At 65.3% G+C, this 55908-nt stretch carries 53 protein-coding genes and 1 pseudogene; 24 read left to right on the top strand and 30 right to left on the bottom strand.

Going from position 1 to position 55908, the window contains the following annotated elements:
• The first annotated feature begins 214 nt into the window (after positions 1-214).
• The 10 genes from ACFODV_RS07600 to iadA all read left to right on the top strand — a co-directional run bounded on the left by ACFODV_RS07600 (position 215) and on the right by iadA (position 10847).
• Positions 215-1807, top strand: coding sequence for an antiporter (locus ACFODV_RS07600; RefSeq protein ID WP_379757082.1), 1593 nt, complete (start codon positions 215-217; stop codon positions 1805-1807).
• Positions 1808-1890: 83 nt separating this feature from the next.
• Positions 1891-2346, top strand: a complete 456-nt coding sequence (locus ACFODV_RS07595) for a universal stress protein (RefSeq protein WP_379757079.1) — start codon at positions 1891-1893, stop codon at positions 2344-2346.
• A gap of 37 nt (positions 2347-2383) precedes the next feature.
• Positions 2384-3883: an MFS transporter gene (locus ACFODV_RS07590; RefSeq protein ID WP_379757075.1), complete on the top strand. Its 1500-nt coding sequence runs from the start codon at positions 2384-2386 to the stop codon at positions 3881-3883.
• A 170-nt stretch (positions 3884-4053) separates the two neighbouring features.
• On the top strand, positions 4054-4512 hold the full coding sequence (locus ACFODV_RS07585) for a DUF4870 family protein (RefSeq protein ID WP_379757072.1): 459 nt from the start codon (positions 4054-4056) through the stop codon (positions 4510-4512).
• A gap of 13 nt (positions 4513-4525) precedes the next feature.
• A complete protein-coding gene (locus ACFODV_RS07580) occupies positions 4526-5092 on the top strand; it encodes a hypothetical protein (protein ID WP_379757069.1) in 567 nt (188 codons plus the stop codon).
• A gap of 34 nt (positions 5093-5126) precedes the next feature.
• Positions 5127-5714 carry a cytochrome c oxidase subunit 3 family protein gene (locus tag ACFODV_RS07575; RefSeq protein WP_379757066.1) on the top strand — a complete coding sequence of 196 codons (588 nt, stop codon included), beginning with the start codon at positions 5127-5129 and terminating at the stop codon, positions 5712-5714.
• A 61-nt stretch (positions 5715-5775) separates the two neighbouring features.
• Positions 5776-6060, top strand: coding sequence for a cytochrome C oxidase subunit IV family protein (locus ACFODV_RS07570; protein ID WP_379757063.1), 285 nt, complete (start codon positions 5776-5778; stop codon positions 6058-6060).
• A 139-nt stretch (positions 6061-6199) separates the two neighbouring features.
• Entirely contained in the window at positions 6200-7048 is an 849-nt protein-coding gene (locus ACFODV_RS07565) for a cyanophycinase (protein ID WP_379757060.1), read from the top strand.
• Positions 7045-9681, top strand: coding sequence for a cyanophycin synthetase (gene cphA / locus ACFODV_RS07560; protein WP_379757056.1), 2637 nt, complete (start codon positions 7045-7047; stop codon positions 9679-9681). The genes ACFODV_RS07565 and cphA overlap by 4 nt, the downstream gene beginning before the upstream one ends.
• The gene (iadA, locus tag ACFODV_RS07555; RefSeq protein WP_379757053.1) at positions 9678-10847 is read left to right on the top strand and encodes a beta-aspartyl-peptidase; all 1170 of its coding nucleotides are present in this window, start codon (positions 9678-9680) and stop codon (positions 10845-10847) included. Before cphA ends, iadA begins: the two co-directional genes overlap by 4 nt.
• Here iadA and ACFODV_RS07550 read toward each other — a convergent pair whose 3' ends face one another.
• The 15 genes from ACFODV_RS07550 to ACFODV_RS07480 all read right to left on the bottom strand — a co-directional run bounded on the left by ACFODV_RS07550 (position 10848) and on the right by ACFODV_RS07480 (position 23820).
• Positions 10848-11084, bottom strand: a complete 237-nt coding sequence (locus tag ACFODV_RS07550) for a hypothetical protein (protein WP_379757050.1) — start codon at positions 11082-11084, stop codon at positions 10848-10850.
• Positions 11085-11111: 27 nt separating this feature from the next.
• Positions 11112-13052: a nitric oxide reductase activation protein NorD gene (locus ACFODV_RS07545; RefSeq protein WP_379757047.1), complete on the bottom strand. Its 1941-nt coding sequence runs from the start codon at positions 13050-13052 to the stop codon at positions 11112-11114.
• A 38-nt stretch (positions 13053-13090) separates the two neighbouring features.
• Positions 13091-13900, bottom strand: coding sequence for a CbbQ/NirQ/NorQ/GpvN family protein (locus ACFODV_RS07540; RefSeq protein WP_379757044.1), 810 nt, complete (start codon positions 13898-13900; stop codon positions 13091-13093).
• Positions 13901-13954: 54 nt separating this feature from the next.
• On the bottom strand, positions 13955-15301 hold the full coding sequence (locus ACFODV_RS07535; RefSeq protein ID WP_379757041.1) for a cbb3-type cytochrome c oxidase subunit I: 1347 nt from the start codon (positions 15299-15301) through the stop codon (positions 13955-13957).
• A 50-nt stretch (positions 15302-15351) separates the two neighbouring features.
• Positions 15352-15798: a c-type cytochrome gene (locus tag ACFODV_RS07530; protein ID WP_290909340.1), complete on the bottom strand. Its 447-nt coding sequence runs from the start codon at positions 15796-15798 to the stop codon at positions 15352-15354.
• Between the two features lie 227 nt (positions 15799-16025).
• Entirely contained in the window at positions 16026-16343 is a 318-nt protein-coding gene (locus ACFODV_RS07525; RefSeq protein ID WP_379757038.1) for a carboxymuconolactone decarboxylase family protein, read from the bottom strand.
• A 78-nt stretch (positions 16344-16421) separates the two neighbouring features.
• Complete coding sequence (locus tag ACFODV_RS07520) at positions 16422-16817, bottom strand: SirB2 family protein (RefSeq protein WP_379757035.1); 396 nt, start codon at positions 16815-16817, stop codon at positions 16422-16424.
• A gap of 19 nt (positions 16818-16836) precedes the next feature.
• Positions 16837-18033, bottom strand: a complete 1197-nt coding sequence (locus tag ACFODV_RS07515; protein WP_379757032.1) for an NnrS family protein — start codon at positions 18031-18033, stop codon at positions 16837-16839.
• Positions 18034-18146: 113 nt separating this feature from the next.
• The gene (locus ACFODV_RS07510) at positions 18147-19679 is read right to left on the bottom strand and encodes a cytochrome D1 domain-containing protein (protein ID WP_379757029.1); all 1533 of its coding nucleotides are present in this window, start codon (positions 19677-19679) and stop codon (positions 18147-18149) included.
• A complete protein-coding gene (gene cobA, locus ACFODV_RS07505; protein WP_379757027.1) occupies positions 19676-20542 on the bottom strand; it encodes a uroporphyrinogen-III C-methyltransferase in 867 nt (288 codons plus the stop codon). The genes ACFODV_RS07510 and cobA overlap by 4 nt, the downstream gene beginning before the upstream one ends.
• 45 nt (positions 20543-20587) lie before the next feature.
• Positions 20588-21787: a heme d1 biosynthesis radical SAM protein NirJ gene (nirJ, locus tag ACFODV_RS07500; RefSeq protein ID WP_379757024.1), complete on the bottom strand. Its 1200-nt coding sequence runs from the start codon at positions 21785-21787 to the stop codon at positions 20588-20590.
• A gap of 3 nt (positions 21788-21790) precedes the next feature.
• A complete protein-coding gene (ahbB, locus tag ACFODV_RS07495) occupies positions 21791-22339 on the bottom strand; it encodes a siroheme decarboxylase subunit beta (protein WP_379757021.1) in 549 nt (182 codons plus the stop codon).
• Positions 22314-22835 (bottom strand): Lrp/AsnC family transcriptional regulator, encoded by a 522-nt coding sequence (locus ACFODV_RS07490; protein WP_379757018.1) that lies wholly within the window; start codon positions 22833-22835, stop codon positions 22314-22316. Before ACFODV_RS07490 ends, ahbB (ACFODV_RS07495) begins: the two co-directional genes overlap by 26 nt.
• A complete protein-coding gene (gene ahbB, locus ACFODV_RS07485; protein ID WP_379757015.1) occupies positions 22832-23350 on the bottom strand; it encodes a siroheme decarboxylase subunit beta in 519 nt (172 codons plus the stop codon). The genes ACFODV_RS07490 and ahbB (ACFODV_RS07485) overlap by 4 nt, the downstream gene beginning before the upstream one ends.
• Complete coding sequence (locus ACFODV_RS07480) at positions 23347-23820, bottom strand: AsnC family transcriptional regulator (RefSeq protein ID WP_379757012.1); 474 nt, start codon at positions 23818-23820, stop codon at positions 23347-23349. The genes ahbB (ACFODV_RS07485) and ACFODV_RS07480 overlap by 4 nt, the downstream gene beginning before the upstream one ends.
• A 234-nt stretch (positions 23821-24054) precedes the next feature.
• Between ACFODV_RS07480 and ACFODV_RS07475 the strand changes: the two genes are divergently transcribed.
• The 3 genes from ACFODV_RS07475 (at position 24055) to ACFODV_RS07465 (ending at position 26971) form a co-directional block, all read left to right on the top strand.
• A complete protein-coding gene (locus tag ACFODV_RS07475; RefSeq protein WP_379757009.1) occupies positions 24055-24405 on the top strand; it encodes a c-type cytochrome in 351 nt (116 codons plus the stop codon).
• Between the two features lie 19 nt (positions 24406-24424).
• A complete protein-coding gene (locus ACFODV_RS07470; RefSeq protein WP_379757006.1) occupies positions 24425-25633 on the top strand; it encodes a cytochrome D1 domain-containing protein in 1209 nt (402 codons plus the stop codon).
• A gap of 168 nt (positions 25634-25801) precedes the next feature.
• Positions 25802-26971, top strand: coding sequence for a globin domain-containing protein (locus tag ACFODV_RS07465; protein WP_379757003.1), 1170 nt, complete (start codon positions 25802-25804; stop codon positions 26969-26971).
• 69 nt (positions 26972-27040) lie between these two features.
• Here the strand turns inward: ACFODV_RS07465 and ACFODV_RS07460 are convergent, their stop codons facing one another.
• A complete protein-coding gene (locus tag ACFODV_RS07460) occupies positions 27041-30151 on the bottom strand; it encodes an efflux RND transporter permease subunit (RefSeq protein WP_379757000.1) in 3111 nt (1036 codons plus the stop codon).
• Entirely contained in the window at positions 30148-31545 is a 1398-nt protein-coding gene (locus ACFODV_RS07455) for an efflux RND transporter periplasmic adaptor subunit (protein WP_379756997.1), read from the bottom strand. The genes ACFODV_RS07460 and ACFODV_RS07455 overlap by 4 nt, the downstream gene beginning before the upstream one ends.
• Positions 31546-31904: 359 nt before the next feature.
• On the opposite strand from ACFODV_RS07455, the gene ytfE reads away from it, so the two are divergent.
• Positions 31905-32561 (top strand): iron-sulfur cluster repair protein YtfE, encoded by a 657-nt coding sequence (ytfE, locus tag ACFODV_RS07450; RefSeq protein ID WP_379756994.1) that lies wholly within the window; start codon positions 31905-31907, stop codon positions 32559-32561.
• A gap of 114 nt (positions 32562-32675) precedes the next feature.
• On the opposite strand, the gene ACFODV_RS07445 is transcribed toward ytfE, so the two are convergent.
• A complete protein-coding gene (locus tag ACFODV_RS07445) occupies positions 32676-33107 on the bottom strand; it encodes a globin (protein WP_379756992.1) in 432 nt (143 codons plus the stop codon).
• Between the two features lie 199 nt (positions 33108-33306).
• Between ACFODV_RS07445 and ubiU the strand changes: the two genes are divergently transcribed.
• Genes ubiU through ACFODV_RS07430 form a run of 3 tightly spaced genes read left to right on the top strand, consistent with a single transcriptional unit; the run spans position 33307 to position 35979 of the window.
• Positions 33307-34302 carry a ubiquinone anaerobic biosynthesis protein UbiU gene (ubiU, locus tag ACFODV_RS07440; RefSeq protein WP_379756989.1) on the top strand — a complete coding sequence of 332 codons (996 nt, stop codon included), beginning with the start codon at positions 33307-33309 and terminating at the stop codon, positions 34300-34302.
• A gap of 10 nt (positions 34303-34312) precedes the next feature.
• The gene (locus ACFODV_RS07435; protein WP_379756986.1) at positions 34313-35233 is read left to right on the top strand and encodes a U32 family peptidase; all 921 of its coding nucleotides are present in this window, start codon (positions 34313-34315) and stop codon (positions 35231-35233) included.
• 8 nt (positions 35234-35241) lie between these two features.
• Positions 35242-35979, top strand: coding sequence for an anaerobic ribonucleoside-triphosphate reductase activating protein (locus tag ACFODV_RS07430; protein WP_379756984.1), 738 nt, complete (start codon positions 35242-35244; stop codon positions 35977-35979).
• 109 nt (positions 35980-36088) lie between these two features.
• On the opposite strand, the gene ACFODV_RS07425 is transcribed toward ACFODV_RS07430, so the two are convergent.
• From ACFODV_RS07425 to hemN, 4 genes are all read right to left on the bottom strand, one after another.
• Entirely contained in the window at positions 36089-36841 is a 753-nt protein-coding gene (locus ACFODV_RS07425) for a ribonucleoside-diphosphate reductase (protein WP_379756981.1), read from the bottom strand.
• A gap of 54 nt (positions 36842-36895) precedes the next feature.
• Positions 36896-39007: an adenosylcobalamin-dependent ribonucleoside-diphosphate reductase gene (locus ACFODV_RS07420; RefSeq protein ID WP_379756978.1), complete on the bottom strand. Its 2112-nt coding sequence runs from the start codon at positions 39005-39007 to the stop codon at positions 36896-36898.
• Positions 39008-39044: 37 nt separating this feature from the next.
• Positions 39045-39539, bottom strand: a complete 495-nt coding sequence (ubiT, locus tag ACFODV_RS07415; RefSeq protein ID WP_379756975.1) for a ubiquinone anaerobic biosynthesis accessory factor UbiT — start codon at positions 39537-39539, stop codon at positions 39045-39047.
• Between the two features lie 308 nt (positions 39540-39847).
• Positions 39848-41233, bottom strand: coding sequence for an oxygen-independent coproporphyrinogen III oxidase (gene hemN / locus ACFODV_RS07410; RefSeq protein WP_379756972.1), 1386 nt, complete (start codon positions 41231-41233; stop codon positions 39848-39850).
• Positions 41234-41499: 266 nt separating this feature from the next.
• Between hemN and ACFODV_RS07405 the strand changes: the two genes are divergently transcribed.
• The 3 genes from ACFODV_RS07405 (at position 41500) to ACFODV_RS07395 (ending at position 42932) form a co-directional block, all read left to right on the top strand.
• Complete coding sequence (locus ACFODV_RS07405) at positions 41500-41898, top strand: YbaN family protein (RefSeq protein ID WP_379756969.1); 399 nt, start codon at positions 41500-41502, stop codon at positions 41896-41898.
• Positions 41899-41968: 70 nt separating this feature from the next.
• Positions 41969-42448 (top strand): Rrf2 family transcriptional regulator, encoded by a 480-nt coding sequence (locus ACFODV_RS07400; RefSeq protein WP_379756966.1) that lies wholly within the window; start codon positions 41969-41971, stop codon positions 42446-42448.
• Between the two features lie 172 nt (positions 42449-42620).
• Positions 42621-42932 (top strand): c-type cytochrome, encoded by a 312-nt coding sequence (locus ACFODV_RS07395; RefSeq protein WP_379756963.1) that lies wholly within the window; start codon positions 42621-42623, stop codon positions 42930-42932.
• A gap of 143 nt (positions 42933-43075) precedes the next feature.
• On the opposite strand, the gene ACFODV_RS07390 is transcribed toward ACFODV_RS07395, so the two are convergent.
• The 6 genes from ACFODV_RS07390 to nosR form a co-directional block, all read right to left on the bottom strand.
• Positions 43076-43603 carry a nitrous oxide reductase accessory protein NosL gene (locus ACFODV_RS07390; RefSeq protein ID WP_379756960.1) on the bottom strand — a complete coding sequence of 176 codons (528 nt, stop codon included), beginning with the start codon at positions 43601-43603 and terminating at the stop codon, positions 43076-43078.
• 15 nt (positions 43604-43618) lie between these two features.
• Positions 43619-44449, bottom strand: coding sequence for an ABC transporter permease subunit (locus ACFODV_RS07385; protein WP_379756957.1), 831 nt, complete (start codon positions 44447-44449; stop codon positions 43619-43621).
• Positions 44446-45423 (bottom strand): ABC transporter ATP-binding protein, encoded by a 978-nt coding sequence (locus ACFODV_RS07380; protein WP_379756954.1) that lies wholly within the window; start codon positions 45421-45423, stop codon positions 44446-44448. The genes ACFODV_RS07385 and ACFODV_RS07380 overlap by 4 nt, the downstream gene beginning before the upstream one ends.
• Complete coding sequence (locus ACFODV_RS07375) at positions 45420-46721, bottom strand: nitrous oxide reductase family maturation protein NosD (RefSeq protein ID WP_379756951.1); 1302 nt, start codon at positions 46719-46721, stop codon at positions 45420-45422. The genes ACFODV_RS07380 and ACFODV_RS07375 overlap by 4 nt, the downstream gene beginning before the upstream one ends.
• 101 nt (positions 46722-46822) lie before the next feature.
• On the bottom strand, positions 46823-48736 hold the full coding sequence (gene nosZ, locus ACFODV_RS07370; RefSeq protein WP_379756948.1) for a TAT-dependent nitrous-oxide reductase: 1914 nt from the start codon (positions 48734-48736) through the stop codon (positions 46823-46825).
• 118 nt (positions 48737-48854) lie between these two features.
• Positions 48855-51011 carry a transcriptional regulator NosR gene (gene nosR / locus ACFODV_RS07365; RefSeq protein ID WP_379756945.1) on the bottom strand — a complete coding sequence of 719 codons (2157 nt, stop codon included), beginning with the start codon at positions 51009-51011 and terminating at the stop codon, positions 48855-48857.
• A 206-nt stretch (positions 51012-51217) separates the two neighbouring features.
• Here nosR and ACFODV_RS07360 point away from each other — a divergent pair, with 206 nt between their 5' ends.
• Both ACFODV_RS07360 and ACFODV_RS07355 read left to right on the top strand, forming a co-directional pair.
• Positions 51218-51550 (top strand): hypothetical protein, encoded by a 333-nt coding sequence (locus ACFODV_RS07360; RefSeq protein ID WP_379756942.1) that lies wholly within the window; start codon positions 51218-51220, stop codon positions 51548-51550.
• Between the two features lie 8 nt (positions 51551-51558).
• Entirely contained in the window at positions 51559-52113 is a 555-nt protein-coding gene (locus tag ACFODV_RS07355) for a hypothetical protein (RefSeq protein WP_379756939.1), read from the top strand.
• 94 nt (positions 52114-52207) lie between these two features.
• Here ACFODV_RS07355 and ACFODV_RS07350 read toward each other — a convergent pair.
• Positions 52208-53362: pseudogene (locus tag ACFODV_RS07350) on the bottom strand (TonB-dependent receptor domain-containing protein).
• A 387-nt stretch (positions 53363-53749) separates the two neighbouring features.
• Here ACFODV_RS07350 and ACFODV_RS07345 point away from each other — a divergent pair.
• Together ACFODV_RS07345 and ACFODV_RS07340 are read left to right on the top strand one after the other, a co-directional pair.
• Positions 53750-54433, top strand: coding sequence for a sulfite exporter TauE/SafE family protein (locus tag ACFODV_RS07345; protein ID WP_379756936.1), 684 nt, complete (start codon positions 53750-53752; stop codon positions 54431-54433).
• On the top strand, positions 54430-55404 hold the full coding sequence (locus ACFODV_RS07340) for a sigma-54 interaction domain-containing protein (RefSeq protein WP_379756933.1): 975 nt from the start codon (positions 54430-54432) through the stop codon (positions 55402-55404). Before ACFODV_RS07345 ends, ACFODV_RS07340 begins: the two co-directional genes overlap by 4 nt.
• A 13-nt stretch (positions 55405-55417) precedes the next feature.
• Here ACFODV_RS07340 and ACFODV_RS07335 read toward each other — a convergent pair whose 3' ends face one another.
• Positions 55418-55819, bottom strand: coding sequence for a copper-binding protein (locus tag ACFODV_RS07335; protein ID WP_379756930.1), 402 nt, complete (start codon positions 55817-55819; stop codon positions 55418-55420).
• Between the last annotated feature and the right edge of the window lie 89 nt (positions 55820-55908).

Below are 55908 nucleotides of genomic sequence, written 5' to 3'. Positions count from 1 at the left end.
GGCTCAAATCTAGATAAAGAATTGTATAAACAGCAAGTTGCGACTACTCTCTTTCTACCTCCCAGTAGGTACTTCGCCGTTTTCGGAACGTTTTCAGCACGTTTCGCGCCTTTCCGGTCAGGCGTATCTTTCCCCCCAAGACTCCTCGCCTTGATATCGGTCAACCGATGCCGGGCGACGTGAGCATACCGCTGGACCTCAAGGGGAAAACACCATGACCAGAAAAAATGTCGACATCGAACACTGGGATGTCGAGAACGAGGAGTTCTGGAAGCAGGAGGGCAAAAAAGTCGCCACCCGCAACCTCTGGATCTCCATTCCGAGCTTGCTGTTGGGGTTTGCCGTCTGGCTGATGTGGGGAATGATCACCACCCAGATGCAAAACCTCGGCTTCTCGTTCACTATCGGAGAGCTGTTTACTCTGACCGCGCTGGCGGGCCTCTCCGGGGCGACCCTGAGGATCCCGGCCTCGTTCATGATTCGCATTGCCGGCGGGCGCAACACCGTCTTCCTGACCACCTCGCTGCTGATGATCCCGGCACTGGGTACCGGCATCGCCCTGATGAACCCGGATACGCCGCTGTGGGTGTTCCAGGCCCTGGCGCTGCTCTCAGGCATAGGCGGCGGCAACTTTGCTGCCTCCATGAGCAATATCTCCACCTTCTACCCGAAGAAGCAGCAGGGCTATGCCCTGGGCATGAACGCCGGCCTCGGCAATTTCGGCGTCACCACCATGCAGGTGCTGATCCCGCTGGTGATGACCGTGGGGATCTTCGGTGCCATCGCCGGCGGGCCGCTGGAGCTGCAGAGCGCCAGCGGCACCCTGATCGGCCGCATCGAGGCGGGCACCGACACCTGGATCCAGAACGCCGGCTTCATCTGGCTGGTGTTCCTGATCCCGCTGGCGTTTGCCAGCTGGTTCGGGATGAACAACCTGCGCACCATCACCCCGGACCCGGGTACGCCGGTACAGGCCTTTGGCAAGATCCTCGGCCTCTACGGCGTGGGTGCCGTCACCAGCGTGATCGGCATGTTTGCCCTGGTATGGCTCAACATGTGGATTGCCCTGCCGCTGACCATCCTGCTCACCGTGTTCGCGCTGCGAATGATCCCAGGTGACATCAAGCCCAATATCCAGAAACAGTTCGCGATCTTCTCGAACAAGCACACCTGGTCGATGACGATCCTCTATATCCTGACCTTCGGCTCGTTTATCGGCTTCTCCGCGGCGCTGCCGCTCTCCATCAACGTCATCTTCGGCAACATGATGGAAGTGGCCGCCGACGGCACCATCACCCGGGTAGCCAACCCCGACGCCCCCAGCGCCCTGACCTGGGCCTGGATCGGCCCCTTCGTGGGCGCTCTGATCCGTCCCATCGGCGGCTGGATCTCCGACAAGGTGGGCGGCTCCATCGTCACCCAGATCATCTCGGTGATCATGGTAGTGGCCTCTGCTGCGGCCGGCTGGGTCATGATGCAGGCCTACAATGCCACCGATCCGAACAGCTACTTCGCGGTCTTCATGATTCTGTTCGTGATCCTGTTCGCCGCCAGCGGCATCGGCAACGGCTCCACCTTCCGCACCATCGGCGTGATCTTCGACCAGCACCAGAAGGGCCCGGTACTGGGCTGGACCTCCGCCGTCGCCGCCTACGGCGCTTTCATCGCCCCGCGGGTGATGGGCGAGCAGATCCAGGCCGGTACCCCGGAGTTGGCCATGTACGGCTTCGCGATCTTCTACGCGCTCTGTTTGGTGATCAACTGGTGGTTCTATCTGCGCAAGAACGCCTACGTGAAGAATCCCTGAACCATCGCCCACTGCCCGGCGACCGGGGATAGGCTCTCAGCCAACCGGTCGCCCCGCCCCTGCTCCCTGCGTAGGAGAATCTCATGAAGATCATGGTCGCCTATGACGGCTCGCGAAACGCCAAGCTGGCCCTCGCCCAGGTCGTCACCCTGTTTCGCCCCATGTCCCCGCTGATCGTGCTCGTCGGTGTCGCCGAGAATCCAAGGGACAGCACCGATGCCAACGAGGACCTTTTCCAGGAAGAGTACCGGGAGCTCAAGGCCGACCTGGAGGAAGGGGTCGACGTCATCGTGAAGGAAGGCCTTGACGCCAATCTGATCATCGCCGAGGGAGATCCCCGAAAGATGCTGCTGGATGCCACCAAGCGCCTCACGCCGGACATCCTGGTGATTGCCCGGCACAGCCAGAAGCCTGACGGCGGATTCATCGCTCAGTCGCTCAGCTACTTTGTCGACGAGCTCGACTATATGACCTTCGGCAGCGTCAGTTCCTTCCTGGCCCGCCGCGCCGAATGTCCGCTGCTGATCCTGCCCAGCTGAACCCTGCCGCTCGCCTTGCGAAAAGGATGACATGTCCATGAAAGTCGCTGACCTCTTCAAGGTTCGCTCTCCGGAAATCAGGGCCCTGCACCTGACCTGGATCGCGTTCTTCATCACCTTCTACGTCTGGTTCAACATGGCGCCGCTGGCCACCAGCATTCTGCGCGACGTCGACTGGCTGACCCAGGACCATATTCGCCTGTTCGCCATCTGCAACGTGGCGCTGACCATCCCCGCCCGCATCATCGTCGGTATGGCGCTGGACCGCTTCGGCCCTCGCCGGGTGTTTTCCATCCTGATGGTAGTGATGGCGATTCCCGCTCTGGTATTCGCCTTCGGCAACAGCATGACCCAGATGCTGGTGGCCCGCCTGGTGCTGAGCTCCATCGGCGCCAGCTTCGTGGTCGGGATTCATATGACCTCGCTGTGGTTCAAACCCAAGCACATCGGCTTCGCCGAGGGCTTCTATGCCGGCTGGGGCAACTTCGGCTCTGCCGCCGCCGCCATGACCCTGCCCACTATCGCCATCGTCTGGTACGGCGGTGACGAGGGCTGGCGCTGGGCGATTGCCCAGAGCGCCTTTGTCATGGCCGCCTACGGCGTCTACTACTGGTTTGCCATCACCGACGGCCCCAGCGCGACCTCCCACCGCAAGACCCGCAAGGCCATGGCCATGGAGGTCAGCAGCTGGGCCGACATGTATAAGCTGATCCTGTGGACCATCCCGCTGGTGGGGGTGCTGGCGATCCTGGTGTGGCGCATCCAGAACATGGGCTTCATGTCCGTCACCGCGGCGGTGATTGCCTACCTCGCCATCGTGGCCATCGTCATCTACCAGGTGGTGCAGATCATTCGCGTCAACGTGCCGATCCTGAAGAAAGGCGTACCGGAGGACGACAAGTATCACTTCAACAGCGTGGCCGCGCTGAACACCACCTACTTTGCCAACTTCGGCGCCGAGCTGGCGGTGATCTCCATGCTGCCGATGTTCTTCGAGCAGACCTGGGGACTCTCCGCCGCGGCCGCTGGCCTGATCGCCTCCTCGTTTGCCTTCGTGAATCTGGTGGCACGTCCCATGGGCGGTGCGGTCTCAGACCGCATGGGCAACCGGCGCTTCGTGATGCTCTGCTACATGTTCGGCATCGGCATCGGCTTCACCCTGATGGCGATGATGAACTCCAGCTGGCCGCTGATCCTGGCCATCGCCATCACCATCTTCACCTCCTTCTTCGTGCAGGGCTCGGAGGGCGCCACGTTCGGCATCATTCCATCGATCAAGCGCCGCATCACCGGCCAGATCGCCGGCATGGCAGGCGCCTATGGCAACGTGGGAGCGGTGGTCTACCTGACCCTCTTCACCTTCGTCACCCCGACCCAGTTCTTCTATATCCTGGCGGCGGGCGCCTTCTTCAGCTGGGTGGTCTGCTTTATCTGGCTGAAGGAACCGGAGAGCGGCTTCGCCGACGAGTACCATATCTCCTCCGTGGACAGGATGATCGAGGAGCAGGAGCAGCTGAAGGCCAAAGGCAAGACCTGAGGTTTCCTGTATCCACCCCTCCAGCTGCGCCCGGCCCTGCCGGGCGCAGCTGCGTCAGGCCCCCAGAGGCCGCGAATTTGATTTCCGACAATGTCACTGGGGCATTCCGGAGGCATAGTAGTATTCAGGATGCATGATTAAAGGCAGCACCCGACAGGAGACGCATCGACATGTCCCATTCCGACACCACTTTGGCACCTGACACCACTCTGGCACCCGACAGCGCTCTGGCACCCGACATCCGGGGCCGCGGCCTGGCCGCGGTCATCTACGTGCTCTACCTGGGCAGCATCATGGCGGTGATCACCGCCCCCATCGGTGTATTGATCGCCCATCTGCGCCGCGGCCGGGTATCGCCCATGGCCGATACCCACCTGCAGTTCCAGATCCGCACCTTCTGGCTGGGTGCCCTGGGTGGGGCCATCGCCCTGGTGGCCTGGAACCTGCTGGGGTGGATCGGTGCGCCGTCCTGGACCTCCTGGACCCTGGGATACGGCTTCTTCACCGCCTGCCTGATCTGGACCATTGGGCGCTGCGGCGTGGGTATCCAGAGGCTGATGTCGGCCCGCCCTGTGGAAAACCCGCGCAGCCTGCTTTTCGGCGGTGCCGCGGTGCGCCTGGATGACTGACGGAGAGATCGCCATGCCTCACACCGCTTCGCCCCGCGTTGCCCCGATGATGCGCTCCACCGCTGTCTCCGGCCTGGCCTGGGGCTTCATTCTCTTCTCGCTGGCCTTGATGGGGCTGCTCGCCCTGCCGCTCGCCCCTGGGGAGAACCTGGCCGCCACGCTAGGCGTCCAATCTGGCAGCGGCGGGCTGACCGGTGGGGTGGCCTGGTTGACCGAGCATCGCAGCGGGGTAACCACCCTGCTGATGCTAGGCTGCCTGGTCACCCTGGCCCTGGCCATCGCCCTGCTGCGCCGCCGACCCTGGGCGCGGCGCGCCTTTGTCGCGCTGATGATTGCCGGCTTCGTCGGCGTGCTGGGCGGCGCGGCGCTGACCCCGCTGACCTTCGGCCTGCTGCCCGACGCAGCCACCACCGAGGCGGTCAACGCCGAGGACCCGGTAGCCGGGCTGGTGGGGATGCTGGGCGGGCTCATCCTGGCGTCCACTCTGTTCACCGCGCTGTTTGCCTGGGCCGGCTGGAAACTCACTACCCCGGCGGTGCGCGCCGAGTTCGAGGGCACACCCGTCCCGGCAGAGGGCTAACATGGGGCAGAGGGCTGACATGGAAAGGGATGACATGACCGAGCGCGACCTTTGCCAGGACACGGCGCTGCCCAACCCCGGCTGGGGGCCGCTCTCGGCGCTGCCGGGCAACCCGCTTATGTGGGTGCTGATACTGAGCGAGATGCTGGTGTTCGCCGCCTTCTTCGGCCTGTTTGCCTGGCTGCGCGCCGCCGAGCGCGAGGTATTCGACGCCTCCCAGCAGTTCCTCGACCCGGTGGCCGGCGGCCTCAACACCCTGGTGCTGCTGACCAGCGGCCTGTTCGCGGCGCTCGCGGTACAGGCCATCGACCGTGGCGAGACGCGTCGCTGCCGCCAGTGGCTGGGCGGGGCCTTCGCGCTCGGCGTGGTGTTCTGCGTGGTCAAGGTGGTGGAGTACGCCGACAAGCTCGGTCAGGGCCTCATGCCAGAGACCAATACCTTCTTCACCTTCTACTACCTGCTGACCGGCTTCCACTTTGCCCACGTGCTCTTCGGCCTGGGGCTGATCGCCCTCGTGGCCTGGAAGATCTCCCACGACAACGTGGAGACTGCCGCCGCCTTCTGGCACATGGTCGACCTGATCTGGATCCTGCTTTACCCCATCCTCTACCTGTTGAGGTGAGCCGATGAACCTGGCAACAAAGGGCACTGCAACAAAGGGCACTGCAACGAAAGGGGCTTCGATGGGCGCTACCCGCCGCCTGCTGATCACCTGGGCCGTGCTGATGGGCTTGACCCTGATCACCATGGCCTCGGCCCACCTGGGTGGCGAAGCTCGCCTTCAGGCACTGCCGCTTTGGTCGGCGGCGCTGCTACTGGCCACCACCTTCTTCAAGACGCATCGGGTGCTGATGGTCTACCTGGGCCTTGGCGCCTCAACGCCGGCCTGGCGCGGCGCCTTTACCGGCCTCACGCTCTTCACCCTGCTGCTGGTAGGCGCCGGCTATCTGGTGGCACAGGCGAGCTAGCCAGCGAGAGCGTGCCCCGCACCGGGATGCCTGTTATAAGTGAAGGACTAGGCGACACCTATCCCGCCATTCGGCAAGTGACTCAAGCGAACGTGGCTTCTGCACTGGCTCAAAAGCGTCGCCGGGAGATGAACAGTTTATGGCTTCTCAACATCCAGTGACCCCCGGACGCATTGTGGCCATCGGCGGAGCCGAGGACCGGACCTCCGATCTCGAGGTCCTGAGACAGGTCTTCGCCCTGGCCCCCGAGGGCAATGGCGAGGTCGCCGTCATCGCCACGGCGAGCCGCATTCCCGACGAGGTGCTGCCCGACTACGAAGCCGCCTTCTCTCGCCTGGGCGCCAGTCGAGTCCACTCCCTGAGCATCCGCGACCGCCGCCAGGCGGCCGACGCCGACACCGTCCGCCTGCTCGAGCAGAGCGGCGTCATCTTCTTCACCGGCGGCGACCAGCTCCGCCTGACCAACGTGCTGGGTGGCTCGGCGGCCATGAAGGCTATCCGCAATCGACAGAAAGAGGGCGCGGTAGTCGCCGGAACCAGTGCCGGCGCGGCGGCCATGCCGGGTACCATGATCTATAACGGTGCCGCCGCCGATGCCCTCCGCAAGGGGGCCGTCAACTTGACCTTCGGCCTCGGACTCGTGGATGGCATGATCATCGACAGTCACTTCCTCGAGCGCGGCCGCTTCACGCGCCTGATGGAGATCGGAGCGAGTAACCCGGAGCATCTGGGCGTGGGGATTGGCGAAGATGCGGCGGTGATCATTCACCCCCATGGCATTCTCGAGGCCATTGGCCCGGGCCATGTCATCCTCATCGACAGCCGCGACCTGGCGAGCTCGAACATCGCCGAGCTGTCCGTTGGCGAGCCAGTAGCCGTCGAGAACATGATTCTGCATGCGCTGGTCAGCGGCCACGGGTTCGACGTCGAGGCTCGACGTTATCTCGTTGCCGACGAACTCAGTGCCATTCTCGCGGAGGGAAGATGAACATTCTCGAGCATCGGGCCCTGCGCGGTCCGAACTACTACAGCCGCTACCCGGCGATCTACCTGCGCCTGGACATCGGTGATCTCGAGGAGCAGCCGAGCGATACCGTCCCCGGTATCGTCGAGCGCCTCACGGCCCTGCTGCCGACACTGCAGGAGCACCGTTGCTCGGTGGGCCGCCCCGGTGGCTTCCTGGAACGACTGGCGCGGGGTACCTGGGCCGGTCACGTCGTCGAACATGTGGCCATCGAGCTTCAGAACCTGATCGGCTTCTCGGTCGGCTACGGCAAGACCATCGACAGCTACGACACCGGCATCTATAACGTCGTCTATCGCTACCGGGATGAAGCCTGTGGTCTGGCCGCCGGGGTCGAGGCCGTCGACCTGGTCGAGCGGCTGTTCGCCGGCGAGGCGATCGACATGCCGGCTATCATCGACCGTCTCAAGCAGGTGCGCGATGCCCACATGCTGGGGCCCTCCACCGCCGCCATCGTCGACGCCGCCGACCAGCGTGGCATTCCCCATACCCGCTTGAGCGAGGAAAACAGCTACATCCAGTTCGGCCATGGCCATCGGCAGCAACGCATCCAGGCAACGGTGACCGGCCATACGGATCTGATCAGCTTCGGCATCGCCGACGACAAGGCCTGGACCAAGCAGCTACTCGGCGATGCCGGAATCCCGGTACCTCAGGGGCAGGTATGCAACTCCTTCGACGAGGCGCTCGAGGCCGTTAGGAGCATCGGCTATCCCGTCGCGGTAAAACCTCTGATCGGCAATCATGGCCGCGGCGTGAGCACCAATATCGAGGATGAGCAGGCGCTGCGTAATGCCTTCGATATTGCCGCCCATCGCAACCCGTCGGTGATCGTGGAGCAGTACATCCGCGGCGAGGATCATCGCCTGCTGGTCATCGACGGCAAGCCGGTTGCCGCTGCGAGGCGTCGCCCGGCGCATGTCCTCGGCAACGGAACCGATACCCTGCAGGCCCTGGTCGACGAGGAGAATCGGGATCCGCGTCGCGGCATCGGCCACGAGAACCTTCTGACCCAGATTCAGATGGATGAGCAGTCGCTGCGGATGATCGGCCAACAGAACCTGACCCCGCAGAGCGTCATCCCGGCCGGCGAGATGGTCTTCCTCAAGCCGACGGCGAACCTGAGCACCGGAGGCACGGCCACGGACGTGACCGACGACGTTCATCCCGAAGTACGCTTCGCCGCGGAACGCATCGCGCGCCTGGTCGGGCTCGACATCATCGGCATCGACCTGCTGGCCGAGACCCTGACCCGGCCGCTGGAGGAGCAGTCTGCTGCGGTCGTCGAGGTCAATGCTGGCCCCGGCTTTCGCATGCACCTCTCGCCGACCCACGGGCAGGGCCGGGATGTGGGTCGCCCGGTGATCGACATGCTGTTCCCGGACAGCGAAGCCGACGGCCGCATTCCCATCGTTGCGGTAACCGGCACCAACGGCAAGACGACCACGGTGCGCGTGATCTCACACCTGCTGCGCCAGGCGGGACGCAACGTCGGCATGGCCTGCACCGGCGCCATCGAGATCGACAACCACGTCATCATGCGTGGCGACTACAGCGGCCCGCAGGCGGCGGCCATTGTACTGCGCGAGCCCACGGCCGAGTGTGCCGTGCTCGAAGTGGCCCGCGGCGGCATCATGCGCCGCGGCCTCGGGTTCGACGAGTGCGATGTGGGCGTCTTGCTCAACATCGCCAGCGACCACCTGGGTGAACACGACATCCATACCCTCGATGAACTGGCTCGCTGCAAGACCGTGGTGATCGACGCCGTCCGCCAGGGCGGTACCGCCGTGCTCAATGCCGATGACCCCAGGGCGCTGGCCGCCCAGGAGTGGGCCCGTGGGGATATCATCTTCTTCACCCTGGACCCCGACTCGCGTCCCGTCCGCCAGCATGTCCGCGACCAAGGGGTCGCCTTCACGGTCCACAATGAGCGCATCGTGATGCGTCAGGGCCAGATCGAGGCCGAGGTGATCCCGGTGGTGGACGTTCCGATCACCTTCGAGGGACACGCCCGTTTCAATGTCGCCAACGCCCTGGCCGCCAGTGCCGCGGCCTTTGCCCTGGGGCTCTCCATCGCCGATATCCAGATGGGCCTGCAAACCTTCCATCCCACGCCGGGACAGAACCCCGGGCGCACCAACCTCATCGAAGCCGACGGCATCAAGGTCCTCATCGATTACGGGCACAACGTGCCGGCGCTCGAGGCCCTCGCCGAGCTGGTCGGCTGCATTTCAGCCCGGCGCAGGATCAGCGTGGCCAGCGCCCCGGGGAATCGTCGCGACGAAGACCTGTTCACGCTGGGCACCCTGCTCGCCCGGATGCACGATGTCGTCTACATCTACGAGACCGACCCCCGCGGACGTACCATCGGCGAAGCCGCCGGTCTGCTCCGCGACGGCGCCGAATCGGTGGGCGGCGCCTGCCGAGTGGAGATCATCATGGAGGAAGCCAGGGCCGTCGACAGGGCCTTCGATGAAGCGAGCGCAGGCGACCTGCTGGTACTGCTGATCGACGACGTCGAAGGCGCCATCGAGCGCTTCCGGGGCCGGCGCTTCACGCCACCGGCATCGACGGGTCCCACCGGCGAACCGGCATGATGCCTCTCGATGAGCGGGACGCCCCCCTGCTGACCCTGCTGCGCGTCGGGCGCATCTTCGCGCCGGAACTCCTCGAGGCCAACGAGATTCTCATCGCCGATGGTCGGATCGCGGCCCTGGGTCGCGACCTCGCCATACCGCAAGGTTGGCCAGTACGCCTGGTGGAGGCTCGCCACCTCACCGCCGTACCCGCCTTCATCGACCAGCATGTGCATGTGACCGGTGGCGGCGGCGAGGGGGGCTGCGGCACCCGCTGTCCGGAGATCACCGCCCGGGAGATCGCCGCCATGGGCATCGGCACCGTGGTGGGGGTGCTGGGCACCGACGGCATCAGTCGTTCGCCGGCGGACCTGCTGGCCAAGGTACGCGGGCTCAGGGCCGAGGGTATCTCGGCCTACATGTACACGGGATCCTACCGCGTGCCCCCCCCGACCCTCACCGGCGACGTACAGCGCGACCTGGCCTGGATTCCCGAGGTCATCGGCCTGGGCGAGATCGCCATCTCGGACCATCGCTCCAGCCAGCCTCGCCAGGAGGAGATCGAGCGTCTGGTCAGCGAGGTGCGGGTGGGTGCCATGCTGGCCGGCAAGCTGGGCATCTGCCACTTCCATATCGGCGATGGCAAGCGCGGCCTGGAGCCGTTGCGCCGCCTACTCACCGAGACCGAGATCCCCGCCGAGCAGGTGATCCCGACTCACGTGAACCGCCATCGCGACCTGCTCGAGGCGGCCGCCGACTATGCGCTGACCTTCGATGCCAACGTCGATGTGACCGCCTTCGACGACGCCGACGAGGACGACCTGAGCGGCTTCGGTGCCGTGTCGCGGCTGCTCCGGCGCGGCGTCCCGTTCGAGCGCATCACCATGAGCTCCGACTGCAACGGCAGCCTGCCCGAGTTCGACGACCGGGGCGCCTATATCGGCATGCGCGTCGCGGGCAACACCACCCTGATCGCGGACTGGCAGCGGCTGGTCCGCGAGGAGGTGCTGCCACTGGAGCAGGCCCTTGGGCTGATCTCGGGGAACGTGGCACGGGTGCTCGGGCTCGATGCACGTAAGGGCCGCCTGGCCGTCGGACATGACGCCGACGTGACCCTGCTCGACGACGACCTCCAGCCGCAGCAGACCTTCGTGGCAGGGAAACGCATCTACGTCGGTGACCCTTGACTACCGAAGGTCCTCGCGCCCGGATGACGGCGGCGGCCCCACCTCGGCCCAGTCCGCCAGGCGGCGGCCCAGCCGGATCAGCCCCCAGACGGCGAAGGGCACCACGAACATCACCAGGATGCCCCAGTCGCGGGTATTGATCAGCCAGGCCAGGGGGGTGATCACCGCCAGGGTGACCAGCAGCCCCAGTGCGACGGCGATGGCGGGACGGTGGTGAGATATGCCGGCGTTGCTCATGATCGCGAACTCCCAAAACCGATAACGTCAGTAGCCGATGATCTGGCGGTAGATGCCTGGCAGCGCCAGAGCCAGGTGCTCCGGGCGATTGACGATGGCATAGCTGCCGCGCCCAAACAGATGCGAGACGTACTGATGGGCCTCACGGTCCACGGTGACGCCGAACACCCGCACCTCCTGCTGGCGCGCCTCGAGCACCGCCTTGCGAGTGTCTTCGATACCGTAGCGCCCCTCGTAGTAGTCGGTATCATTGGGCTTGCCGTCGGTGATCACCAGCAGCAGGCGGTGGCGGTTGGGGCGCTTGGAGAGTTCCCGGGTCACGTGGCGAATCGCCGGCCCCATCCGGGTGTAGTGGCCGGGCCTGAGCGCCGAGATGCGCCGCGTCACACGCTCGCTCATCGTCTCCTCGAAGGTCTTGAGGGTATTGACCCACACTTTCTGGCGGCGGTGGGAGGTGAAGCAGTGGATGGCGTAGTCGTCGCCACAGCCGGACAGGCCGTGTCCCAGCACCAGCAGGGCCTCTTTCTCCACGTCGAGCACTCGGCGATCCTCCAGCCAGGCGTCGGTGGAGAGCGAGACATCCACCAGAATGTCCACCGCCAGATCGCGGGCCTGCTCGCGGGCCGACATGTAGAGGCGATCGCTGGCCTCACCGGTGGCGGCCAGGTCGCAGCGCGATCGAATCACCGCGTCCATATCAAGCTCATTGCCATCGATCTGGCCGCGCAGGATCTCACGGCGCGGACGCAGCGCCTCGAACTCCCGGCGCACCCGGCGGATCCGCCGCCGGGTGGCCTCGTCCGGCTCCCACTGCTCGCCCTCCTCGCTCTGCAGGTCGGTGATCACCTGGCAGTGGTCGGGCAGGTAGCGCTGCTTGCGGTGGTTCCACTCGGGGTAGAGCTGCTTGCCACGCAGCCGCTCGCCCAGGGCCTCGTCAGGCGGCAGGTCGAGATCGACCTTGAGCCGGGTCGCCGCCCGCTGCTTGTGCGGGCTGATAACGATCTCCTCGATCTGCTCGGCGGCGCGCTTGGCCTCCTCGTCCTCGTTGTCCTCTACCAGACGATTGAGGTTCACCATCTCGGTCCAGGAAAGCATCTTCTCGAAACGGTTGGCGACCAGTGGATCGTCGCGCTCGGACTGGTCCTGGTGGCGACGCTCTGCCTTGCGCTTGCCCTCGCTGGCCTGCTGGGCGCTGTTGGCCTCGCCGTCGTGGGGATCCTCGTCGCGCTCCTCGCGGCCAAGGCCAACGCCCAGGTCTACCACCTGCCCCCAGAGTGGCACCGGCAGCGGCGGCCGGTAGCCGCGCGGCGCCTGGAACGGCTCAAGCGGGATTCCCGGGTCGGCCACCGCGGCAGCCATGGAGGCAGACCAGCCCTCCAGCGGGGCGTCGTCGCCCAGCAGGGCACGCAGCGTGGCCTCCAGGGCCTGCTCCATGGGTGGCAGATTGCGACGCACCGGACGCACCGCCAGCAGCGCCGAGCACAGCTCGCGATAGCGCCCGGCAAGGCCGGGGAAGCGCACCAGGGCTTGCTCGGTGGTGCTCATGGCTTCGCGCAGCCGGGCCAGATCGTCCTGCAGCGGGTCGGCGTGGCGGGCCGGGTGCCTAGCCACCGCCAGGTAGGCAGTCAGCCAGAAGTAGAGGTCTCGATTGAGGCGTGCCTCGGGGAAGACATCCAGGGTCGGTGGGAGCAGCAGGTTCTCCTCGTCGCGGCGAGCCTGGTCCATGGCCTCATCGTCGAAGCCGAGCCGCTGACGCAGTGAGAGACGGTGGGAAGAGCTGCGCGCCATGATGGCGGCGACCTCCAGGCCGCACTCGCCACCGCTGGCGCGGAAAAAAACGCCGAGTACATGACGCAGCTCCTCCAGGGCCACGGCGGCCTCGGGATGGCGGCGATAGCTGGCCGCGCTGGAGGCCCAGCGATGCCAGTGGCGGCCGACGAACTCCTCGACCTCGAGAAACTGCAGCATGACCGATCTCCTGATCAAGAAGGCATGGATGAACGCTTTTAACCAAAGGTGGCCTGAATGGCTTCCAACAGGCCTTCCTGCACGTCCTGGTCGTCGGTCAGCGGCTCCACCAGGGTGGCGCGGGTGGCCTCGAGGATCGGCACGCCGGCGGCGATCAGGGTGGCGCAGTAGATCAGCAGGCGGGTGGAGACGCCCTCCTCCAGATCCTGACCCTTGAGCTCGCGCAGACGAGCGGCCAAGTTGACCAGGGCAGCGCAGCGCTCATGGGCGAGGCCGCTCTCACGGGCCACGATGCCGCACTCCACGTCGGGCGGCGGAAAATCGAAGGACATCGCCACAAAGCGCTGGCGGGTGCTGGGCTTCAAGGACTTGAGAATGTGCTGATAGCCGGGGTTATAGGAGACCACCAGCATGAAGTCGTCGGGCGCCTCAAGCAGTTCGCCGGTACGCTCCAGAGGCAGCATGCGACGGTCGTCGGTGAGCGGGTGCAGCACCACGGTGACGTCCTTGCGCGCCTCGACCACCTCGTCGAGATAGCAGATGCCGCCCTCGCGCACGGCGCGGGTCAGCGGGCCGTCGACCCAGCGGGTCTCGCCTCCCTGCAGCAGGTAGCGGCCGGTGAGGTCGGCGGCGGTGAGATCGTCGTGACATGACACGGTGAACAGCGGCCGGCCGAGCCTTGCCGCCATATGGCTGACGAAGCGGGTCTTGCCGCAGCCGGTGGGCCCCTTGAGAAGCAGCGGAAGTCGCTGCTGGTACGCCTGCTCGAAGAGGGCGCATTCGTTGCCGACCGGCTGGTAGAAAGGCTGATCCCGACCAAGCTCGGATACCGATGCGATATGGGACATGGGTCACTCCAGACTGAGCGGACCGCGACCGGGAGCCGCGGCCCGCCGTGGGCGTTACTCGGTAGCAGCCAGCGGCTTGCTGGTGGCGGGCACTTGCTCGCGCGCAGGTCCGAAGACCGAGTAGATGAACATCACCGCGGCGATGCCGACAAAGATGCCGGTGCCGAAACGGAAAATGTAAAACAGATCGAGCTGATCCTGGATCTGCATGAAGTTCATGCCCAGCACCCGCTGCAGGTGGGTCTGAACGACGCCGGCAAAGGTCAGGGTGAAGGTCATGAACCACATGGCGGAAGTCATGACCCAGAAGGACCACATGTTGAGCACCTGGTTGTAGGGCTGAACGCGGCGAAGCTGCGGCATGGCGTAGGTGATGACGCCCATCACCAGCATCACGTAGGCGCCGTAGAAGGCCAGGTGGCCGTGGGCCGCAGTGATCTGGGTGCCGTGGGTGTAGTAGTTGATCCACGACAGGGTGTGCATGAAGCCCCATACGCCGGCGCCGAAGAAGGCCACGGCGGCACTGCCCATGGTCCACAGCATGGCGGCCTTGTTGGGGTGGTTGCGATTGCCCTTCCAGAACATGTAGAAGGCGAACACCACCATGGCGAAGAACGGGATCACCTCCAGGGTGGAGAAGATGCTGCCGATGGGCTGCCAGTAGCCAGGAGTACCAATCCAGTAGTAGTGGTGGCCGGTACCCAGAAGGCCGGAGAACAGCGCCAGGCCGACGATGACGTAAAGCCACTTCTCGATGATCTCGCGGTCGACGCCGGTCATCTTGATCAGCAGGTAGCCGAGCAGGGAGGCCATGATCAGCTCCCACACGCCTTCCACCCAGATGTGAACGATCCACCACCACCACAGCTTGTCCAGCGCCAGGTTATCGGGGTTGTAAAAGGCGAACAGCCAGAACACCGCGGCCAGCCAGAGGCCCAGCATAAGCACCATGTTGATGGCCGTCTTGCGCCCCTTGAGCAGGGTCAGGCTGGTATTGAACAGGAACATCAGGAACGAGACCGTGATAAAGATCTTCGCCCAGAGCGGCTGCTCGAGGTAGTGACGACCCTCATGGATGCCGAACTGATAGCTGATCAAAGACCCAGCCCCGGCGATGGCGAAGATTGCCAGCTGCAGATAGGCGAGCTTCGGACTGTAGATCTCGTTCTCGGCTTCTTCAGGCATCAGGTAATAGGTGCAGCCCATGAAGGCAATCAGCAGCCAGACGATCAGCAGGTTGGTGTGACTGGTCCGGGTGATATTGAAGGGCATGGCCTCGGACATGAAGTGAGGCCAGACATAGGCGGCGGCGGCGGCAAGACCGAAAACGATCTGCAGCGCGAATAGCGCCATCGCCACCATGAAGAATGGCAAGGCCACCTTCTGCGTTTCATATTTCATCGGTGAGGCTCTCCTTGATTCGGGAATCCGGTAGGTTCATGAGGACCGGATCATCCGGCCGGATGGGGCGGCCACCCCTGGGTGTCGATGGCATCGGTCCACTCGAAGAAATCAATCAGGGACTGCATCTCTTCGTCGTTGATCTCGAAGTAGGGCATCTGACGACGACCCGGGGCGCCGGTGGGCTGGGCGCGCATCCAGGCCGCCAATGCCATGCGGGCACCTTCAGGATTCTGGTGGCCGCCGTAGCGGGTCCAGACGTTGCCGATCTCCGGCGCAAAGTAGGAGCCTTCACCGAGGATGGTGTGGCAGTTGATGCAGTTGTGTTGCTCCCACACGTGTTTTCCCTGCCGCACGGAGTCCGTCAGCGGCTGGGTAGAGGTGTTGACGATGTAGTAGTGGCTGTGAGCCGTCAGCGCGGCAAACACCAGGAAGAAAAACAGCGACCCGCCGTAGAAGATGTTGCGGGCAGCTGCCTTTGTCAGGCCTTCGGTCATGGACCATACCCCCTTGCTAGTCTGGCTTTCTTATTGAAAACGGCGTTGGCGCATGCCGCTTCCGCCCCTTTAACATGCATTCGTTATGCATGTTAAAGGATAGCAGCCAGAGTGGGTTCATGACTTTGACGAAGGTCAATAGGGAGGGGGCAGAAGGGGGCAACAAAGTCTTGCCATTTGCGGGGATCGGGCAAAGGTGCCGGCAGCGCGCTGCCGGCGGCGACCCATCAGCTCTCGGTGAGGTCCTCTATCCAGGTCAAGGCGGCCACGCCGGTGGGCAGGCCCAGGGTCGGGATGGCAAGCATAGCCACCTGCTTCAGCGCTTCGGGGGACTCGCCCTCCTCCAGACCGCGACGGGCATGGGAGTGCACCGCGCCTTCGGAACGTGCGCCCACGGCCAGCGCCAGCTTGACCAGACGGCGGGTACGCTCGTCCAGGGGGCCGGCCTCGGCGCAGGCCTTGCCCAACGCCGCATAGGTGTCCCACACCTCGGGGTACTGCTTGGCAACCTTGCCGGCGCCGGCAGGAAGATCCTGTTGGCTCATGGATAAGCTCCTTGTCGATGGCTGTCAGTCATTCGGTTGCAGTATAGAGAGCAACGCCCACTCGCGTCATGCCAAGTCTCAGAGGCCCGCCAGCCAGGAGAGCGAGTCATGTCGGATCGCCGCGCCCAGCATATAGAGAAAGGTCAGCACCGCCGCCAGGGCCGCGACTCCGCGCACCGCGGGGCTTCGCCCGCGCTTGATCGCCCAAGTACCCAAGCCGATATAGGCCAGCAGGGCGATCAGTTTGGCGGCAAGCCATGGGTGCTGGTGGGGCCACAGCGAGAGCATCACCATCAGCAGCACGCCCAGCGTCAGCAGCAGGGTATCGTTGATATGGGGCAGCACCTTGACCCAGCGGCGCTGCAACCACGGCGACTCCCGCACCGACCACCAGGCTCTGAGCATGAAGAACAGCAGGCTAAGGACGGCGGTGGTGATATGCAGATGCTTGATCAGGACATAGTGCTCGATCATCAGGTACCTCGCAGAAAGCCTAGCCGTCCTTGCCGTCCGCCCGGGTCGTCAGCAGCGGCACCGTGTAATGGAACAGGAAGATCAGGTAGGCGATGCACCAGAACAGAATGCTCAGGTTGTAGGTCCAGTGGGTGATCTGGGGAAACATCGCCAGCACCGGTGAGCGTAATAGCGCCGCGGCAAACATCAGCATGAGCCCGATGCCGATACCCGGCAGGGTACGAATTTCCCGCCCGGTATGGCCCAGCGCCACTCGAGACATCATTGCCAGCATCATGCTGGCGATACCGCCGATGGCCAGGGCGTGCAGGGCCAGCTCCACCCGGAACAGCCCGGTCTGCGCCAGCGCCCACATCACCAGCCCCACCACGATGAAGGCGTAGCTGAGGTGCAGTCCCCACAGCAGGGGCTCGTGCAGGGTGCGCCATCCCTCCCAGCGGGCCAGACGCACGGCGTTGGCGGCGGCGGCCACCAGCATGGCCCAGCCCAGCAGGCCGGAGGGCAGCTCGACCGTTAGCAATACCGCCAGCTGCAGCACCACCACGGCGTAGATGGACCATAGCGAGAGACGCTCAAGCATCGGCCAGGCGGCAGGCTTGGGACGTCCCAGCTTGAGCGATGTGAAGAAGGGAATGACCCGGCCGCCGAGCAGCACCATCAGGGTCGCGATCAACAGCACGCCAAGATAGGCGCCCTCGCGGATCGGCGGAAGCTGACCGCGCATCACGCCAAGGTGCATGGCCAGGTTGGCCACCCCCAGCAGCAGCAGGATCGGCACAAAGACCAGGTTGTGCCACTGGCGGGCATCGACCACCAGCCGTCCCATGACCAGAGCCGCCAGGGGTAGGAAGGCCACGTCGACGGCCACCAGCAGCACGGCGGGCAACCCCACAGGGAAGGCGATCAGCAAACGCCCGAGCAACCAGACACCGACCAGCCCCAGCAATGGCCAACCATGCAGGCTGCGCTGCCCGGTCCAGTTCTGGACCGCGGTCAACAGGAAGCCCACCGCCACGGCGGCACCGAAGCCGAAGATCATCTCGTGCTGGTGCCACCACATCAGGCCACCGTGGGGACGCAGCAGAATATCGCCGTGCCAGAAGGCGAACCACACCACCATGGCCAGTACGCTGAACAGCGAGGCCAGCAGGAAGAAGGGGCGGAAGGCGAGCCGGGCGATGGGCGGCCCGACTGGCTCGGGTTGGGGTAGCGTCATGGCGAGAATTCCGACGGTTGCACTGATGGCTTGAGTTCAGATGTCACCCATTGTGCCCCGCCCGTGGTCCTGGGCGCCATGACAGGTATCAAGAATGCTTCTTATACCGCCCCTCAGTGACTGGTGCCCTCCTCGTACTGGGTCTTGTTCCAGACGTTGTACTTGCCCGAGGGCTTCTTCATTGGCATGCGGCCCAGCTCCTCCAGGGTATTGGCGTCGAGCCATAGCAGGTAGCCATCGTCGTCCCAGATGCTCAGCAGCAGGGTCTCGCCGCGGCGGTCGAACTCCACGTGGGCGGCGGTCTTGCCCGGCTCCGGGATCAGCGTCTCGACGATCTCCAGGGTCTGCTTGTCGATGACGTGGATGCGGTCGTGGTTGGGGCCGAAGAAGACGTCTACCCAGGCGTAGGGCGAGTTCTCGTGGCTGCGCATGAAGAAGCCGGGACCGTCGGTCTCGATATGGGTGATCAGCGACCAGTCGGTCATGTCGAAGACCGACACCTGACCCTTGTCGATGTGCGGCATTGCCATCACCCGGCGGCCGTCCAGCTCCCAGGTGATGCCGGCGCCCAGGTGCGGCATGCCCTCCAGGGGCAGATCGGCCACCTTGCGCTCCTCATCCAGGTCGAACACCTGGCCACCCTTCCCGCCGCGGGCCGCACCCACCACGTAGCGGTACTCCTGGTCGAAGAAGAAGTCGTCCAGGTAGTCGGGCGCCTCCATGCGGTGCAGGGCGAAATCACCGACGATGGCCTCGTCGCCTTCAGCGCGCTCCTCGGGCCAGCGGATCTCCCACACCTCGGGGATGTCGCGCAGGGCGGCCACGAAGCTGTTTCTGGGAGGTGCCGCATAGACGGCGCTGACCCGCGAGGTTTCGCCGTTGAGCCCCTCCACCGGGATCACCGCGATCAGATCCAGATCACGGGCGTCGAGCAGCACCAGGCTGTGAGGCAGGTAGTTGCCCGCCAGCACAAAGCGGCCGTCGGCGGAAACGGCGATGTTGCGCATGTTGATCCCGGCGCGCACTTCGGCGGTGACCTCAAGATTGTAGATGTCGTACTTGGTCACCCAGCCATCCCGGGAGCCGAAGTAGACATAGCGGCCGTCGGGGCTGTACTTGGGCCCACCGTGCAGCGCATAGCGGCTGGGGAAGCGAGTGATACGCTCGAAGGTATCGCCGTCGAGCAGACTGACGTGGTGATCGCCGATCTCCACGACGAGGAAGAGGTTCTTGAGATCCTCGACCTCGAACACCGGCGCGTCGGGCAAACTGCCGAAGGGGTGGGAAACCTCGTGACTGGCGAGGATATCGGCCTCCTCCCAATTGGGCTCGTGCTCCGGCGGCTCGAAGATCCACTCGGCCAGGGACGCCACCTCATCCTCGTCGAGCAGCTCACGGTAGGCGGGCATCTGGGTGGCCGGACGACCGTCCAGGATCACCGACACCGCTTCATCGGCCTTGAGCCGCGAGAGGTTGTCGGGCAGCAGCGCCGGCCCGATACCGCCCAGCCGGCTGACACCATGGCAGATCGCGCAGTGATGGTTGTAAAGCATGTGGGGGTCGGGCTCGTCAGCCAGAGCAGGAGCCGCCATTCCCCCCAGGCCGACCAGCAACAGGATGCGCAGCGTCGTCGCGGCTCGCCTCATAGCGCCATCCTCCCCGGGACAGACTCACGGGACACCAAGGCGTCATCCGGTTGACGCGCCAGCCGGGTCATGGCTGGCGCCAGGGTCTCGGCGAGTCTGACCACCTCGCCCACTACGATCAGGGTCGGTGGGCGGAACGCCTCGCGCTCGATCACCTCCACCAGATCACCCAGGGTGGCCAGCACGTGGCGCTGTTCCGGTGTGGTGCCCCGCTCCACAAGGGCCACCGGGGTCTCGGCGGGCATGCCGTGCCGCTGCAGCTCGCGGCGAATCAGCTCGGCGTTGGCCAGTCCCATGTAGAACACCGTGGTGTGGTGGGGTACGGCCAGTGCGGCCCAGTTGAGTTCCAGGTCCCGATCGCCCTTGCAGTGGCCGGTAACGAAGGTGACGCTCTGGGCATAGTCGCGGTGGGTCAGCGGGAAACCCGCATAGCTGGAGCAGCCCGAGGCCGAGGTAATGCCCGGCACCACCCTGAAGCCGATGCCGTGCTCGATCAGATACTCGGCCTCCTCACCACCGCGACCGAAGATGTAGGGGTCACCGCCCTTGAGGCGCAGCACCCGCCTGCCCTCGCCGGCCAGCCGCACCAGCAGGGCGTTGGTCTCCTCCTGGGTCAGGGCATGGCAGCGCGAGGCCTTGCCCACGTAGTAGCGGCGCGCTTCGGGCCGTGCCATGGCAAGGACCTCGGCGGAGACCAGGCGATCGAACACCAGGCAGTCAGCCTGTTGCAGCAGCAACAGGGCACGCAGGGTCAGAAGGCCCGGGTCGCCGGGCCCCGCGCCGGCGATGGCGACCTCACCCGGCGCCAGCGGCGCCTCGTCGAGGCCAAAGTGGCAAATCTGGTTGTGTTGAAATGCTGTCATGGGTCGCTCTCCCGGAGCATCACGGTCTGGGGTCTTGCTCGGCGCTCAGAGCTCGGTGGCCTGAATGGCCTCATAGGGTGCCGCCACGCGTCGCTCGCCGCCGTCACTGACGCCGATCTCCTCGTTGGTGAGATAGCAGCCGGGATCCTCCTCCCAAGGGTCGCCCGTTACCTTCCAAGCCCGCACGCGGGTGTTGCCGTTGCAGATATCGAGGAAGCGGCACTCCGCGCAGCGCCCCTTGAGGGGCCGCGGACGCTGCCGGAAGCCGGCCATCAGAGGATCATCGGTATCGCGCCAGATTGCCGAGAAGGGCTGCTCGCGCACGTTGCCCAGATGGTGATCCCACCAGAAGGTATCCGGGTGAACGTTGCCGAGGTTATCGATGTTGGCGATATGTTCGCCCGATGCGTTACCACCCCAGTTGACCAGCCGCTGGCGCAGGGCGTCGGCCTGATCGGGAAAGTGCTCCCGGGCCCACATCAGCAGAAAAGGACCGTCGGCGTCGTTGTTGCCGGTGACATACTCGCGTTCCACGCCGCGCTCAAGTTCCGCGCGGCAGTGGTTGAACAGCCGGGTCATGGCGTCGCGGGTCATCTGGTGCCAGGCATCGTGCTTGCCGTGGCGGTGGCCGCGCCCGCCGTAATTGAGGTGGGAGAGGTAGAACTTGTCGACATCGTGCTCGTCGATCAGCGCCAGGATGTCACCGAGCTGTTGATAGTTCTGCTGGGTCAGGGTGAAGCGCAGCCCCACCTTGATGCCGCGCTCCTTGCACAGCTTCACCGCGTGCATCGACTCGCGGAAGGCACCCTTGCGCTGGCGGATGACGTCGTGGGTATCCTCGAGGCCATCGATGCTGATGCCCACGTAGTCGTAGCCGATGTCGGCGATCTCATCGATATTGGATTCATCGATCAGCGTGCCGTTGGTGGAGAGGCCGGTGTAGATGCCCAACTCCCGCGACCGCCGCGACAGCTCATAGATGTCCGGCCGCATCAGCGGCTCGCCGCCGGAGAGGATCAGCGCCGGCACCCGGAAACCGTGCAGGTCGTCGAGCACGGCATGGGCCTCGGCGGTGGAGAGCTCGCCGGCGAAGTCGATATCCGCCGACGTGGTGTAGCAATGTTTGCAGGTGAGGTTGCAGCGGCGGATCAGGTTCCAGATCACCACCGGGCCAGGGGGCTTGCGGGGCGGTGCAACCGGAGACGGTTCCATCAGGGTCTTGATATAGCGGGTGACGCGAAACATGGCTTACCTCCTGGGCTCGGGTTGATGCCCGGCACCGGGTCGGCCGGCCAGTCGCAGGCCGGTCTTCTTGAGAATGCGTGAACTGTAGAGGATACGGTGGTCGCGGCAGGCCTCACCGAGCAGCGCGCGCAGCTCCTCGGCCTGGCGCTCGACTTCCTCGCGGGTGTGGCCGTGAAGCATGGCGAACAGGTTGTAGGGCCACTCGGGGAGATGTCGCGGGCGACGGTAGCAATGGCTGACGCCGGGCAGGTTCCCCACCTCACGGCCCAGGCGGTCGATCTGGGCATCGTCTACATCCCACACCGTCATGCCGTTGGCCACGTAGCCGAGCCGATAGTGGTTGGGCACCGCGGCGATGCGGCGCACGATGCCCGCCTCCTGCATGCGCGCCAGGCGTCGACGCACCTCTTCCCCGGAAAGCCCCAGCGGCCTGCCCACTGCCGTCCAGGGGTCGGGGACCAGCGGCAGCCCGGCCTGGGTGGCCAGCACGATGGCGCGATCGGTGGCATCCAGGGCTGAAGGCGATTCAGACGGGCAGGTGGAGACGGACATGGAATTCCTCCTGCTTGGGCATGTTGTAGACGGGCAGCTCGGTGGCGGCCTCGAGTTCGGCGATCACTTCGCCGATGCGTTCCGGGGTCTCGGTGGCCAGCACGAACCACATGTTGAGGGGATGCTCACGGCGATAGTTGTGGGCCACCTCGGGGAAGGCATTGACCGCATCAGTGATCCGCTCGTAATCGGCCTCGGGTACCGCCAGGGCGGCCAGGGTCAGCCCACCGCCGAGGCGCTCCGCGTGATACATGGGACCGAACCGGCTGAGGATACCCGTCTCCAGCAGCCGCTCCAGGCGATAGAGCAGCTCACCCTCGGAGAGATCCAGCTCGGCTGCCACGGCAGCATAGGGCGCCTCGATCAGCGGCAGGCCATCCTGCAGGCGATTGATCAGGCGCCGGTCGGCGGCGTCCAACTCGGCGGCAGATGTGGTGGCCGAAAGGTTAGCCGACTCAGTGGCGGCGACGTGTTGACGGGCAGGCATGGCGATCATGGGCGCTCCTCGGCGGTATAGCGGCCGCCGTGCTGGCGATAAGCCTTGATGCTGAACAGCACGCGGTGGGGAATGGCCTGCAGGGCCTGTTTCTCGACGATCTCATCGAGGGCGGCCAGCACTCGATCGCGGCGGGTGCCGTGGATCATGCAAAACAGGTTGTAGGGCCAGTCCGGCAGGCGCCGCGGCCGACGATAGCAGAGGGTGACAGCGGGTTCGGTGGACAGCCGACGGCCCAGATCGGCCACCGCCTCGTCGGGCACATCCCACACCACCATGGCGTTGGCAGTGATGCCCAGCGGACGATGGCGCACCACCAGGCCGAGGCGTTTGACCAGCCCCTCCGTCTGCCAGCGGCGCATGCAGGCCATCACCATGTACTCAGGCAGGCCGCACTGCTCGGCCAGCGCCTGCCAGGGGCGCGGCACCAGCGGCAACCCCTGCTCGATCAGGGCACGCAGGCGGCGCTCGGCAGGCGGCTCGTGGCGAACGTGAATAGGCTGGGTGGCATTCATGACGCCTCCAGTTCATCCCAGGGAATCGGGAAGCCCAGATCGATATGGAAGCCCTCGAGCATCGGCAGGCGCAGGATCTCCCGCCCAAGCTCGGCTTCCAGGGCGTCGAGGCGCGCATCGAGGACGGTCTCGTCCGGTGCGGTCATCACGAACCAGAGATTGAAGTCGTGTTCGCGTAGATAGTTGTGATTCACGCCGGGGGCATGGTTGATCACCTCCGCCACGGCGTCACGCTGTGCCTCGGGTGCTGCCACCGCGGCCAACAGGCTGGCACCGGCGCGGGCATGGTCGAACACCGGCCCCACCCGGCTGAGCACCCCGAGGCGCTCCAGCCGCGCCAGACGCTCGAGCACCTCCGCCTCGCTGCTGCCCAGGCGCGTCGCCATGGCGGCAAAAGGCCTCTCGCAGACGGGCAGATCGCGTTGGTAGGCGTCAATCAGCCGGCGGTCCAGGGAGTCGAGTGTGACCATGGCGCTCCTCTCGGTACATCAAGATGCATTTCAATAGCATCTTACCTGCAGCACGCCCCCCGTAAGTGGAGAACTCGGCAGTGATTGACACAAGTCAAAAGAGGCATACGGAATACACTTTAATCCGCTTTCGCCCTTCGCAATCGCTGCACGACTTGATATTCATCAACGCAGACCGACACCCGAACGGCGAGACTCGGATAGCCATAACCCTTATCTCTTGCGAGCCCCGACATGCTAAAGAGAGCCCTACCTTTGCTGCTTATCGGCCTGGCCTGGCTACTGCCCCAGGCCGCCTTGGCGGGTAGTCAGGACACAGGCGCAGCGAATCCAGAGCGCCTGGAGACCCTGCTTTACCAGGACTGCGGCTCCTGTCACGGCATGACCCTGCGCGGCGGCCTGGGCCCTGCCCTGCCCCGGGACCGCATGCAGACCCTGAGCCCGGAGGCGCTGACGCACATCATCCGCTACGGCATACCCGGCACCGCCATGCCCGGCTGGGCGGCGCTGCTCAGCGAGGAGGAGGCGCGCTGGATTGCCGAGCATCTGCAGACCGACAACCGCCTGAAGACACTGGGCGACTGATTCCCCCGAGGAGAATGCCATGCCGTTGACCCGCCCCTTGAAGACCCTGCTCGCCGCCGGGGCCCTCTGCCTGCTCTCCGCCGGCCCTGCCCTCGCCGAGCCCCCCGTGGAGATTCGCGGTACCGGCGACCTGGGCGTGGTGATCGAGCGAGCCACCGGCAGCGTGGTCCTGGTGGACACCACCCACAAGCGGGTGCTCAAGAATATCGAGGGTTTCGGCGACCTCTCCCACGCCTCGGTGAAGTTCACCCGCGATGCCCGCCACGCCTTCGTATTCGGCCGCGACGGCGGCCTGACCCGGCTCGATCTGCTCACCGGCGAGATCGACGGGCGCATCATCCAGGGGGGCAACAGCATCGGCGGCGCCATCTCCCAGGACGGCCGCTTCGTGGCGGTGGGCAACTACGAGCCGGGCGGCGTGAAGGTATTCGACGTCGAGACCATGGAACTGGTCATCGATGTGCCGGCCAGCTACGAGAAAGCCGATGGCACCACCGACCAGGCCAAGGTGGTGGGCGTGGTCGACGCGCCGGGCAACCTGTTCGTGTTCAGCCTGTTCGAGGCCGGCGAGATCTGGACCCTGGACATGTCCACGGAGGAACCCGAGCTGACGAAGTATCGCGACGTGGGCAGCATGCCCTACGACGCCCTGATCACCGCCAACGGCCGCTACTACATCGCCGGGCTGTTCGGCGAGGACGGCATGGCGCTGCTCGACCTCTGGCATCCCGAGAACGGCGTGCTGCGCATCCTGCCCGACTACGGGCGCGGCGAGGAGCGCCTGCCGGTCTACAAGATGCCCCACCTGGAGGGCTGGGCCATGGCCGGCGACCAGGCCTTCTTCCCCGCCGTGGGCCGCCACGAGGTGCTGGTGGCCGACACCCGCGACTGGTCGCTGACCGAGCGCATCGAGGTGCACGGCCAGCCCATCTTCGTGATGAGCCGCCCCGACGAGAAGCAGGTATGGGTGACTTTCGCCCACCCCGACAACGACCGTGTTCAGGTGATCGACACCCGCACCCATGAGGTGATCGAGACCCTCTCCCCCGGTGAGTCGATCCTGCACAAGGAGTTCACCCCCCGCGGCGAGCACATCTGGATCTCCGCCCGGGACAGCGGCCACGTCGTGGTCTACGACACCCGCACCTTCGAGGAGCTGGCCCGCCTGCCGGCCGAATCGCCCAGCGGCATCTTCTTCACCCACCGGGCCCACCGCATCGGACTGTGAGCGAATCGCAGAAACTGATCGGGCGCTGACCGGGCCAACCCCGTCCAGCGCCCGTTAGCTATCTCTCCTTCGTCGTTGGGGGCGACAATACGCCCCAAGACAGTGCCTACCCAAAAGAGGTATTTTATATACCTATTAAAAAAACTATCCCCGACGAAGGAAAACTCCATGCTCAATCGAGATCATGAGCAACTGATCGATGCCACCGCTCCGCTGGTGGCCGAACACCTTGATGCCATCACCCAGCGCTTCTACCCGCTGATGTTCGCCCGCCACCCTGAGGTGAAGCCGCTGTTCAACGAGGCCCATCAGCAGGATGGCGGGCAACCCAGGGCCCTGGCCGGTGCCGTGCTAGCCTATGTGGGGCTGCGTCAGGATCCCCAGCAGGCCCGCGGCGCTCTGGCCACGGTAGTCGGAAAACATATCTCCCTGGGCATCCAGCCTGACCAGTACCCCATCGTCGGCGAATGCCTGATGGCCGCCATTGGCGACGTACTGGGCGACGCCGTAACGCCGGAGGTCGCCGCTGCCTGGAGCGGCCTCTACGAGGAGCTGGCCGGGCTGCTCATCGAGTTGGAAGAGCAGCGCTACCGGGAGTTCGAACAACGGCCCGGCGGCTGGCGAGGCACTCGCGCGTTCCGCATCGTCGAGATCCATCAGGAGAGTGCGGTAATCCGCTCCTTCGTGCTGGAGCCCGTGGACGGCAGAGCGGTGGCCGATCACGAGCCTGGGCAGTTCATCGGCGTGCGGCTGACCCTTGATGGCAAGCCGGTCTACCGCCACTACAGCCTCTCCGACGTGCCCAACGGCGCCCGCTATCGGATCTCCATCAAGCGCGAGCCCGGCGGTCGCGCCAGCTGCCACTTCCACGATGTGCTGGGCGTGGGTGACACCCTGGAGCTGCTGCCGCCGGCCGGCGACCTGACGCTGGTCGACGGGGACGAACCGCTGCTGCTGGCCTCGGGCGGCGTGGGCCAGACGCCGATGCTGCCACTCGCCCGCCAGGCCCTGGCTCAGGGGCGCCGGGTGGTCTATCTGCACGCCGCCCTGGACGCCGAGCACCACGCCTTCGCCCACGAGGTGGCGGCCCTGGCTGACGCCCATCCCAAGCAGCTGCAGGCAGTGACAGTGCACGAGAGCGGCGATGGCGCCGACCATATCGGCCGGATCGATCGCGAGCTGTTGGCGCACCTGCTACCCGAAAAAGCGCGCTGCTACTTCGTGGGGCCCCAGGGCTTCATGACCGCGGTGGACCGGGCACTCGTCGACCTCGGCGTGCCAGCCGAGCGTCGCCACTACGAACACTTCGGCCCCTCACGCCCCCTCGACGCCGCCTGAGCCCAAGCGGCCCCACCAGCACGACGACACGCCCCGGACATGCCGGGGCGTAGTCATGTTCGAACACCATTACTCACTCGTGGCTGATGTTTCCTTCACGCCTACCCATCCCCAGTCATCGAACAGCACGTAAAGGGCTGGAATGACCAGCAGTACCAGCACGGTCGCGCTGAGCAGACCGAACACCACCGAAATCACCAGCGGCTTGATGGCTGCGGCCTGGCTGCTGGTCTCGGCCAGCAGTGGCAGCAACCCGGCGATGGTGGTGGTGGATGAGATCAGTATGGCGCGCAGCCGGTCGCGGCTGGCCTGGCCAGCCGCCGCCACGGCGTCGAGCCCGCGCTCGCGATGGGTCTTGATGAAGTGGATCAGCAGGATGGCGTTGTTGACCACGATCCCGGCCAGAGAAGCCGCCCCGATCAGCGAGGGCATGGAGAGGTAGTAACCCATGATGACGTGCCCCCAGATGGCACCGATGAAGGCCAGGGGGATCGACAGCATGACAATCAGCGGTTCCACGTAGCTGCGGAACTGGAAGGAGAGGATCACGAAGATCCCCACCAGCCCGATCAGCAGACCGCGACCGATGGAGCCCCCGGTCTCGGCGGAGCTGGCTACCTCCCCTTCAAAGACGACCTCCACCTCGGGATGGCGGGCCTGGAAATCGTCCAGCCAGCCGCTCGCCACCAGGGCGTCGACGATAGCCTGGCCGCTGGCCTGACGGGCATCCACATTGGCCTCCACGGTCACCGTTCGCCGCCCGTCGATGCGGGTGATGCGCGCCCAGTCGCGACGCTCGGTCGCCTCGGCGACTACCTCCAGAGGCACCCTCCGCCCGTCGGGGAGAAGGATAGTCAGGTCGGCGAGATCGTCCAGGCCATCCCGGTCGCTGGCGGCCTGACGCACCAGCACCTCCACGTCCTGATCGCCGATGCGCAGGGTATCGGCGATCTCGCCGAGCAGCGCGGCGCGCATCTGGCTGGCCACTTCCTCGGCGGTCAGCCCCATGCCGTGGGCGCCTTCGATCAGCGAGAAGGCTCGCTGAGGCTTGCCCAGGCGCAGATCATCGATGACGTTGTAGACAGCCGCATAGCCCTCGAGATGTTTCCCAAGCTCCCTCGCCGCCACCTGCATGGCGGCCAGATCCTCGCCGACGAGACGCACCTCCACCGGCACCCCGGCAGGGCCGAAGCCCGGCTCCTGGATGATCAAGCGCTGCACCCCTTCGATCTCACCGATCGCCTCGCGCCAGGCCGCGGTAAGCTCGTCCAGGGTCACCCGCCGACGCTCGGCGGTCAGCAGGTCGACCACCAACGTGGCCACATGGGGGCCCGCTTCCCGGGCGCTGGGGTTGTGGTTGAAACGCACCTGGATCGCCTCGACCAGACGCGCCCCGTCCGGCTGATCGGGAGAGTAGCGGGCATCGAGGGCCTGCATCGCCGCCTCGATCCGCTCGGCCACCGCCTCGGTACGCGCCAGCGGCGTGCCCTGGGGCATCAGGATGCGCGCCTCCAGCACGTCGCCATCGATGTCGGGCATCGCCTCGCTGCCGACATGCCCTCCCGCCATAAAGCCAGCGGAACCCAGAATGATCGCCAGAACGGCGCCCAATACCGCATAACGAAAGCGGATGGCGCGGTCGGCCAACCGCCCCACGCTCTCGCGGAAACGCTCGAAGCGGCGGTCGAAGGCAACGCGTAGCCGTGAGTCCCGGTCCTGCTGCAGGTGTTTCACACTACCCTTCAGATGGTGTGGCAGGATCCAGAAGGCCTCGATCAGGCTAGCCGCCAGGGCGGCGATCAGCACTATCGGCAGCACCTCGAGCACGGCGCCCAGTTCGCCGGACAGAAAGGAGAGCGGTACAAACACCGCCACCGTGGTCAGGAAGGACGACAACACCCCGGGCAGCACCTGGCGGGTACCGGCCACTACCGCCTCCAGCGGCGAGGCGTTCTCCCGAGCGTGGGAGGCGATGTTATCGGTGATGACGATGGCGTCGTCCATGACGATGCCGATGGCCATCAACAGGGCCACCAGAGTAATCATGTTCAGCGACAGCCCGGTCAACGCCATGACGGTGAAGGCGCCCATAAAGGCGGCGGGCAGTCCCAGTACCGCCCACAGCGCCAGCCGCGGACGAAAGAACAAGCTCATCACCAGCACTACCAGAACCAGCCCCATGATGCCGTTGCCCACCAGCATCTGCAGGCGGTCACGCACAATGCCGGTCATGTCCTGAGTCAGGGTCAGCGTCACGCCGCCATCGAAGCGCTGGCGCTCGGCCTCGATCAACTGTTCAAGGCGCGCCTTCACCGTCAGGGCATCGTCGCGCAGGCTCTTGCTCACCTCCAGCACCACCGATGGCTCGCCGTTGAAGCGGACCTGCTCCTCTTCCCGTTCGCCGGTCTCGCTCAAGGTGGCGAGCTCACCCAGGGTCAACTCGCCACCCTCCGGACTGGAGACCACCACCAGCGAGGCCAGCTCCGCGAGTGAACGGCGCTGATCGGTGAAGCGCAGCAGGATATCGCGGTCGCGAGTTTCCAGCGTGCCGAGCGGCAGATCGATGCTCTGGCTGGCCAACCGGCGAGCCAGATCCCGCGCGGAGAGCCCGTGCTGGCCCAGCACTTCGCGTGGCACCTCCACCTGCCACTGGCGCTGCGACATGCCGTGGATCGACACGTCCGCCACGCCCGGCAGCGCCATGATGCGTTCCTCCAGACCCAGGGCGTAATCCTCGAGCTGCCGGGTGGGCATATCCCCCGAGACTGCCACCGCCACTACCGGATCGCTGCGGTGCAGCTCGCGGACCACCGGCGCCTCGGCGCGGGCCGGCAGGTCGGTGATGGCATTGACCTCGGTATCGATCTGGGTGAGGAAGCGGATGGCGTCGCCGCCTGACGCCATGGTGACCGTGGCGCTGGCCAGATTGTCCTGGGCCACGCAGGCGAACTCATCGAGGAACTCCACCCCCTTGACCGCCTCATGAAGGCGCCGACAGATAGCGTCCTCGACATCGGTGGCGCTGGCGCCGCGATAGATCGCCTCCACGGCCACTTCGGTGGGGCGATAGTCGGGGAAGGTCTCACGCTTGAGGTTCGGAGCGGCGAACAGGCCAACGGCCAGCAGCAGTATCAGCAGCAGATTGGCTGCCGTGGGATGTGCAGCAAACCAGCGGATCATGGCGCCGCACTCCCGGCCGGGGCATCGCGGGAGGTTTCCCCCAGCGCCTGGGCGGCGAGGCGGGCCTCGAGCGCCGCGTCACGCCGCGGCGCCAGCATCATGCCGGCCAGGGCGGGCTGCAGGTCATCGACGATGACCCGTTCACCCGGAGCAAGACCCGCCTCGATCACCGCCAGGTCCCCCTGCTCGAAGGCCACCGACACCTCGCGCCGCACCAGACGCGCCTCCCCGTCGGCCAGGTAGAGCTCGCCGTGATGCAAGGCCGATGCCGGCACCACCAGCCGAGGCTCGGGGCTCGGGGCCGAGAGGTGTACCCGGGTATACATGTCGCGCTGCAGTGGGGGGCGGTCCGGCGGCCGCGCATCCCGGTAGGGGTGATCGACCCGCACCACCACCCGCACGGCGCGGGTGGCCGGATCCAGGCCGCTGGCAATACGCACTACCCGCCCGCGCCAACCCACACCAGGGGCACCCACCAGCGCCAGTTCGGCCTCGATGACGCCGAGGTCGATGCGTTCGCTGAGATCCAGGGTACCGAGGGGCAGGTCATCGGGGGCCACGGTGCCCAGCAGGCGTCGCATCATGCTGAACGGGATACGCGCCTCCACCTCGGCGGCGTCCAGGCTGTCCGCTTCGAAGAGCCGCTGCCCGACGGCGACGAACTGGTGACGCTCCACCGCGACCTCTGCAAGGCGCAGGTCGTAGGGGGCGATGAAGCGGGTATCTTCAAGGTCTCGCTGGGCTTGGGACAGGTGCGTGGCGGCCCGGGCCTGCTGGGCCTCCAGCGACTGTCGCCGCGCCGGCAGCAGTGCCAGGCTGTTCTGCAGGGAAGCCACCGCCTGGCGCTGGGCCAGGGTGGCACGGTGCTGTTCGTCGAGCTGGGCGCGGGCCACGGCCCCGCTGCCGGCCAGCCTTTCAATGCGCGCCAGTTCCTGCTCGGCCAGGGCCAGACGCTCGCGCTCCAGCACCAGCAGCCGGCCGGTATTCTCCTCCTCGACCTCGAGCAAGGCCCCCTCGCCGACCAGGCCGGCCAGCTCAGCCTCGGCCTCGGCGATGGCTAGCTCATAGCGACTGGGATCGAGCGCCACCAGCAAGGCGCCCTCCGGCAGCAGGGTGCCGCTCTCCAGTGCCGGATGACGCTCCACAACGCGGCCCGACACGTTGGCCACCGCCTGCCAGGTCTCGGCGGGGCGGGCCACGCCGTGGCCACGGGCCTCGAGACGCAGCTCAGTCGGCTGCACCTCGATCACCGTGACCGGCGTGTGCGCCACTGCCGCCTCGAGGCGCTCCGGCACCTGGCGGTTGGCCACGAAAACAACCAGCAGCGCCGCGCCCACCCCAACGCCGACCAGCACCGCCACTCCCCGTACCAGCCGACTGATCAAAGGCCTCATATGTCACCTCCCTCCGCCGCGCGGTTGATCTGCCAGCAGAGCGTCGAGGCGGGTGTCGCTCCGGGTTCTAAGAGCCCCCTGGTACTGAAGCGTTGCCCTTCCACCATGCTTGAGTCTTGCATGTATCATCGTTCCATCTTGTGTGGGCGCGAAGCCGGCCGCCAGCCAACATCATCCGGCGCTGACCTCGGTCAAGTCGTGTCAATGAGGATCGCCGGCAGCGGCCCTGCGGCATCGAGCGGTGAGGGGCGGGCCGGGGGGCGACAATTCGTCCCATGTCAGCTCCGGCCCTAAAGATGTATTAAACATACATCTTAATATGCTACCTGCACAGACCATCACCTCAAGAGGAAATCACCATGAGCCTAATCGAACAGAGCGTCGGCCGCACCGCCCTGACCCTGCCCGGCGCGACCCGGGTGTTCCGCGACCACAACATCGACTTCTGCTGCGGGGGACGCATCAGCCTGCGCGAGGCCGCCGAGCGCATCGGCCTGGCGCCCGAGGCCCTGGTCGCCGAGCTCGAAGGGCTGCCGAAAGGCGAGAGCGACGAGCGAGACTGGCAGGAAGCCAGCAACGACGAACTGATCGACCATATCCTGACCCGCTATCACGATGTCCATCGCCAGCAGCTGCCCGAACTGGTGCGCATGGCCCGACGCGTCGAACAGGTCCACGGTGAGCGTGACACCTGCCCCAGCGGACTGGCCGACCTGCTCACCACCATCCATCAGGAGATGGAGAGCCATATGCAGAAGGAGGAGCAGATTCTCTTCCCGATGCTGCGTCGCGGGATGGGCGCCCAGGCCCAGGGGCCCATCGCCGTGATGCGTCACGAACACGACGACCACGGCGAGAACCTCGAGCAGGTGTTGGCGCTGACCGACAATATCACCCCGCCCAAGGGGGCCTGCACCACCTGGCGCGCCCTCTACGCCGGACTGCGCGAGTTCCGCGACGACCTGATGCAGCACATTCACCTGGAGAACAACCTGTTGTTCGAGCGCGCCGGCTGAGACCCAGGCAGACCCATACCTTTGAACCGGTAACGGAAAGACTCAACGACACCGCCCCATGGGCGAGGCCCATAGGGCGGTGTCGTGCCTGGCGCCGTGATCCGCGTAACAGGTTCATCCGCCGGAATCGTCATCCCGGTCGTAGTGGAACGTCATGAAGACGATGCCCGGCGTCATCACCAGCCGCCAGGCCAGCTCGACGTCATCATCGAACTGCTCGTCGAAGACACGAACCGTGTCGATCAATGTCTCGAGCCAGAGGTCATAGAGCGCCGGGACAATGTCGAGATGCACGCGACTATGGCTGACCGCCACCTCCTTCAGGTAGTAGTCGGCATGGCTCGACACGTAGAAAGAAAGAAGGCGATAGAAGGCCTTCTTCAGCATGGCCCGCTGGCTGGTCATGTCGGTATGGCGAAACTTCTCCGCCACCTCCGGTGAGGCCGCAAGGAAGCGCTCATAGAAAGCCGCGAAGAACGCCTGACCCTCGACCTCCCGGCTCAGTACCCGCGCGTAGCTCGCATCGAAGAGGTTTTCGATATCCATGACCACCTCGCGTGGTTGAGCGTGTCTGACCCAAGACTAGGCCAGACGCTGGCGCAGGGCCTTACCAAACGTCCATCGCATGGCCCCGACATGACCTGTATCTCGCCATTCACGAATCCCCCTCGCCATGACGCCAGTCAAATGGCCGCGGGGGATAGTCGACTAGCATGGTCGGGTTTTCATCGAGAGGAGGCTCACCATGGAGCTCGTCTGCCCCGCCGGCAACCTGCCCGCCCTGAAGCGCGCCGTGGACGAAGGAGCCGATGCGGTCTACTTCGGCTTCCAGAACACCACCAACGCTCGCCAGTTTGCCGGGCTCAACTTCACCGACAAGCGCGCACGTGAAGGCATCGACTATGCCCACTCCCGCGGCAAGCGGGTCTTCTGCGCCATCAACACCTACCCTCAGCCGGACGGCTGGGCCATGTGGACCCGCGCCGTGGATCAGGCCGCCGAACTTGGCGTCGACGCCCTGATCATGGCCGACATGGGGCTGCTCGACTACGCCGCCCGCCGTCACCCTGAACTCGCCCGCCACCTCTCGGTGCAGGGCTCGGCGACCAGCCACGAAGCTCTTCGCTTCTACCACAACCAGTTCGGCATCAAGCGCGCCGTGTTGCCCCGGGTGCTCTCCATTACCCAGGTGCGCGACCTAGCGAAACAGAGTCCGGTGGAGCTGGAGGTGTTCGCCTTCGGCAGCCTCTGCATCATGGCCGAGGGTCGCTGCTACCTCTCGTCGTATCTCACCGGCGAATCCCCCAACACCCGCGGCGTCTGCTCGCCGGCCGCCCATGTGCGCTGGGAGGAGACACCGGAGGGCCTGGAATCGCGCCTCAACGGCGTGCTCATCGACCGCTACGCCAAGGGCGAGAACGCCGGCTACCCCACCCTCTGCAAGGGGCGCTTCGAGGTCGGCGGCGAGACCTACCACGCCATCGAGGAGCCCACCAGCCTCAACACTCTGGAGCTGCTGCCGGAGCTCGCCGAACTGGGCATCAGCGCGGTGAAGATCGAGGGCCGTCAGCGCAGTCCGGCCTACGTGTCCAAGGTCGCCGGTATCTGGCGCCAGGCCCTGGACCGCCTGGAGCGGGCTCCCGGCCGCTTCCACGTCGAGCCCGCCTGGATGACCGGCCTCGGCGAGGTCTCCGAAGGCAGCACCACCACCCTGGGCGCCTACGAGCGCCGCTGGAAATAGGAGAGAGCCCATGTCTGCGAACCCCACGCTCCAGCTGTCGCTCGGCCCGGTGCTCTTCTACTGGACCCGCGAGCACTACGCCGACTTCTATCGCGAGGCCGCCGACTGGCCGGTCGATATCGTCCACCTAGGCGAGTCGGTCTGCTCGCGGCGCCGCGACATGAAGCTCGACGACTGGCTGGGACTAGGACGCGAGCTGACCCAAAGCGGCAAGCAGGTAGTGCTGTCCAGTCAGGCCCTGATCGAGTCCGAGGCCGATCTGCGCGATCTGCGCAAGCTATGCGACAACGGTGAGTTCCTGGTCGAGGCCAACGACCAGAGCGCCCTGCAGCGCCTCTCGGCGGCGGGACAACCCTTCGTGGCCGGCGCGTCGCTCAACCTCTACAACCCGGCCACACTCTCCGTACTGGCCCGCGTCGGCATGCAGCGCTGGCAGGCCCCGGTGGAGATGTCCAAGGGCGATCTGGCGAGACTGCTGGCCGACTGCCGCGATCAGGGGCTAGAGGCGGCCTGCGAAGTGTTTGCCTACGGCCACCTGCCGTTGGCCTGGTCGTCGCGCTGTTTCACCGCACGCCGCTATCAGAAGCCCAAGGACCGCTGTCAGTTCGTCTGCCAGAAGCACCCGGAGGGCCTCGCTTTGCGTACCCAGGAGGCGGACCAGGTGTTCACGCTCAACGGTATCCAGACCCTGTCTGGCGCCTGCCAGGATCTGCGCCATGAGCTGCCGAGCATGGCCGAGATGGGCGTCGGAATCGCCCGGCTGAGCCCGCGCCCCGAGGGCATGGCCGAGGTGGTGACCGCCTTCGATTCCGCCCGCCACGGTTTGCTTCCCGCCCTTGACCCGCTCGCCCTGGTCGAGGCCGAGATCTGCGACGGCTACTGGCACGGCCGGCCCGGCATGAACCATAGCCGAGTGTCCCTCCAGGGATAACCACTGCCATGATGCCGAGACTCCCCGCTTTCGAGGCCGAGGTTCGCCTACCCATCGCCGGCTTCGACGCCCGGGACGATCACGCCTTTCCAGGTAGACGCGCTGCAGTGGTTCATCTTCAGGGCTGCCCGCTGCAGTGCGGCTACTGCGAGACCGCAAGCCGCATGGGGCCGGCAAGGCGCGGTATGCCGGGGGAGTGGGATGCCATCGAAGCGCTGCTCGCCGCCCGGGGCGGCGAGATCGATGCCGTGGTGTTCAGCGGCGGCGAGCCCACCCTGCACGCTGACCTGCCGGCTGCGGCCGACGCCTGCCGGGCGCTGGGGCTGGCGGTGGGGTTGCACACCGCCGGCTCCTACCCGGAACGCCTGGAGGCGCTGCTGCCGCGGCTGGACTGGGTAGCGCTGGACACCAAGGGGCGCGGCGCCGACTTCGATCGCATCGCCGGGCGACGTGGCATCTGGCAGCGCCATGCCCGCAGCCTGTCGCTGCTGCTGGAAGGCAACGTCACTTTCGAGTGTCGTACCACGGTGCACTGGCGCGACTTCACCCTGGAGGCGCTGGAACAGCTGGCCATGACCCTGGCCGACTGCGGCGTGCGCCGCTACGCCATCCAACTGGCCCGCCTGGAGCACTGCCGCGACCCCGACTACTGCCGCCCGGTGGCCGACGCCCCGCCGCGGGAGGACCTGGAGACCCTAGTGCGCCGACTCAGGCGCCACTTCGAGTCCGTCGAGCTGCGCGGCTGACACAGTACCCTTGAAACAACACCGCCCCGAACCACTCTCGTGACCCGGGGCGGTGAACTATCGCCGGTTGTCGGTCAGCCTATCCGCACGTTTGTTGCGCGGGCTTTCGTTAACCGCACTTGGACCAGCCACAGCCGGCGTAGCAGGTGGGGCACCCGTCCATCATGATCAGCTCGCCGTTGCACTCCGGGCAGTGGCCCACCACGGTGGGGCCGTCACCCTTGGCGTGATCGGCATGCTGGGCCTTGCGCTCGGTCTGCTCGATCTCCTCCGCGGTGGGCGGATGCCACAGGTGGCCGCTGGCCTGACGCTGGGCGTAGCGGGCCACCAGCGCCTCCACCGGCACCTGGTTACCATCCTGGTCGAGGAAGCCGCGACGAAAGAGGATCTGCTGGATCGACCAGGCGATGGCCGCGACCTCGGAGTCGTGGAACATGGGCTTGCCCCAACGGTTCATGCCGCAGCGCACCAGGCCCTTGTCCCAGGCCACCTTGCGCAGGTCGGCCACCGCCTGGGTGACGTAGCCGCCACGAGCGGCCAGCGACAGGCTGCGCATGGTGGCGGTGATCCACTGGTGCTCGCTGGAGAGCTGGCCGGAGGGGAAGAAGAACTCCACCGGGCGCTCGACCACCACCCGCTTGCCCGCCAGCACGCCCTCCACGGGCATGAACGACACCAGCAGGTAGACCTTCTTGCGTCCCTCGGCGCCGACGTAGGAGATCTTCTCCGACACGGCTTCCAGGGTGCCTTCAGGGCGCGAGGGAATGCGCACCGTCAGCGGGTTCTCCTCGGGCAACGGCGGCTCTTCCACCGCCTTCTTGACGCTGTAGGAAACAATCTTGGACGTGATCTCGACGGCCATCAGGAGGCTCCTCCGATAAGTGGGTGATTGACGCTCAACGGCAGGTGGAACGGCTTACCACTTGCCATAGGTGCCTTCCTTCAGCGCGTCATAGAGGTTCGCCGCGTTGTGCTCTTCGCCGTCGTAGATGATCTTCTCGTCACCGGCCAGCTCCACGGTCTCGCCGTTCTCCAGTTCGAACACATAGGTGGTGTTCTTCAGGTCGTCCTCGCGAACCAGCACCCCCTGGAAAGCCTCCGGATTGAAGCGGAAGGTGGTGCAGCCCTTGAGCTGGCTCCGGTAGGCGTCCAGGTACAGATCCTTGAACTCCTCGAAGGGAAAATCGGTGGGCACGTTCACCGTCTTGGAAATCGCCGAATCGACCCAGGCCTGGGCGGCGGCCTGCACCGCCACGTGCTGCTTCGGGCTCACCGAATCGGCGGTGATGAAGTAGTCCGGCAGGTCGCTGTCCACGGCGGCAGGGGCGATGAAGTGGCGATAGGCCGCCAGCTCGAAGGAGACCACTTCCACCTGTTCCTTGGTCTTCTTGCCCGCCTGGATCACATTGCGGAAGTAGCGGTGCGAGAACGACGGCTCGATGCCGTTGGAGGCGTTGTTGCCCAGCGACAGCGAGATGGTGCCGGTGGGGGCAATGGAGCTGTGGTGGGTGAAGCGCGCGCCGTGCTCGGCGAGTTGGGCAACCAGCTCCGGCTCCAGCTCGGCGACCTTCTGCATGTAGCGGCTGTAGCGCGCATGCAGGATGCGGCCGGGCAGCTTATCGCCGATCTCGTAGCCGTCCTTCTTGAGTTCGGGCCGCTCGCGCATCATCTTCGGGGTGATCTCGAAGTCCTCCGCCAGCGCCGGGGCCATGCCCTTCTCGCGGGAAAGCTCCAGCGCCTGCTTCCAGCCCTCGATGGCCAGGTTGCGGCTCACCTCCTCGGTGAAGGCCAGCGACTCGGGCGAGCCGTAGGGAATCTTGAGCATGGTCATGGTCGAACCGAGGCCCAGGAAGCCCATCCCGTGGCGGCGCTTGGCCTCGATCTCGCGGCGCTGACCGGAAAGCGGCAGGCCGCTGATCTCCACCACGTTGTCGAGCATGCGGGTGAAGACCGCCACCACCTCGCGGTAGCGCTCCCAGTCGAAGCGCGGCTTCTTGCCGAAGGGGTCGATGACGAAGCGGGTCAGGTTGACCGAGCCCAGCAGGCAGGCGCCTTCCGGGGGCAGCGGCTGCTCGCCGCAGGGGTTGGTGGCGCGGATCTCCTCGCAGAACCAGTTGTTGTTCATCCGGTTGACCTGATCGATCAGGATGAAACCCGGCTCGGCGAAGTCGTAGGTGGAGCTCATGATGGTGTCCCAGAGCTCGCGGGCCTTGATCACCTCGACGATGCGACAGGCCACGCGCCCCTCGGCGTCGACGGTGTAGCCCTCTTCGACTACCGGCCAGTCGCGGTAGATCAGCTCGTTCTGCTCGACGTCGTCCTTCTCGCCGGCGTGCAGCGGGAACGCCAGCGGCCAGTCGGCGTCCTGCTTTACCGCCTCCATGAACTCGTCGGTGATCAGCAGGCTGAGGTTGAACTGGCGCAGGCGGCCCGCCTCGCGCTTGGCCTCGATGAACTGGCGCACGTCGGGATGGCCGACATCGAAGGTGCCCATCTGGGCACCACGGCGCCCACCGGCGGAAGCCACCGTGAAGCACATCTTGTCGTAGATATCCATGAACGCCAGGGGGCCGTTGGTGCCGGCACCGGCGCCGAACACGAAGGCGCCCTTGTGACGCAGGGTAGAAAAGTCATAGCCGATGCCGCAGCCCGCCTTGAGGGTCATGCCGGCATCCACCACGGAGTCGAGGATATCGTGCATGGAATCGCGAATGGTGCGCGACACCGTACAGTTGATCAGGCTCACCGCCGGTTTGAAGGCCTCGGCGCCAGCATTGGACATGATCCGCCCGGCGGGAATGGCGCCGTTCTCCAGCGCCCAGCGGAATTTCGGCAGCCACTCGTCGGCCTTGTCACCCTCCACCACGGCCAGGGCCCGGGCCACCCGCTCCCAGGTAGCGTCCACGTCCTTGTCCACGGGCTTGCCATGACGGTCCTTGAGGCGATACTTGGAGTCCCAGATATCGCGGGACGGCACCTGCAGAGGGACCTCGCTGGATGACTTCACGGCCTTGGTGGAAGTGCTCATGCGAATGACTCCGTAACATACGTTAATCGAAAAAAACTCAGGTCTTGCGTCTCGCCAGCCGCTCCAGGCGAACCAGCAGGTCACCGAAGGGGCCTTGTGCCAACCCCTCCTCGCAACTGTCGAGGAGGTTCTTGACCATCAGGCCCAGCTCGGTGTCGCCCTCGATCAGCAGCCGGCGCTGGAAGAACAGGGCATCGGGATCCTCACGGCGGGTGGCCAGGCAGAGAAACTCACGCCAGCCTCCGCGAATGGTGGCCTCGCCGGGCTGGGTACACACCCTCAGGCGCTCGTTCTCGAGGGTGAGGGTCAGCGTCATGCCCAGATCCTCGACGGCCAAGGTGATACGGCGCCCTGTCAGGGCGTCGAACTCTCCCTCGGCGAGGGGCTCGGCGAAGGTGCGGTTGAGCAGCGGTTCCACCAGGCGACGCTTGACACCGACCGGCACGCGCGGATCGACGGCGCGAATCAGGCGGGCGGGGGCGGGAAGACGCGGCAGGGCCTGTAACGGTAAAGGCAACAACGGCAGGGACATGACAGTTCTCCTGAGAATAACCATGCGGCCGAAGCCGGCGAACCGTTGATCCTATGCCGGTGTTCCCGGGGCTGCACTGACATGCATCATGTCGTCGGACAACCCTCGATCGCTCGCGGCCCGACTACCATATATAGACCATATCTCCTCGGCAAGCCCTATATCTGGTGCAGACGGGGAGCATCATGACCCATTTTCATTTGACACCGAAAGACGCCCGGCCTGGCCCGCCGCAATGCGAGAAAGCCGCTCGCGTCGATGACGGAGCAGCGTCCAATAGAGGCTTGCGGCGGTGCCGCGAGGGGTCCCTAGACGGTGCGGGAGTAGCGGCCCTGGCTCTTCGCCAGGTAGGCGTCGAAAGCCATGGCGGCGTTGCGCATCATCAGCCGACCGCGTGGCAGCACCTCGATTTCGCCCTCACGGATCACCAGCAGGCCGTCTGCGGCCATCTCCTCGAGCTCCTCGAGGACTTCGGCGAAGGTGTCGCGAAAAACGATACCGTGAGCGGCCTCGATAGTGGCGAAGTCGATATGGTTGTGGCACATCAAGGCGTTGATGACGTCGCGGCGCAGGCGATCGTCGTCGCTGAGCCGATAGCCGCGGAATACCGGAAGCTGGCCCTGTTCCAGACGATGCTGGTACTGAGCGGTCTCTTTGACGTTCTGGCTGTAGGTGTCGCCGACCTTGCCGATAGAGGTAATGCCCAGGCCGATCAAATCGCAGTCGGCGTGGGTGGAATAGCCCTGGAAATTGCGCTGCAGGGTGCCGTTCTCCCGGGCCAGGGCGAGCTCGTCGTCGGGCAGGGCAAAGTGGTCCATGCCGATATAGACGTATCCCGCCTCGGTGAGGCGCCGAATGGTCAGCTCGAGCAGCTCCAGCTTGCGCTCCGGCGGCGGCATGTCCTCGGGGCGGATCAACCGCTGAGCCTTGAACAGCTCCGGCAGGTGAGCGTAACTGTAGGTGGCGATGCGGTCCGGCGCCAGATCGATGATCTTGGAGAGGGTAGTGTCGAAGCTGGCCACGGTCTGCAGCGGCAGGCCGTAGATCAGGTCGACGCTCACCGACTGGAAGCCGGCATCCCGGGACGCCTGGACCAGCTCCACCACCTGCTCCTCGCTCTGAAGGCGGTTGACCGCCTTCTGCACCTCGCGGTCGAAGTCCTGCACGCCGAAACTGAGCCGGTTGAACCCCAGGGCGTGAAGCTCGTGGATCTGCTCCGGGGTTACGGTCCGCGGGTCCACCTCCAGGGAGAATTCGCGCTCGGCGGCCTGGGCGAAGTGGAAGGCCTCGTCCAGCGAAGCCATCAACTCGCCGAGCTGGGCGTTGCTCAGGTAGGTGGGCGTCCCGCCGCCCAGGTGCAGCTGGGTCATGCGCCGCGATTCGTCGAACAGCGCCCCCTGTACGCGGATCTCCTGCTTGAGCCACTCCAGATACTCGGCGGCCCGCGCCGTATTGTGGGTGATGATCTTGTTGCAGGCGCAGTAGTAGCAGAGGCTCTCGCAAAAGGGGATATGCACGTAGACCGACAGCGGCTTGGGCGTCTTGGCCCGGTTGCTGCGCTCGGCCGCGGCGCGGTAGTCATCCTCGGCGAAGGCCGCGTGGAACTGGGGCGCCGTGGGATAGGAGGTATAGCGCGGCCCGGGTCGGTCGTACTTCTCTACCAGGGGGCGATCGAACAGCAGGTCGTCTTGCATCGTGAAACAGCCTCTTGAACCGGATGGCGGCGCCGCCGCATGGGGCAGAGTATGCCATTCAGGGCCCGGCGCGTCGGTACCCTTCTCGAGGTAGCTGACCCAGATCAAGCCACTGGGTCACCACGCGTGGATCAGCCGACGGGCGAGAGATGATGACGTGGAGAAGAGCGTCATGCGGCGGCACCTCGGCATTCTCTTTGCACAAGCTTATAACATGTATATAAAATACCACTTAATATCTAGGCCGCCACTCTACGAGGTCTGCCATGAAACATCTGGTCACACGCCTTGCCTGGAGCGGCCTGGCCTACGGCTGTGTCGGCCTGGGTACGGCCGGCCTGGTGGTGCCGCTGCTGCCCACCACGCCCTTCCTGCTGGTAGCGGCCTGGGCGGCGCCCAAGGGCTCGCCGCGACTGGCCCGCTGGCTACATGAACACCCGCGACTGGGGCCGACCCTGCACGCCTGGCGAGAACAGCGGGCGGTGCCGCGTCGAGCCAAGCAACTGGCACTGGTGTTGCTGGTGGCCAGTTGGCTGCTGCTGTGGCTAAGCGGTACAGCGCCGCTCGTGCTGTTCCTGACCGGCGCCCTGTTTATTGGCGTGGCGGCCTTCCTGCTGACGCGACCCGATGCCGCAGGGGACGGCAGCCCGACCAAGGCGAGGTAAAGTGATATAATAAAAGCTTGTTACTATATGAAGTTTGATCAATATCAAGCCAAGAGGCACTAGCCCTCGTATGCACCTGACCCGCTTTACCGACTACTCCCTGCGCGTGCTTATCTATCTGGCAGTGAAAGGAGAGGAGCGCTCCACGATTCAGGAGATCGCCTCCAGCTTCGACGTCTCCCGCAACCACCTGATGAAGGTGGTTCAAGACCTGAGCCACAAGGGCTACATTACCGCGTTCCGCGGCAAGAACGGCGGCCTGCTGCTCAAGAAGCCACCCGAGACTATTCGCCTGGGCAAGCTGGTGCGTGACGCCGAGCATGATCTGCAGCTGGTCGAGTGCTTCGGCGAGGATAACGAGTGCAGGATCACCCCGGCCTGCCGGCTCAAGCCGATCCTGGCCGAGGCGCTGCGCGCCTTCTTGGCCGTGCTCGACAAGTACACCCTGGCCGACATGCTGGGACCGCAGGAAGCGCAGCTGGTCCAGCTGCTCAGGATCGAGCCGTTGACCCGCAGCAAGACCGATACCGCTTCGCCACTGGCCCCCTGACGCCGTCCGGCTTGCACTACCGGGCGCGGTCGGCGATGCTTGAAGATGAATTTCGCCATGACATGGGTCATGGCCTCTCATGGTCGCCTGCGCCATCATGGGACCAGACATCGGAGGCATCGGCGCCATCCGATTTTTTTAACGCCAAAAGATGCATTCTGGAGACATGTTAATGAAGCGACTGGCCATCCTGACCCTGACCGGCACCGCCGCCCTGGCCCTCTCGGCCGCCGTCCAGGCCGAGCCCGACGGTGAAGCCATCTACAATCAGGCCTGCATGGCCTGCCATATGACCGGTGCCGCCGGCGCGCCCATCAAGGGCGACGAGGCGGCCTGGGCGCCGCGTCTTGAGCAGGGCATGGAGACCCTCTATGACCACTCCATCAACGGCTTCCAGGCCATGCCCCCCAAGGGCGGCGCGTTACAGCTCAGCGATGAGGAGGTGAAGGCCGCAGTGGACTTCATGCTCGAACCGCTGCTCTGAGAGCTCGTATCCGCGGCAAGCCTCCTCTCACCGGCGTGAACGATCGCCGGAAATGATATCGCCCCGGCAGCCTGGCTGCCGGGGCGATGTATTGTTAGGGAGGCAACTCTCTCCGGGCGACTCGTCTTCGGAACGGCCCCGAGCTACATGGTTCGCTTGATATGCGCCCGAGCCAGGTCGTTGAGCACCTGGACGTCGATCTGCTCATAGCTGAGCAACCGACCTTCGTGCTCTGCCATGAAGGCTTGGGCTGCCTCCTCGCTGCCAAACGAGGCCAGGGTTGGCCCCATAGCGCCCATCAGCGGCTGCTCGGTCACATAGACCGCCACCTGGGCGGGGATAAAGGCGTCATCCGAGGGGCGCTCCCAGCCGGTGGCACCCATGTCGTGGACATAGGCCTGGCGCAGCTGGGGCACCGAGTCGGGCTGCAGCAGCCACACGAACATGTCCGACGTCGAGCAGAAGGTCAGGAGCCGCCCGTCGCGTAGGCAGGCCTGGGCCTTGGGTCCCGGAAATCCGGCGATGAACATCCCGCACACGGCGCACTCGTCGTCGTCGCGAAAGGGACGCGTCTCGCACGCCGCGACCTCCTTCTCCTCGCCGCCGCAGCCAGCCAGCCCTGCCAGGGTCACGCCGCCCAGCACGATGATGAATTTCCTGCGTGTCAGCATTCGTCGGTTTCCTTGTCAGATTTCACGGCGGCGGAAGATCCACAGCGCCAGGCCCAGCGGTGCCGCCACCCAGGCCAGCAGCGAGCCGATCAGCAGCGCCGGGTGGAAGGCCGCATCGGCGCCGATGGAAGCCAGCCCCGCCTGGGTCCGCGCCGCCTCGAAGAAGGTCAGGTTGACGATGCGGAAGATGTCGGTGGGGTTGAGCAGCAGCAGATAGTGGAAGAGCCCCTCGCTGACCTGACCACCGGTGCCCACCAGCACCCCCAGCAGCGCCAGGTCATAGACGATGACGAAGAAGAACCAGACCACCAGGGCGATACCCGCCGCACGAGACTTCTCCGCCACGCTGACGCTGATCAGGTACGCGAAGCCGATGAAGGCCCAGCCAAGCAGCATCGCCGAGAGGATGAACAGCGCCAGGGCCGCCACCAGCTCACCGAGCTGCTCCACGCTGCCGAAGGCGGCGATAACTGCCCCGGCCACGCCGAAGCCCACCAGGGTGGAGACGCCGAGGATCGCCGCATGGCCCAGGAACTTTCCGGCCAGGATCTCGACCCGGCTCATGGGATAGGTGAGCAGCAGCAGCAGAGTGCCCTGCTCGTCCTCGCCGACGATGCTGTCGTAGGCCAGCATCAGCGCGATCAACGGAATCAGGAACACCGCCAGACTCGAGAGGCTGACGATAGTGGTCGAGACCCGGGTGAAGCCCACCTGGCCGGAGGCCGCGGCACCGAAGTAAGCCAGGCCAATGGCCAGCAGGCCAAACACCAGGGTGATCGCCAGCACCCAGCGGTTGCGAAGGCCGTCGCGGAACTCCTTGCCGGCCACGATGAACACGTTTCTCATGCGCTGACTCCCTGCTGAGCATCATGGACCGCCGCCGAGGCCGGCTCGGCCTCTACCCGGTCGCGAAGGGTGCCGTCAAAGTGGGCGTAGAGCGACTCCAGGGTCGGCGGCTCCAGCTCCAGATCGACCACTTCGGGGTCTGCCGCGAGCTCGCGCAGTACCGCCATCTTGGCGCGTACCGGCAACGTGAGCTCGATGCGGCCATCGCCCGCCAGACGCGCCAGCACGCCATGGCCGCGCAGCGCCTCGGCGATGCTCTCGGGCGTCCGCGCGATGCGCAGGCGGATCACCAGCGGCAGGTCGGCGGCCTCACGCAGTTCATCGATACTGCCCGAGGCGAGCAAGCGCCCCTGGCCGAGGATCGCCGCCCGGTCGATATGGCGCTCTACCCCCGGCAGCACGTGTGAGCAGAGAATCACGCTGACGCCGCGGTCGCGCAACTCGTCGACCATGCCATAGAAGTCGCGGGTGGCCATGGGGTCCAGCCCCACGGTGGGCTCGTCGAGCAGCATCAGCCGCGGCTCACCGATCAGCGCCTGGGCCAGGCCGAGGCGCTGGCGCATGCCCTTGGAGTAGGTCTTCACCCGGCGGTGCATGGCGTGGCCCAGGCCAACGCGTTCCAACAGCGGCTCGACAATGCCAATGCCGATACGCTTGAGCCGGGCGAAGTAGTCGAGCACCTCGAAGCCCGAGAGCTGCTCGTAGAACTGCACATTCTCGGGCAGATAGCCCAGGCGCAGGCGCAGGTCGTTGGCCGCGCTGCCACCGGGGTCGTGGCCGAACACCCTGAGCTCGCCACTGGTCGGCCGAATCAGCCCCAGGATCAGCTTCATGGACGTGGACTTGCCGGCGCCATTGTGGCCCATGAGGCCCAGTACCTCGCCCTCGCCCAAGGTCAGGCTCACCTCGTCGAGGGCCGTCAACTTGCCGTATCGCTTGCCGACCGCCTGCATCTCGATCACGGGTTGGTTCATTGCACTATCTCCGCCATCCAGTCGGGAAGAGCCATCAGCGGATGGCTGTCGCGTACGCCCGGCGGACGCAGGACCGGGAACTCGCGCTGTACCCAGCGCAGCACCTTCACCGCCGGGCTGTTCATCAGGATCTTGGCCATGGGATAGGTCCAGATCAGTCGGTCCACCGAATCATTGGGTTCGTAGGGAATGTCACCCAGGCCGTCACCGCTGAGATCCCAGCCCAGGTAGTCGCTCCAGTAGTTGCCGCTGCCCTCGAAGGACCACTCCTGCTCGCGTAGAGCCACGTACTTGACCTGTGTCTCGTTGCCGACGAAGGCGTTGCCGTGGAACTCGTTGTCTTCGGAGCCGGCGGTCATGTGAATGCCGATCTCGGTGCGAGCAAAGAGGTTGTCGCGAATCTCGTTGAACAGCGAGTTGTAAACGAACAGCGCCTTGCCCTCTGTGCCGCTGATGGCGTGGCCGTCGGGGGCCGTCGCCACGTTGCCGCGCTGTGCCTCGATAGAGACGTTCTCGGCGATTACCGAGTGCACAATGAAGTTCATCAAGAAGCCGTAGTTCTGGTCGCGCTCGGAGCGGTTGCCGACCACTTCCAGGTAGCGCGACTGCATCAGCGCATAGCCCAGCCGATTGTTGCGGGTCACGTTGTCTCGCACCACGTTGTGCTGCGAGAACATGTAGTGCACCCCGTAGCGCTGGTCGCGCAGCAGGTTGCCGATCAATTGGTTGTGGTTGCTGACGTCGATGTAGATACCGTCACGGGCCTCCCATACCTCGTTGTTGCGGATCTCGGCACCGGTGACGTTGTAGAGCTGCAGGCCATTGCCGCGGTCCTGGGAGCGCAGCGAAGTGTCGCCGCTGATACGATTGCCGATCACCGCCACGTCGGGCGTCGCATCAAGCCAGATACCGAAACCGCGAGCCTCGATACGGTTGTTCTCGATGCGGGCGCCTGCCGCCTCGCGAACCACGAAGATGCCGCTGTCCATGGCGGTGATGTCGGCGCCATCCTCACGGATATGCAGGTCACGGACCGTAGTGCCGGGAGCGGCGACGGTCAGCACGCTGCCGCTTCGCTGGCCATCGAGGATGGCACCGGGCTCGCCGACCAGGGTGATAGGTACCTCGATCACGAAATTGCCGAGGTAGACGCCTTCGGCCACTCGCACCGTGTCACCGGGGGCGGCGGCGTCAAGCACCTGCTGCAGCGGGGTCTCGCCGGATACGGCCCGCCATTCGGCGGCCAGGGCGAGGCCGGGCAACAGGAGAATCAAGGGGAGTAACCATCTTGCTGGCATGGTGTTCTCTGCGTGACGAAGGAAAACTGCCGGGCCGGCAGGCTGTGCCGGCCCGGCAGATGCTACCGCGGGTCTATTCTCGCAGGGCCACAGCCACAGGCCTATGCCGGCTCGACGAGCAGTCGGCCGACCATTTCCATGTGCAGGGCGTGACAGAACCAGTTGCAGTAGTACCAGAACACCCCGGGCTTATCGGCCGTAAAGGTGATGGAGGCGGTCTGCTGTGGACTGATCTCCATACTGACCCCGTGGTCCACGACGCAGAAGCCGTGGGTAAGATCCTCGATGCGATCGAGGTTGGTGATGGTCACGGTGATCTCGTCACCCACCTTGGCGGGGATCTCGGTGATGCCGAAGTTGGGCGCCACCGATGTCATGTAGACCCGAACCTTGTTGCCGTCGCGAATGATGGTGTTGTCGGTCTCCAGGGTGATGCCGTCTTCCTGAGCCATGGCCACGGTGTCGGCAAAGTAGGGGTCGTCGCGCTCCCAGATCTGTTTGGTCTGGATCTGGTCGCGGCGGATGATCACCGCGTCGTGGGGCTCGGCGAAGGTCGGGGTGTCGTGGAGCAGCACCATCTCGTCGCCGGAGATATCGAACATCTGATCGTTCTCGGGATGCAGCGGACCCACCGGCAGGAAGCGATCCTTCGAGAACTTGTTCAGTGAGAACAGGTACTTACCATCGGCATCCTTGGATTCCGAGAGGGTCGCATGGTTGTGGCCCGGCTGGTAGTGGACGTCGACCTTCTGGCGGATATAGTTGACGTCCTCGCCGTTGTAGTGGCGCACGGCGTCTTCCATGTTCCACTTCACCACCTGGCTGTCGATGAACAGGGTGGTGTAGGCGTTACCGCGGCCATCGTAGGTGGTGTGCAGCGGCCCGAGACCCAGCTCCGGCTCGGCGGCGATGACGTCGCGCTCATCGTCGAGGTTGCCCTCGAAGAGGTCGTCGAGCCTCGCGATCTCGATCATCGACACGGTGGGCGACAGCTTGCCGGCGGCGATGAAATACTTGCCGTCGGTGGAGGTGTTGAGGCCGTGGGGGTTCTTGGGCACCGGTACGTAGCGGGTGACATTGAGGTCGGAGCTCTTGCGACCATCCACCACCGGCACCTCGGAGTCGCCGATGGTCATGAAGTTACCGTTGGCCACCGCCGCCTCGATGCGCTCGATGCTGAAGATGGTCACCCAGTCGCGGTCGGCACGCATCTTGCCGGCCAGGTCCACGGCACCCTCGGAGTTGTAGCAGGTCGCCGCACAGTACTTGCCGGTGTAGTCGGCATCCATGTTGTCCAGGTTGCCGTCGACCATCACCTGCCACTTCACCTCCATGGTGTCGGCATCGATGGCATTCCACAGGGTGTAGTACTTCGACGGGTCATTGATATCGCGGCCGTCGTTGGGCTGGGGGATCTGGTATTCTCCGTTGGCGAACACATAGCCGGTGCGCGGAGCCTTCTGGAGGCGCAGGCCGTGGATCGCCTGGACGTTGGGCACCGTCACCATGGCGTCGGTCTTGAAAACGTCGAGACGAACGCGGGCCACGCGGGTGTTGGCCTTGTCATTGATGAACAGGTAGCGGCCGTCGTGGCTGCCGTCGGTATAGCTGATGTGCGGGTGGTGGGCGTCACCGTTGGTAAAGCGGTGGCTGTCGCCCATGATCCGCTTGGACTCGTTGGTCATCCCCCAGCCGGAGGCCGAACAGTGGTTGAACACCGGTATGCGCATGATCTCACGCATGGAGGGCACGCCGTAGACGCGCACCTCACCGCTGTGACCACCACTCCAGAAACCGTAGTACTCATCGAGTTCACCCGGCGCTATGTGGATATTGGCAGCGCTACCGTCGCTGGCCGCCTGGGCCGGCTGACTGCGGGTCAGCGCCCCTACGCCCGCCACGCCGGCGGCGCCGGCCATGCTGGCCGCACCCACCGCGGCACTGCCCGCCAGGAAGCGGCGGCGCCCTTCGTTGACGGTCTTGGTGGGCTCGTCGCCCTTATGCTTGTCGCTCATGACGCTTCTCCGTTTCGTTATCACTTACTTGCGATCCGACTCTGCGGTCGGCCTTCTGCTTCCGTCATGCCGGTGGCCATACCCGCCGGCACGGCCGGTTCACTGCTCGGCAGCCACCTCAGGCCCCATCCCTGCCCAGCTCGGTGGCGGGAATTCGCTGGGCCTCGGCCACCTTGCTGCTCAGCCGAGTGGCCTTCTCACGCTTCTTGCGCTGCACCACCATGGGCGGGCACTTGCGGTCGTTGTGATAGGTGATCTGACAGTCCAGGCAGTAGTGGCACTCATTGGGGTTGATCTGCCCGTCAGGGTGGATCGCCTGGATGTGGCATTCGTTGGCGCAGATCTGGCAGGGCTTGCCGCACTCCTTGTGGCGGCGCAGCCAGTCGAACAGGCGAATGCGCGCGGGGATCGCAAGGCCGGCCCCCAGAGGGCAGAGGTAGCGGCAGAAGAACTTGTGGTTGAAGGCGCTGATCACCAGCAGCACCACGGCGTAGAGCACGAAGCCCCACTCGCGCTGAAACTTGAGCAGCACGGCGGTCTTGAAGGGCTCTATCTCGGCGAAGATCTCGGCCTGGCCCAGCGACTGTAGGGAGATAGCGAACAGCCCCAGCAGGATGATGTACTTCAACGCCCAGAGACGCTCATGAACTGCGAACGGGAGTTCGAACTGGGGGACTTTAAGCTTGATGGCCACCGCGCTGATCAGCTCCTGCATGGCCCCGAAGGGGCACAGCCAACCGCAGTAGACGCCGCGGCCCCAGAGAAGCAGCGTCACCGCCACGAAACTCCACAGGATGAACATCATCGGGTCCATCAGAAAGGTGGACCACTGGAAATCAGTGAACAGGGAGTTGGCGAAGGTGAGAATGTTAACTACCGAGAGCTGGGCCAGCGCATACCAGCCGATGAATACCACGGTGTAGACCAGGAAGCTGTAGCGCAGGGTATGCAGCAGCCGCGGCCGCTTGGCCAGCCAGTCCTGGAAAAGCAGGATGAAAGTGAGCACACCGAGGCCGGCACCCAGCACCACGATATGCGTGACGCGGTCTTCCCATACCGAGACCCACAGCGGCCGCGTCTCGTCCTCGAGCATGGCGTCGGCCACCGGTTCAGGAATCTCCAGAAAGCGCTCCGGCACCTTCACCTCGACGGCGAAGCCGACAAACTCGGTGTCCAGGGCCCCCACCTGGCGTCGCACCAGCAGCTCCAGTTCCCAGGGCTCGCCCGGGTTGAAGCGTGTCTCCTCGCGCAGGATAAAGATGTCGCGTTCCGTCAGTCGCGGCGCGCCCTCGGCCTCGATGCCCCACAGGCGAAGCATGTCGGAGTCATGGAACTGATCGGTGCGTCCGCCGTGGTGAACCATGATGCGATCGTAGATGCCGCCGCGCACGAAACCCGAGCCCTTGAAGGAGTAGCGCCCGTCAGCCATGATCGCCAGGGCATGCTCTTCCTCGCCCAGGCCCTCCATGAGCTGCCGGTACTGGCGCTCGCCGAGCAGGTTGCGGCCGATGGTGGGCACGTTGAGGTAGGCCACGTAGAGGTCGATGAAGGTCTCCTCCTTGCGCCCTTCCGGGGTGGCCTCGACGCCCTCGGCATCGGTGCCGACGAAGGCCTCGTCCACTTCACCACGGGTCATGCTGAGATGGCCAACGGCGCCCTCCGCCACCAGGTCATCCCAGCTCGCTTCCTCGAAGAGGTCGTCGCGTACCGTGGCAGGCTCTGCCACGTTAGCTTTCAAGATGCCCAGCTCCCGGGCCACTCGGCGCGCCGAGCGCATGATCCCCTCGCCCATCACCACCACGGTGACGGTGGCACCAGAGACCGCATCCACGTGCTCGTAACCCTCACGCTGACGGCGGGACAGGCCTACCCGCACCTTCTGACGCACCGACTTGCCGGCATACTGACCGACGAAGTCATCGAGTACCGTCTCGGGGATCCCCACCAGCATGATCGGCTCGGAGTGGTCGAGCACCTCAACCCCGGTGATGCGACCGTCCAGCGCCATGCCTACCCGCATATTGACCGGATGGCCTGAGTAGGCGGGGATCGGCGCGATATCGTTGGTCTCGAAGACATAGCCGACCGTCTCGCCGTCGCGGAGCACCGGCACCACCGGCGGCTCCTCGATGGGTTCACCGACGGCATCAGCCTCGGGAAATACGACCGGCAACCACTCAGCCGCCATGGCCGTGGTCGACAGGGCTGTCGTCGACAGAACCAGGCCCATCAGCAGCACCAGGGTCACCAGCCAGGATCGCAATACACTTGTCACGAGACACTCCACCATCAGGTCAGATCGGCCGGACCAATAACATGCATCCGGGAAACCTCTTTATGGGTGAAGCATGGGATAGTTTGCCGCACTCGACAACACACTCAGATCAAGGTATTGGCCTTTTACCCCTATGGGCCGGGTGCTATGTTGACCGGAACGCCCTTTCGGGCGGGCCTTGACCCTACCTCAGGAGAGCCATCCCCATGGACACCCCGGCCGCCCTTCGCCACCCACTGATTCATCAGCAGCGCTTCCTGGTGACCGAGATGAGCTTTCAGCTTGGCGAAATCTCTATACCGATCCGCATCCGCTGCTACCGAGAGGCAGGAAGCGAGCGCGTCACCTGCGAGCAGAGCCACTATCTGCAGACCCCCCTGCAGGTCGAGCCGTCCTTCGAGAGCAGCGATGACCATGCCAGCATCGATGAGGCCATCGCCGCCATCACCGACGAGATGGTGACCCAGTACCAGCACGCCGAGGCGGACGGCTATCGCCCCGACGACGGCTGGCTGCTGCCCAGCCGCGATTTCGACTGAGCCTGCCCATGCCCAAGCCTGTCCTGCTAGGCGCCTCTGCCCTGCTGCTGGCCAGCCTGCTGATTCCCGCCACCGCCAGCGCCGCCATCTACAACACTCTGGATGCCAAGGCACACGGCCAGTGGCAATCGCTGATCCTGGCGCTGGGCGAGGAGCGCCACTATCGCGCCCTGGAGGCAAGCAGCTACAGCGACGCCTTTTTTAGCGTCAACGTCACTTCCGGGACCTGCGAGCCCTCCTGGCTGGAACTGCGCGTTGACCTGGGCGAACGCCAGGCGGAGAGTCGGGTGGTCAACCGCGTGCCCGCCGACCTGCGGGTGGACTTTGAGACCATTCACAGCGGTCAGGCGGAGTTCATCACCGAGCGCAGCGACAGCGGCTTCTATGCGCAGTTTCTGCTCGAGGAGCCGGCACTGCTGATTGAGGAGATGCGCCGAGGCGAGACCCTGCGACTGCGGATGATGCGCTCCGAGGACGACCCCTGGTTCATGGTGTTCACCCTGGAAGGTGCCGCCGAGGCCATGGAACGCTCCCGGCGCCAGTGTCGCAGCGATAACCAATGAGTGGCTTCTCTCGCGAGGCGGAAACGACGCCGCCCCGTCCTCTCCTCGGAGGACGGGGCGCTCGTTGCAGGCTCGGGGGGCCGAAACAGCTCGTCTAGAAGCGGGTGGTAAGGTTGGCCCAGACGATGCGGCCCGGCTCGTTGACCCGGTCGGTCGCCAGCATTTCGGTGGTGCCACGCTGGATATGCTCGGCGTAGGTGCGATCGAAGAGATTATCGACGCCCAGGGTCAGGGTGGTATTGCCGAACAACTCGCGGCCGCCGTAGGCGGATACGGTAGCGAATCCGGGCGTTTCACCGATATCCAGGCTGTAGATGGTGCCCTGACCTTCGGCGATGCGGTCCTGACGGGCCACGCCACGCAACAGCATGCCGCCGAAGTAGGCGTTACGGTCGTAGTCCAGCCCCAGGGTCGCCTCCAGCGGCGGGGTCTGGGCCAGCGGCAGGTCGTCGGTATCGTTGTTGCTGTGCACCCAGGCCAGGGTCGAGGTCAGGTCCCAGTTGTCGGTGAGTCGCAGGCGCATATCGGCCTCGAGGCCGTAGGTCCTGGCGTCGACGTTGCGCACCTTGTCCTGCCCGTTACGCTCATCGATCAGGATATAGTCGTCATACCAGCCATGGAAGAGCGACAGATTGGCGCTCAGCCGGTCGCCGTTCCAGCTGGCCCCGGAATCGAGCTGGTTCAGGGTCTAGGTCTCCAGGTCGAAGACCCAGCGACGCTCCCAGTGGTCCCCCGCCCGCTCGGCGCGGCCCACCCCGGCGAAGAGGCTGAGGGGCTGGGGCTCCAGAGCGTACTCATAGCGGGCAAAGCCGCTCCACTGGGTCGATCGCGACGTTTCGCCCAGGTCGGCGTCACCATACAGGCCATCCTCATCATTCAGCCCATTGAGCGACTCGACCCTGGCGCGGTCGACCCGCAGGCCCAGCGTGATCCAGCTGCGCTCGGAAAGCGCCTGCTCCACCTCGGTAAAGACCCCATAGTCCTTGAACTCGGCGTTACGGCCACGCTCCTTCTCGCGGTAGTCCACACCCCCTCGGTTGCTATGGCGATTCTCGACATAGTCCATACCCACTGCCATCTGTATGGTCGGCGCCAGCTCCAGCTCGGTGGCCAGGCGCCCGCCAATGGTTCGGCGGTCCGAGTTGCCCAGCCTCAGCATCGGCTGCCCCTGGGGGTTGGTAGGCGGCGTCCTGAGGGTAGAGTTGTCCATCACATGGTCAACATAGCTGTAGTAGACCTGCGCCTCCACTTCGCTGAGCCAGGGGGCCAGGGTAGAGCCCCGCTTTCACAAGGCATCTGCAGTGGGGCATCTGCCCCACTGACTGTGGCAAATGCCACAGTCAGTCACCCCGCTCGGCCGGCACCAGGCCCCAAGGATTTCGCTCTGCACCCGCCAGACCACGCCGGGCAAAAGAAAGCCCCCTGATCAGGGGGCGAAGTCAATCAACGAAACGGTACATTGAACTTGCATCTTTCATGCCAGGTTTTGGGGCAATCCATGACAGAGAGCCATCTCCTTGATTCATGGCGCCCAGCCATGCATTGGCGACCTGCCCCCGGGGACCTGCCGCGCCCCGGTGCGATAGAATCAGGGCATATCACCCGGTAAGCCGACGCGTTCAGGAGACCCACCCCGATGCCGGCCGAATGGACCGTGGCCTTCCTGCTCGGACTGCTGAGCAGTACCCACTGCCTGGGCATGTGTGGCGGCATCGCCGGCGCCCTGACCTTCAGCCTCTCGCCAGAAGTGCGCGAGCGGCCGGGCTGGCTGATGGCCTTCAACCTGGCCTACAACCTGGGCAGGATCACCAGTTATGTGGTAGCCGGAGCGCTGGTGGCCGCCAGCGCCGGGTGGCTGTTAGGCGTCCTGGGTGCCCCCAATCGCCTGGTGATGGGAACCCTGGGCATGCTCTTTCTGGTGGCGGTGGGGCTGCATATCGCAGGCTGGTTTCCCCGCTTTTCGCGAATCGAGGGTCTGGGGCGGCCGCTATGGTGCCATCTGGAGCCGCTGGGGCGTCGCCTGCTGCCAGTGCGGCGTCTGCCCCAGGCCTGGGGGTTCGGGCTGGTGTGGGGCTGGCTGCCCTGCGGGCTGGTCTATTCGGCGCTGCTCTATGGGCTGACCACAGAAAGCGCTCTGCGTGGCGGGCTCTTCATGCTCTTCTTCGGGCTGGGTACCCTGCCCATGCTGTTCACGGTGGGGGTGATGGCGAGCCGGGTGGCGGCCACCCTGCGCCAGCCCGTCGTTCGGCGCCTGGCAGGAGTGGCGATCATGCTCCTGGCCCCGGTGCCATTGTTGATTACCCGATGGGAAATGTCATGACTCACGCTCGGGATCCCATGGAAAGCCACGCCGATCTGATCGGCGAGTCCCCGGCCCTGCAGGCCGTGGTACGCTCCGCCCGTCTGGTGGCGGCCACCGACGCCACGGTGCTGATCCTCGGCGAGAGCGGCACCGGCAAGGAGCTGCTGGCCCGGTTGGTGCACCACGAGAGCCGGCGTCATACCGGCCACTGGGTAACCCTCAACTGCGCAGCCATTCCGGTGGATCTGGTGGAGTCGGAGCTGTTCGGCCACCGCCGCGGCGCCTTCACCGGTGCCCAAGCTTACAAGCGCGGCCGGGTGCAGCAGGCCCATGGCGGCACCCTGTTTCTGGACGAAGTGGCGGAACTGCCGCTGGCGGCCCAGGGCAAGCTGCTGCGCTTCATGGAAAACGGCGAATGTCAGGCGCTGGGGGCGAATCACGTGGAGCGGGTCGACGTCCGCATCCTGGCCGCCACCCATCAGGACCTGCGCGCACGGGTCACGGCCGGCACCTTCCGCGCCGATCTCTTCTATCGGCTGCATGTCATTCCCCTGGAGCTCCCGCCACTGCGCGAGCGAGAAGGCGACGTGGCACTGCTGGCGAGGCGGTTCTGCCGCGAACTGGCCGCTCGCCACAGGGTAGACGCCCCCGAGTTCACCCCGGCACTGCTCAAGTGCCTGGCCGCCTATTCCTGGCCCGGCAACGTGCGCGAACTGCGCAATCTGGTAGAGCGATGTGTGGTGCTGCTGCATGGCCAGCGTCTGGCACCAGACGACCTGCCCGAGGGGTGGCTCGACCCACTGTCTACACCGACGACCAGCAATGGCTGGCGGCTGCCTTCCTGCGGGCTGAGCCTGGAGGCCCTTGAGGTCGAACTGATTCGTCAGGCGCTGGTCCGGAGCGAAGGCAACCGCACCCGGGCTGCCCGCTTGCTGGGGCTTACCCGGGATACCCTGCTCTATCGCATGAAGAAGCACGCCATCGCCTGAGCCAATGGCCGCCTCAGGGGCCGATCATCTCGCGCAACTTCTCGGGCAGTTCGAGCTCGGTGTCGGCCGGCAGCCCCTCGATGGAGTCGGCATACCAGCTCATGCCCTCCTCCACTCTGCCGGTCATGGTAAAGCGGATCCGCTCACCCTCGGCCAGCGCAGGGGCCGAATCGCCCTCGGCTAGGCGCAGGTTCATGCGCATCGCGCGCATCACTCCGGGGATCTCCTCGTGGGCCACGCTGATGCGGTGCGTCTCGGCGTCATAGCCGAGATAGATGCCACGCACCGCGTGGCGGGACTCCGCCATCTCTCCTTGGGCATGACCATGGTGGCCAGACTGTCCGTGCTCAGACGCCAGTACCAGGGGAGTCGATCCCATCAGCAGGGCGGCGATCAGCAGCATAGTGCGCCTCATCTCGATTCTCCTCGGAATCAGGGGTTGTGGTATCAACGTGCCGTGGTGGTATCCACCTAAAAAGGCCGCCCCGCGATGGGGCGGCCCAG

It is taken from the genome of Halomonas tibetensis, assembly GCF_042643535.1.
Classification (GTDB): Bacteria; Pseudomonadota; Gammaproteobacteria; order Pseudomonadales; family Halomonadaceae; genus Halomonas; species Halomonas tibetensis.
This window is presented reverse-complemented; position numbering and strand designations above follow the sequence as displayed.

Coding starts and splice junctions, on each gene's coding strand:
- ACFODV_RS07465 (WP_379757003.1), top strand. CDS start 25,802: ATGCTCAATCGAGATCATGAGCAACTGATCGATGCCACCGCTCCGCTG.
- ACFODV_RS07385 (WP_379756957.1), bottom strand. CDS start 44,449: ATGAGAAACGTGTTCATCGTGGCCGGCAAGGAGTTCCGCGACGGCCTT.
- hemN (WP_379756972.1), bottom strand. CDS start 41,233: ATGCAAGACGACCTGCTGTTCGATCGCCCCCTGGTAGAGAAGTACGAC.
- ubiT (WP_379756975.1), bottom strand. CDS start 39,539: ATGTCCCTGCCGTTGTTGCCTTTACCGTTACAGGCCCTGCCGCGTCTT.
- ACFODV_RS07475 (WP_379757009.1), top strand. CDS start 24,055: ATGCTAAAGAGAGCCCTACCTTTGCTGCTTATCGGCCTGGCCTGGCTA.
- ACFODV_RS07470 (WP_379757006.1), top strand. CDS start 24,425: ATGCCGTTGACCCGCCCCTTGAAGACCCTGCTCGCCGCCGGGGCCCTC.
- ACFODV_RS07400 (WP_379756966.1), top strand. CDS start 41,969: ATGCACCTGACCCGCTTTACCGACTACTCCCTGCGCGTGCTTATCTAT.
- ACFODV_RS07340 (WP_379756933.1), top strand. CDS start 54,430: ATGACTCACGCTCGGGATCCCATGGAAAGCCACGCCGATCTGATCGGC.
- nirJ (WP_379757024.1), bottom strand. CDS start 21,787: ATGTTTCGCGTCACCCGCTATATCAAGACCCTGATGGAACCGTCTCCG.
- ytfE (WP_379756994.1), top strand. CDS start 31,905: ATGAGCCTAATCGAACAGAGCGTCGGCCGCACCGCCCTGACCCTGCCC.
- ACFODV_RS07480 (WP_379757012.1), bottom strand. CDS start 23,820: ATGGTCACACTCGACTCCCTGGACCGCCGGCTGATTGACGCCTACCAA.
- ACFODV_RS07335 (WP_379756930.1), bottom strand. CDS start 55,819: ATGAGGCGCACTATGCTGCTGATCGCCGCCCTGCTGATGGGATCGACT.
- ACFODV_RS07585 (WP_379757072.1), top strand. CDS start 4,054: ATGTCCCATTCCGACACCACTTTGGCACCTGACACCACTCTGGCACCC.
- cobA (WP_379757027.1), bottom strand. CDS start 20,542: ATGACAGCATTTCAACACAACCAGATTTGCCACTTTGGCCTCGACGAG.
- ACFODV_RS07490 (WP_379757018.1), bottom strand. CDS start 22,835: ATGATCGCCATGCCTGCCCGTCAACACGTCGCCGCCACTGAGTCGGCT.
- ACFODV_RS07445 (WP_379756992.1), bottom strand. CDS start 33,107: ATGGATATCGAAAACCTCTTCGATGCGAGCTACGCGCGGGTACTGAGC.
- ACFODV_RS07420 (WP_379756978.1), bottom strand. CDS start 39,007: ATGAGCACTTCCACCAAGGCCGTGAAGTCATCCAGCGAGGTCCCTCTG.
- ACFODV_RS07355 (WP_379756939.1), top strand. CDS start 51,559: ATGCCCAAGCCTGTCCTGCTAGGCGCCTCTGCCCTGCTGCTGGCCAGC.
- ACFODV_RS07360 (WP_379756942.1), top strand. CDS start 51,218: ATGGACACCCCGGCCGCCCTTCGCCACCCACTGATTCATCAGCAGCGC.
- ACFODV_RS07535 (WP_379757041.1), bottom strand. CDS start 15,301: ATGAAATATGAAACGCAGAAGGTGGCCTTGCCATTCTTCATGGTGGCG.
- ACFODV_RS07455 (WP_379756997.1), bottom strand. CDS start 31,545: ATGAGGCCTTTGATCAGTCGGCTGGTACGGGGAGTGGCGGTGCTGGTC.
- ACFODV_RS07395 (WP_379756963.1), top strand. CDS start 42,621: ATGAAGCGACTGGCCATCCTGACCCTGACCGGCACCGCCGCCCTGGCC.
- ACFODV_RS07580 (WP_379757069.1), top strand. CDS start 4,526: ATGCCTCACACCGCTTCGCCCCGCGTTGCCCCGATGATGCGCTCCACC.
- ACFODV_RS07565 (WP_379757060.1), top strand. CDS start 6,200: ATGGCTTCTCAACATCCAGTGACCCCCGGACGCATTGTGGCCATCGGC.
- ACFODV_RS07545 (WP_379757047.1), bottom strand. CDS start 13,052: ATGCTGCAGTTTCTCGAGGTCGAGGAGTTCGTCGGCCGCCACTGGCAT.
- ACFODV_RS07405 (WP_379756969.1), top strand. CDS start 41,500: ATGAAACATCTGGTCACACGCCTTGCCTGGAGCGGCCTGGCCTACGGC.
- ahbB (WP_379757021.1), bottom strand. CDS start 22,339: ATGTCCGTCTCCACCTGCCCGTCTGAATCGCCTTCAGCCCTGGATGCC.
- ACFODV_RS07520 (WP_379757035.1), bottom strand. CDS start 16,817: ATGATCGAGCACTATGTCCTGATCAAGCATCTGCATATCACCACCGCC.
- ahbB (WP_379757015.1), bottom strand. CDS start 23,350: ATGAATGCCACCCAGCCTATTCACGTTCGCCACGAGCCGCCTGCCGAG.
- ACFODV_RS07595 (WP_379757079.1), top strand. CDS start 1,891: ATGAAGATCATGGTCGCCTATGACGGCTCGCGAAACGCCAAGCTGGCC.
- ubiU (WP_379756989.1), top strand. CDS start 33,307: ATGGAGCTCGTCTGCCCCGCCGGCAACCTGCCCGCCCTGAAGCGCGCC.
- nosZ (WP_379756948.1), bottom strand. CDS start 48,736: ATGAGCGACAAGCATAAGGGCGACGAGCCCACCAAGACCGTCAACGAA.
- ACFODV_RS07515 (WP_379757032.1), bottom strand. CDS start 18,033: ATGACGCTACCCCAACCCGAGCCAGTCGGGCCGCCCATCGCCCGGCTC.
- ACFODV_RS07575 (WP_379757066.1), top strand. CDS start 5,127: ATGACCGAGCGCGACCTTTGCCAGGACACGGCGCTGCCCAACCCCGGC.
- ACFODV_RS07430 (WP_379756984.1), top strand. CDS start 35,242: ATGATGCCGAGACTCCCCGCTTTCGAGGCCGAGGTTCGCCTACCCATC.
- ACFODV_RS07510 (WP_379757029.1), bottom strand. CDS start 19,679: ATGAGGCGAGCCGCGACGACGCTGCGCATCCTGTTGCTGGTCGGCCTG.
- ACFODV_RS07345 (WP_379756936.1), top strand. CDS start 53,750: ATGCCGGCCGAATGGACCGTGGCCTTCCTGCTCGGACTGCTGAGCAGT.
- ACFODV_RS07590 (WP_379757075.1), top strand. CDS start 2,384: ATGAAAGTCGCTGACCTCTTCAAGGTTCGCTCTCCGGAAATCAGGGCC.
- ACFODV_RS07530 (WP_290909340.1), bottom strand. CDS start 15,798: ATGACCGAAGGCCTGACAAAGGCAGCTGCCCGCAACATCTTCTACGGC.
- cphA (WP_379757056.1), top strand. CDS start 7,045: ATGAACATTCTCGAGCATCGGGCCCTGCGCGGTCCGAACTACTACAGC.
- ACFODV_RS07380 (WP_379756954.1), bottom strand. CDS start 45,423: ATGAACCAACCCGTGATCGAGATGCAGGCGGTCGGCAAGCGATACGGC.
- ACFODV_RS07375 (WP_379756951.1), bottom strand. CDS start 46,721: ATGCCAGCAAGATGGTTACTCCCCTTGATTCTCCTGTTGCCCGGCCTC.
- ACFODV_RS07540 (WP_379757044.1), bottom strand. CDS start 13,900: ATGTCCCATATCGCATCGGTATCCGAGCTTGGTCGGGATCAGCCTTTC.
- ACFODV_RS07425 (WP_379756981.1), bottom strand. CDS start 36,841: ATGGCCGTCGAGATCACGTCCAAGATTGTTTCCTACAGCGTCAAGAAG.
- ACFODV_RS07550 (WP_379757050.1), bottom strand. CDS start 11,084: ATGAGCAACGCCGGCATATCTCACCACCGTCCCGCCATCGCCGTCGCA.
- iadA (WP_379757053.1), top strand. CDS start 9,678: ATGATGCCTCTCGATGAGCGGGACGCCCCCCTGCTGACCCTGCTGCGC.
- ACFODV_RS07390 (WP_379756960.1), bottom strand. CDS start 43,603: ATGCTGACACGCAGGAAATTCATCATCGTGCTGGGCGGCGTGACCCTG.
- ACFODV_RS07460 (WP_379757000.1), bottom strand. CDS start 30,151: ATGATCCGCTGGTTTGCTGCACATCCCACGGCAGCCAATCTGCTGCTG.
- ACFODV_RS07600 (WP_379757082.1), top strand. CDS start 215: ATGACCAGAAAAAATGTCGACATCGAACACTGGGATGTCGAGAACGAG.
- ACFODV_RS07570 (WP_379757063.1), top strand. CDS start 5,776: ATGGGCGCTACCCGCCGCCTGCTGATCACCTGGGCCGTGCTGATGGGC.
- ACFODV_RS07435 (WP_379756986.1), top strand. CDS start 34,313: ATGTCTGCGAACCCCACGCTCCAGCTGTCGCTCGGCCCGGTGCTCTTC.
- ACFODV_RS07525 (WP_379757038.1), bottom strand. CDS start 16,343: ATGAGCCAACAGGATCTTCCTGCCGGCGCCGGCAAGGTTGCCAAGCAG.